A 57,671-nucleotide genomic window follows, 5' to 3' on the forward strand; every position below is an offset into this window, starting at 1 on the left:
GTTGGTGCGTAAACCAAAATGTTTTTTTCAGAAAGTGTTTTAAGCAAGTTAACATCTTCTTGTAATGTTCTAGGGTATTTTTCTAAATCGGCACTGTTATCAAACTGTGTTGGGTTTACAAAAATGCTAACAACAACTTTATCATTTTCTTTTAAAGCTCTTTCAACCAAAGCCAAATGCCCATGGTGTAAAGCACCCATTGTAGGCACCAAACCTATGTTTAAGTTTTCAGCTTTTAAAACCTTTATTTTAGCTGATATTTCTTGTTTTTTATTGTAAACTTCCACTATTTAATAAAAAATTAACGGCTGCAAACTTAAGATTTTACAGCCAATTTGCATAAATTTTTGTACTTTTGCGTGTTTTTTATTTTGAAAGTACTTGTAAAAACCTGTGCTAACAAAATGTTCCCTAATAAAAAAATCGTTAACCCGATTATTAAAATGGCTTAATAAAAGCCAAATAAAAGTAAACATATGAAAGATAAGAGGATATTGTATGTATCATCTGAAGTAGTGCCTTATTTACCTGAAACCGAAATTTCTTCAATGTCGTTTGAAGCCCCAAGATTAGTAAATCAACAAGGTGGGCAAATTAGAATTTTTATGCCACGATATGGAAACATTAATGAACGTAGGCATCAATTACACGAAGTTATAAGGCTTTCTGGTATAAATTTGGTGATAAATGATTTAGATATGCCTCTAATTATCAAAGTAGCATCAATACCTAAAGAGCGTATTCAAGTTTATTTTATAGATAATGATGAATATTTCAAAAGAAAGGCAACACTAACCGATGAAGATGGCGAGCTTTTTTCAGACAATGATGAACGTGCTATTTTCTTCGCAAAAGGTGTTATTGAAACTGTTAAAAAACTAAACTGGTCTCCAGATGTTATTCACGTACATGGCTGGTTAGCTTCATTATTACCTGTGTATTTAAAAGAATATTATAAAGATGAACCTTTATTTAACGAAAGTAAAATTGTTACTTCGGTGTACAACCAAAGTTTTAACAATACTTTAAATAAAGACATGCTTAATAAAATTAAATTTGACAACATAAACGAAGATGCTGTTAAAGTGTTAGATGAACCATCATATAACAACCTTATGAAAGTTGCTATTGATTATTCTGATGCATTAATAATAGGTTCTGAAAACATACCTGAAGAATTACAAAATTATTTAGAAGCAGCAAACAAACCTATTTTAGAATATAAAAACAAAGATGAATTTGGCGAAGCTTATACAACATTTTTTAATAATACCGTTTTAAGTTAACCACACATTCATTTAGTGTATACATGAAAAAGATTTTAAAAGCCCTCACTACACCTACACTTGTACTATTACTTGTAACTTCTTTTATTGCTTGCGATAAAGAATTTTACACCATTGAAAGTGATGTTTTAGGTGAAGACAATGCAAATTTTGATACAAGTTTAGATTTTTACCCCATTATAAGTTACAACAAAAAACTAGACTCATTACAGGTAAATAACCTAACATCAAACCTATTAGGCTTTTATAACGACCCCGAATTTGGTTCAACCACAGCAAGCGTTATTACACAAATAAACGCAACAGCCTACAACCCAGATTTTGGCAACAACCCTAAGTTAGATTCTGTTGTTTTAAGCATTCCTTATTTCAACAGAAGCGTTGGCTTTGATGATGATGGATTCCCTACATATACTATTAGCGACTCTTTGTTTGGTGATGAAGTATCACCTATAAAATTATCTATTTTTGAAAACACTTATTTTTTAAGAGATTTTAATCCAGATAATTTAGGCGAAACCCAAAAATACTATTCGCATGCAAGTAACGCATCTACTGATAACTTTGCCAGAACCGATAATACTTTAATTAATTTTGATGATTTTGCCGGCGCACAATTATTAGACACAACATTTACACCAAGCAACAACAATATTATTACAACTACCACAACAGATACCACAAGGTTTATTCCAGCTTTTAGAGCAAAACTAGACTCGCTTTTTTGGCAAAATACAATACTAAACAAAGAAGGTACGCCAGAATTGGTTAACGCAAACAACTTTAAAAATTATTTTAGAGGTCTATACTTTAAAGCAGAACCGGTTAACAATAACGGTAATATGGTGCTTTTAAATTTTGCTTCAACCGATGCTTCTATCACTATTTACTATAAAAAAGATAATGAAACTGATAGCGAAGGCGAAAAAGAACAAGCAACCTATACTTTCAACTTTTCTGGTAACAGATTAAATACATTTTCTAACAATTATACCAAAACATTAACCAACGGTAATAAAAATTTAGGCGATGAGAAATTATACCTAAAAGGCACCGAAGGTTCAATGGCTGTAATTAACTTATTTGATGGTTTAGTTGATTGTGATGGCGATGGTAATGTAGATGATGATGCTCTTGAATGTTTTAAAAACAGATTTAGAGCTAAAAACGACCAAGGCGAATATATTGTTGAAGGCACTACAGGAGATTTTGTTTTAAAACAACTTATCAATGAAGCTCATTTAGAAATTTATGAAGATGATGCTTTAAACACTGGCGGTAATGATGATTTCCATAAATACGACAGAATTTATGCTTACGATGTAAAAAACAACATACCTCTTATAGATTATTCTCTAGATCCAACAAGCAATTCAGCGTCACCAGTCAGTTCTATTGTATTTCACCTTACACAACGAGATACTGTTAATAAAAAATATAAAATACGCTTAACCGAGCATTTAAACAATATTTTATTAAGAGATTCTACAAACACACAATTAGGTTTGGTATTAACAACTAATGTTAACGTAACAGGAAGCTCTGATATCTTAAAAAGTAATGATGCTGTAACAGCTGTACCAACAGCCTCTATAATTACCACAAGAGGCACTGTTTTGTATGGTAGTAACACAAATGTTCCCGAAGAAAAACGCTTAAAACTTAAAATATTTACTACTAAACCAAACCAATAGTAGGCTGTATTTTAAAGCTTTGTGTTATTTCATCGTATAAAACACCTACTTTATATAATTTACTAGGGTGTTTTAGTATTTATTTTACATATTTGTGCAGCTATTAATCAATAACCCAAATTAAAAAAAACTTATGTGCGGAATAGTTGGATACTTAGGTCACAGAGAAGCTTATCCTATTATAATTGAAGGACTTAAACGCTTAGAATACAGAGGCTATGACAGTGCCGGTGTAGCTTTATTTGACGGAACAGATTTAAAAATATCTAAAACCAAAGGTAAAGTTGCAGACCTTGAAGCGCTTTCAAACGAAACAATAACCAAAACAGGTAACGTTGGTATTGGGCATACACGTTGGGCAACACATGGTGTTCCTAATGATGTTAACTCACATCCGCATGTTTCAAACTCAGGAGATTTAGTACTAATTCACAATGGAATTATTGAGAATTATGAATCTTTAAAAAAAGAGTTAACAGCTAGAGGTTACACATTTAAATCTGATACAGATACCGAAGTTTTAGTTAACCTTATTGAAGATGTAAAAAAAGAAGAAGGCGTAAAACTAGGTAAAGCAGTTCAAATTGCATTAAACCAAGTAATTGGCGCTTACGCCATTACTGTTTTTGATAAAAATAAACCAGAAGAAGTTGTAGTTGCAAAATTAGGTAGCCCACTTGCAGTTGGTATTGGTGAAGACGAGTTTTTTATAGCCAGTGATGCTTCGCCTTTTATTGAATATACAAAAGATGCCATTTATTTAGAAGATGAAGAAATGGCTATTTTAAGATTCCATAAAGGCATTAAAATAAGAAAAATTAAAGATGATTCTTTAGTAGATCCTTATATTCAAAAACTACAATTAAACTTAGAAGAAATAGAAAAAGGTGGCTATGATCACTTCATGCTTAAAGAAATTCATGAACAACCTAAGGCTATAAAAGACACCTATAGAGGTAGACTTTTAAGAGATCAAGCCATTATAAAAATGGCAGGTGTTGAAGATAACATGAAAAAATTCTTAAACGCCAACAGAATTATTATTGTAGCCTGTGGCACATCATGGCATGCTGGTTTAGTTGCCGAATATATTTTTGAAGACTTAGCAAGAATTCCTGTTGAAGTAGAATATGCTTCAGAATTTAGATACAGAAATCCTGTTATTACAGAAAATGATGTTTTAATAGCCATTTCGCAATCAGGTGAAACTGCCGATACTCTTGCGGCTATTAAGTTAGCAAAATCTAAAGGCGCTTTTGTTTTTGGTGTTTGTAATGTTGTAGGTTCAACAATTGCAAGAGAAACACATGCTGGGGCTTACACACATGCCGGACCAGAAATTGGTGTTGCATCAACTAAAGCTTTCACAACACAAATAACAGTACTTACTTTAATGGCTTTAAGATTAGCCAGAGCAAAAGGCACTATTAGCAGTTCAGATTATCGTCATCATTTATTAGAATTAGAGTTGATACCAAATAAAGTTGAAGAAGCTTTAAAATCTGATGCACACATTAAATACATTGCAGATATATATAAAGAAGCCACAAACTGCTTGTATTTGGGGCGTGGTTACAACTTCCCTGTTGCTTTAGAGGGCGCTTTAAAACTTAAAGAAATATCATACATTCACGCCGAAGGTTACCCTGCTGCCGAAATGAAACATGGCCCTATTGCATTAATTGACGAAAACATGCCTGTTATTGTAATAGCCACAAAAAAAGGCCATTATGAAAAAGTTGTAAGTAATATTCAAGAAATAAAATCTAGAAAAGGAAAAATTATAGGTATTGTTTTTGAAGGTGATGAACAAGTAAAAGAACTTGCTGATCATGTTATTGAAGTTCCTGAAACATTAGAACCTTTAACACCTCTGTTAACAACCATACCGCTACAATTATTATCATACCACATTGCTGTTTTACTTGATAAAAATGTAGATCAGCCAAGAAACTTAGCAAAATCTGTAACAGTAGAATAGTTTTTTAAAAACTTACCATAATATTACAAAGCCTAGATTCAATATCTAGGCTTTTTTTGGTTTATTAAAACAATACTTTTTAGGAAAAACGCATTTATTTTAATCTTTTTTTGTTAATTTATATTATGCGCGCATAGTTTTTTAAGATTTTATTTATATATTGGCTTATTAACTTAAACTAATTATTGCTTAAATGAAGACAATTCTACCCTTCCTACTGTTGTTTTTGTGCAGTTTCACTTACGCTCAAACAACAGTAACAGGCTCAGTTACTGATGATAATGGTCAACCCATTCCAGGAGCAAACGTAATTATAGTAGGTACCACAGTTGGTATTGTTACAGATTTTGATGGTAACTTCACATTAACATACAATGAAAATCCACCATTTTCTATACAAGCCAGTAGTGTTGGCTTTGAATCTGCCACTGCTCAAATTACAAAATACAAACAAAATGTTTCTTTAGTTTTAAAAGAAGGAAACGCTTTAGATGAAGTTGTAATATCTGCTTCTAGAACACCTGAACGTATTTTTGAATCGCCTGTAACAGTTGAACGCTTTGGCCTTAAAGAAATTAAAAACACAGCTTCTTCTGAATTTTATGATGGTTTAGAAAACTTAAAAGGTGTAGATATTAACACAAACAGTTTAACATTTAAATCTATAAACACCAGAGGTTTTGCAACATTTGCAAATACACGTTTTATGCAACGTGTTGATGGTATGGATAATGCCGCACCTGCATTAAACTTCCCGCTAGGAAATTTACTAGGAATGGTAGAAACTGATGTACAAAGCGTAGAGCTTTTACCTGGTGCTGCATCTGCTTTGTATGGTGCCAATGCATTTAATGGTATTTTATTCATGACAAGTAAAAACCCATTTGATCACGCAGGTATTAGTGCTTATTTTAAAATGGGAATAACATCACAAGAAGCCGCTGGAGACAATGAGTATAAAGATTATGGCATTAGAGTTGCGCATAAATTTAGCGATAAGTTTGCAGCCAAAGTAAACTTTAGTTATTTACAAGGAACAGATTGGGTAGCAAATGACACAAGAGGCAAAGACAGAAATACAACATTTATAAAAAACAACAGCACCAGAGAAAATGATCCTGATTATGATGGCGTGAATGTTTATGGAGATTTAGCATCTACTAATCTTAGAAATGTAAAAGAAAGCCCAACTTTCTTAAGTCAATTACCAAACCCTGCCTTGGCTAATTTAATTCCTGATGTTAATGTTAGTAGAACAGGGTATCATGAAGCAGATTTAACAAATTATGATGCCAAAAGTATTAAAACCGATTGGGGATTATATTATCGCCCATGGGAAAATGATTTTGAAATTCAATACGTTGGTAAAATAGGTTCCGGTTCTACCATCTATCAAGGTTCTAACAGGTATTCTATTAAAAACTTCTTCTTACAACAACATAAATTAGAAATTAAAAATGATAACTTTTTTATAAGAGGTTACGTAACTGCTGATAATGCAGGAGACTCTTATGATATGGTTTTTACAGGTGTTAACATTAATAGAAAATGGAAATCTGATGACCAATGGTTTGGTGAGTACGCTGGTGCTTTTTTACAAGCCACACTAGCTGGTTTAAATGGAGACCAAGCCCATGCTGCTGCAAGACAAGCTGCTGATACTGGTCGTTTTGAGCCTGGAACACCTGAATTTCAACAAGCTTTTAACGCTGTAACAAACGACCCTGATATTGCAACAGGAAGTCAGTTAAAAGACGAATCTAAAATTTACCACTCTGATGCTAATTACAATTTTAGTCATCTAATTGATTGGGCTGAAATTCAAGTTGGTGGTTCATACAGAAAATATGTATTAAATTCTTTCGGTTCTATTTACACTGATAGAAATGATGAAATTCCATATTCTGAAGTTGGTTTATATACACAAATTCAGAAAAAATTCTTAGAAGATGATAGATTGAAGGTAACAGCTTCTTTACGCTATGACAAATCTGAACTGTTTGACGCCTTCTTTTCACCTAGACTTTCATTAGGTTATAATATTGGAGAAAATAATAACCACAATATAAGAGCATCATTCCAAACAGGCTTTAGAAACCCTGATACACAAGCCTTATATATTGGCTTTAACGTTGGGCCAATTACACTTATTGGTAGTGCTTTTGACAATCCTGAAAGATTTACAAGAACAGTAAGCGGCACAGAAATATCACCAACAGGGCAAGCAATTTTAGGTACAAACTCATACACCTACAACGCTAATGGCGCTTATGATAATTCATTTACGCGCAGCTCTGTTACTGCTTTTGATGCATCACAAAACCCAACAGACTTAGAAATAGCAAACCCAGATTTAGTTGAACCAGAACAAGTAAGTTCATTTGAAGTTGGGTATAGAGGTAAAATTGATAAAATAAGTTTAGACTTTAGTGCTTATTACAATCAATATAAAGACTTTATTACTACTGTTGATGTTATTAACCCATACTATGGCGATGTGCAATTATCGCAAACATTTCCTGTAAACGGTACACCAACACCATTATCTGTAATTGCTCTTGCAAATGAAGATTTTCAAGCTTACAGAGCTTACACTAACACTTCTGAAGATGTTAGTTCATACGGTGCTTCTTTAGGCGTTTCAACAAAAATATTTGGCGATTTTGATTTAGGCGCAAATTACACATATGCTAAATTAGATTTTGACAGACAAGCAAATTCAGATTTTCAAACAAACTTTAACACACCAGAACACAAATTTAAAGCCACTTTTGGAAATACTGAGTTGTTTGAAAACTTTGGTTTTAATTTAGCTTGGAGATGGAGTGACAATTACGTTTGGGAGGCTTCATTTTTAACTGCCGATGTACCTGCATACCATGTACTAGATGCTCAAATAAATTTAAGAGTACCTAGTTTAAAATCATCATTTAAAGTTGGAGCAACCAATCTTTTAGGTGATGAATACTTTACTGCAGCAGGAACAGGATTCATAGGATCTCAATACTATGTATCTTGGATAATTAATAACCTATAAAAATAAAATTATGAAATTTAAACATATATGGCTTTTAGTAATTTTAGTAGGATTTATTTCCTGTGATGATTTAGAAAGCCCAATACCAGACCAAGAAATTTTACCAGAATTAACTTCGGGTAGCGCAGATTTTTCAAACTATGTAGCTTTAGGTGCCTCATTTACAGCAGGCTTTACAGATAATGCTTTATTTAAAGCATCTCAACAAAATTCATTCCCTAATATGCTTGCAAGCAAATTTGCATTGGCTGGTGGTGGTGATTTTTCTCAACCTTTAATGAATGATAATATTGGAGGCTTAGCGGCTAATGGTAATAGAATTACTGACCCTAGATTAGTTTTCAATGGCTCTGCACCAGCTGGTTTAGAAACCGTTATTGGACCTGTAACCGTATCAACTGATATTGTATTAAATAACCCAACAGGCCCTTTTAATAACTTAGGCGTACCAGGTGCAAAAAGTTTCCATTTAGTTGCTAATGGCTTTGGTAACCTTCAAAATTTTCCAACGGCCGCAAACCCGTATGCTATTCGTATAACAGGTGGTGCTTCAAATGCGTCTATTTTAGATTTAGCTTTAGAACAAAATCCAACCTTCTTTACATTATCTGAAATTGGTGGAAACGATGTTTTAGGCTATGCTATCACAGGAGGTGATGGCAGCAATCCAATTACAGATACTACAACTTTTAATAATGCATTTGGTTTTCTTGTTTCTGAACTTACAAAAAATGGTGCAAAAGGTGTAGTGACAACCGTTCCTTACATTACAGATTTGGCTCATTTTACAACTGTGCCTCATAATGCTTTAGCCCCTACAAATGAAACATTCGGACCATTAATTCCTACATTAAATGGTATATTTGGTCAAATAAACTTAGTTTATCAAGCTTTAGGTCACCCAGAAAGACAAATTGTTTTTTCTGAAACCAGTGCAAGTGCAGTATTAATTAAAGACGAATCTTTAGAAAATATAGCTGCAGATATGACTGCAGCATTTAATGCTAGTCCAACTTTTCCAGCATTTATACAATCTTTAGGTTTACCAGCTCAAGCCGCCCCCGCCGTAGCAAATTTATTAGGTTTAGCCTATGGCCAATCAAGACAAGCAACAGCTAATGATTTATTAGTATTACCAAGTAGTTCTGTAATTGGAACTGCAAATACACAATTCTATACTTTTTTAACAACTCAAAATATTCCACCACAATTGGCTGGTCAATTTTCTGTTGAAGGTATTACCTACCCTTTAGATGATAAATGGGTTTTAACTCCTGAAGAGCAAATGGAAATTAGCGCAGCCACAGATGTCTTTAATACCACTATTACATCAGTTGCAAATGGAAATGAAAATGTTGCACTGTTAGATTTGAATGCTATTTTAACTGAATTAGCTTCAACAGGCATCATGTTTGATGGTTATTCTTTAAAATCTAGCTTAGTTACTGGTGGTGCTATTAGTTTAGATGGTATACACTTAACAGCAAGAGGTTATGCGCTTATGGCAAACAAATTTTTAGAGGTTATTGATACTGAATTTGGCAGCAATTTTAAGGCCTCAGGCAATCTTTTAAAAGCTAGTAATTACCAAACAAATTATTCGCCTGCACTACAATAAATATCACATACTATACAAATTTTTAAAACACCTTCAATATGAAGGTGTTTTTTCTTACCAAAAAAGAGTAAAAAAGACGTATATGTTTTAATTAAAACATATATCTTTGCAGCCGAAAACAAAACCATGTTTTCTAACAATTAAATCGCATAATATTAAACAGATAAGTAATGTCAAAAGTTACAGGTAAAGTTGCACAAATAGTAGGACCAGTTATTGATGTAGAATTCGGAGCAGGGTCTGAACTTCCAAAGATTTATGATTCATTAGAAATTAAGAAGCCAGATGGCTCTACATTAGTATTAGAAGTTCAATCTCATATTGGTGAAGATACGGTTAGAACTATTGCAATGGATTCTTCTGATGGTTTAAGCAGAGGTACTGAAGTTGTTGCAACTGGTGCCCCAATTCAAATGCCAATAGGAGAAGATGTTTACGGACGTTTATTTAACGTTATTGGAGATGCTATTGATGGTTTAGGTGATTTACCTAAAGCTAATGAAGCTGGATTACCAATTCACCGTGAAGCTCCTAAATTTGAAGATTTATCTACCTCTACTGAGGTGTTATTTACTGGTATTAAAGTAATTGATTTAATTGAGCCTTACGCAAAAGGTGGTAAAATTGGATTATTTGGTGGTGCTGGTGTTGGTAAAACAGTATTAATACAAGAGTTAATTAACAATATTGCAAAAGGTCACGGTGGTTTATCAGTATTTGCTGGTGTAGGTGAAAGAACACGTGAAGGAAATGACCTTTTAAGAGAAATGCTAGAGTCTGGTATTATTAAATACGGTGATGATTTTATGCACTCTATGGAAGAAGGCGGATGGGATTTATCAAAAGTTGATAAAAACACCATGAAAGAGTCTAAAGCTACTTTCGTTTTCGGACAAATGAATGAGCCTCCTGGAGCCCGTGCTCGTGTAGCACTTTCAGGTTTAACCATAGCAGAATATTTCCGTGATGGTGCTGGTGACGGACAAGGAAAAGACGTACTTTTCTTCGTAGATAACATCTTCCGTTTTACACAAGCAGGATCTGAGGTATCTGCACTTTTAGGTCGTATGCCATCTGCGGTAGGTTACCAACCAACATTAGCAACAGAAATGGGTGCAATGCAAGAGCGTATTACGTCTACTAAAAAAGGATCTATTACATCTGTACAAGCGGTTTACGTACCTGCAGATGATTTAACAGATCCTGCGCCTGCTACTACGTTTGCTCACTTAGATGCAACAACAGTATTATCTCGTAAAATTGCTGAGTTAGGTATTTACCCTGCGGTAGATCCATTAGATTCTACTTCTAGAATTTTAACACCTGAAATTTTAGGTACAGAGCATTATGCCTGCGCACAACGTGTAAAAGAGCTTTTACAACGTTATAAAGAGTTACAAGATATTATTGCTATTCTAGGTATGGAAGAATTATCTGAAGAAGATAAATTAGCCGTATCTCGTGCGCGTAGAGTTCAACGTTTCTTATCACAACCTTTCCACGTAGCTGAACAATTTACTGGTATACCTGGTGTATTAGTTGATATTAAAGATACTATTAAAGGTTTTAATATGATTATGGATGGTGAACTAGATAACTTACCAGAAGCTGCTTTTAACCTTAAAGGTACTATTGAAGAAGCTATTGAAGCTGGTGAGAAAATGTTAGCTGAGGCGTAAAACTAGTTAGCAGTAATAAGTAATTAAAGTCTACCATGACTGAAAACTGTACACTGCGTGCTGTAAACTAAAAGAATATGTATTTAGAAATTGTATCACCAGAAGCCACTTTATTTAGTGGAGAAGTTGATTCTGTAGCTGTTCCAGGTGTGAATGGCGAGTTTCAAATGTTAAATAATCATGCACCAATAATTTCTTTATTGAAAGAAGGTATTGTTAAAATTCATACGCACACACAAACGCACTTGGAGTTTAACGACTTAAATGGTAAAGTTGTGCCACTTGCTGACGATGATAAAATTTTAACTGTTCAAATAAACTCTGGAACAATTGAAATGAAAGATAACAAAGTAATTGTTTTGGCAGATTAAAATAAATACAACATTATAAATTATAAAAAAAGCGAACCGTAATGGATTCGCTTTTTTGTTTGTTGTATACATTAGAGAGAGTTAATATAATCTTCTAAATTTACGCTTCTTGAAAGCTTCATTTTTTTCCTAATTCTGTGACGCGATGTGTGCACAGATTCTACAGATATACCCAATAAACGCGCCATATCTTTACTTGAAAAGTTCAATTTTATAAGCGCACAAATTTTTTGATCGCCTTGGCTTAAGTTTGGAAATTTATCAAACATTTTCTTATAAAAATCTTTATTCACATCAATAAAACGAAGCTTAAACTCTTCCCAATTTTGATTATTGCTAACAGATATTGAACGAAGAACTTTGTTAACCTCATGCACTTTTATTTTTTCGTCTTTTACTCTAACTTTTGATTTTAGGGTTTTTAAAAACTCTTCTTTTTCAATTAACTGTAAAGCAGATGCTGCCAATTCTTTATTTTTAAGTTCAAGCAACTCTTGCGTTTTTTTATTTTCTAACTCTTGGTTCTTTTTAATAAGCACTTTTTCTGCATTATGTTTGGCTCTTAAGTGTTTTACATATATAAAGGCTAAAACGGCAATAAAAACAATTGAAACTAACAATATTATGCGTTCTAGGTTACTAATTTCATCTTCTTGCTCAAGTTGTTTTAAATATTGCGCTTGTATGCGTGCTTCTTGTTTTAATTTTTCAATTCTGTAATTATCTTTAATCTCTAATAATGATTGATTATTTGAACTTCTGCTATCAAAAAAAAGTTCGTTTAGTTGTTTAGCTAACTCTAGGTGTTTAAATGCATTTTTAAAATCATTCTTTTTTAAATACATATTACTTAACTTCTCATGCACTAATGGTATAAAATCTTTATGTGAATTGTATTCTTTAGAAATTGCTAAAGATTTCATATATAAATCTTCACTAACATTTAACTTATTCAAATCAAGATATATGTCTGCCAATTGTTTGTAAAAAAGTACTAAATAAGATGGGTTATTCTTTTTAAACCACGGATAAATATCTTCTAAAAGCTTTATAGCCTCAGTTTCTTTATTGGTTTTAGATAAAACATATGCTTTTTCAAAATGAACTAAAGCCTTTGGGAAATCATTGAGTTTTTCTGGCATTATTTGATAGCAACTATCAACATAAGTTTTTGCCAAATTAGGCTTGTTTAATTCACGATATGTACTAGCTATAAAATAATAATAGGGTATTAATTCACTTTTATTTAAGCCTTCTTCTTCAATATTATGCTTTCTAAGTAATAAGGCTTTATTTAGATATTTTAATGCGTCGTCTTCTCGTTTATAATAACTATAAATTCTACCTAATCTATGGTAAATTAAAGATTTAATATTGTCATTTTTAAAATTATCGGTAAGCATTAATGCACTCCAATACGCATCATATGATTTTGAGTAGTTGGCATTATTTTCAAAAATATGTGCTTTTGCTAATAAACTATTGGCAGCTTGTATAGTATCATTTTCATTTATAAAAACCTTAAAACTCTGTTCTAAAAGTGCTATAGAACTATCAGGAAATTTATATCTTAATTCATTGGCCTTATTTCTTAATATTAAACCTGAATTAATACTATCTTTTTGAATTTTAGTTAAACCAAAAGATAATGTGTTTATAGCAAAATATACTATGGCAACCATAGCCAATCTTGGTAGCGTATTCATTGTAATTAATGTAAAGTTTAGTTTAGTGATTTTAAATATAGATAAAACATATGCTAAAATTAGCACATGTCAAGTTTTTGTGCAGTAGTAAAAACCAAATAAAACAGAAATAAATCGCAATTATTCATCTGAAAACATGACGTTTATGTGATTTCATAAACAACATATGCTCATTTTAAAAAAAACATATGTTTAGTTAAAAAACAGGAAATAGTAAGTTTATAATAACGAAATTAACTTTTAAATTAACCTCTAAAACCAAACAAAAAAGATGAAATATTAATAGCATTGCTTTCTGTATAAATATGATGAAATAAATAAAAACAACATTCATTAAAATATTATAACCAAACTTTAATTGTTTGAAAATATTAAAATATAGACTGTAAGTATTAAATAAATGTTAATTTACAAAAACACTTTAGCATAAAAACCTCAAAATAAGGTGTTTATAATAATTAAATTGAGTTTATATCAAGTTTTATTATAATCATAAAATTATTTTGTCTAGTTATGATACAGTACTAAAAACATAACAAAGGTAGCTATCATATTAATTTAGAGTTCTTTAAAACTAAACTAAATATATGATGAAATTAAACTTTTGTTTGAAACAAGGTTTTAAGTATGTACTCTACTTTGCTTTGTTTATTGTCTTTTGTGGAAACTTACATGCCCAAAGTAAAACTATAAAAGGTGTAGTTAGTGCAGATGGCGGACTTCCATTACCAGGTGTAACCATTTTAGTTAAAGGCTCAACTAAAGGAACCGCTTCAGATTTTGATGGCAATTATGAGTTAAATGCTAATACCAATGATGTGTTGGTATTTAGTTTTATTGGTTACACAACTAAAGAAGTTACCGTTGGAAACAAAACAACACTTAATGTAACTTTAGAAGAAAACCTATCTAAACTAGATGAAGTAATTGTTGTTGGTTACGGTACGCAAAAAAAGAAAGAGGTTACAGGTGCTGTAGCCAAAGTAAGTGCCGATGAAATTGTAAAAGCACCGGTTGCAGATTTAGGAGCTGCCATACAAGGTAAAGTTGCAGGTGTTAATATTCAAGCAGCTAGTGGTAGACCCGGCGAATCTTCAAACGTACAAATTCGTGGTTTAGCTTCAATTAATGGTGGCGAGCCTTTGTATATTGTAGATAATATTCCGCAAGAAGGCAATCCTAATATTCCACCAGAACAAATTGAATCTATTGACATTTTAAAAGATGGTGCTTCGGCAGCCATTTATGGTATTAGAGCTACCGGTGGTGTAATTCTTATTACAACTAAAAAAGGTAAATCTGGTAATATGAAGGTAGATGTATCTACATACACCGGTATTCAAAACATCACCTCTGGTACACCTTTAATGAATACAACACAACAGCTGTATAATTTAGAGGTAACTACAGAACAATTAGGTACAGAACCTTTAACATTCTTTTTTCAGCCAGATGCTTTAGATTATGACTCAGATTTTGTTGCCGATGTACAAAATGATAATGCCATAATACAAAATGCAAACCTTAATATTTCAGGTGGTATTCAAGATTTAACTTTTAACTTTTCAACCAACTATTTTAAACAAGATGGTGTATTAATTAATTCTGGCTTTGATAGATTATCAAACAGAATAACAGGGCAGTTTTCAAAAGGAAAATTTAAAGCATTTGCTACTGTAGGTATGACTACTGAAAACAGAACGCAAGAACCTTGGGCTTTGTATGAATACGCCATTGGTCAATCACCTTGGGCAAGACCACTAAATGCTATCCCAAGTGTTGGCCAAAATAGTGTTGAACTTGATGTTGGTAACGAAATATTTTACAGTTTTTTATCAAGACAATTAGATAATGTTGATGAACGCGAAGTAAAATCAAACAACATTGCTTTAAACTTAGAATATGAAGTTTTAAAAGGTTTAAAATATAAACTTAACCTTGGTAGAAATGAATGGAATTACTTTAGAAGATTCTTTCAACCACAATACCTAGCCTTTTCTAGAGAAGGTGTTTATAACGCTACCGCCTCTAGGCCACAAGCTACTTTAGATGAAGATTATATTTTCACTAAAAGAGAAACCATAGAGCATATACTTAATTACTCTACAAGTTTTGGCTTACATAATTTAAACCTTTTAGGTGTAATGTCTTATGAAAGATTTAAATCTAGAACTGTTGGTCTTGGTGTTATTTATGATGAAAATGCAAGTAATGATATACAAACACTAGGTGCTGGTGCTGAAGGCATTAAACCTAACTCATATAACATTGATAGAACATTAGCTGGTAAACTTGTTAGAGTACAGTACAACTATAACCAAAAATACCTGTTATCTGCAAGTTACAGACGCGATGGTTCTTCAAAATTCTCAAGTGATAATAAATATGGAGATTTCTACGGGTTTTCAGCTGGTTGGAACGTACACGAAGAAAACTGGTTTAACCTCCCTTTTATTAACGCATTAAAAATAAGAGGAAGTTGGGCAGAATTAGGTTATGAAGGCGTTTCAGATTATTCATACCAACCTGTAATTGAAACAGGTATAAATTATCCGTTTGGTTTTGATGAAGATTTGCAATTTGGATCGGTTCAAAGACGTTATGCTTCTGATATTTTTTGGGAAACAACCGTATCAAAAAACATAGGTATTGAACTTTCTATGTTTAAAAACAGACTTAATATCACTGCCGATGTTTACCAAAACGATAAACAAGATATGCTATTACAACAGCGTATTGCGCCATCATCGGGTACGCATCAGCCAAGAGCAGCTTCACAATTCAACTTTATAAATATTAATGCTGGTAATATGTTTAATCGCGGTGTTGAATTAGCTGCTAGTTACAAAAACAGTATTGGCGATTTAAAATTTAGTCTTACCGGAACCTTCACAACAAACACAAACGAAGTAACAGATTTAAATGGTATTGAAAGAGGCTATGCAAACGGTAGACCACTTGTTTCTAGAGGTCAAAACATTGAATACACCACTTTTTTAGCTAAAGGTTATGAAGCTGGCGCTTTCTTTTTATTCCAAAATGATGGTGTTATTAAAACACAAGAACAACTTGACGAGTACACACAACTAGATTTAAGTAGTGTAAGTACACCTCAATTAGGAGATATGATGTATAAAGACACAAACAATGATGGTAAAATTGATGATAAAGACAGGGTGTATTCTGGCTCCGGGCAACCAGAATTTGAAGCTGGTTTAAACTTAAACCTAAAATACAAAAACTTTGATTTTGATGTACAAGGATACTATGTTGGAGGTACAGAAATTTACAATGGTGCCAAACTATATGCCTATACAGCAGGTAGGCACATAGATTTATTAAACATGTGGAGTCCGCAAAATCCAACATCAAACATCCCAACATTTAGGCAAAACGCATTTCATAGTAATGTTAGAGCTGCCTCTGATTATTTCTTAGAAGATGGTTCTTATTTAAGAATTAGAACACTAACATTGGGTTATTCAATTCCTGGTATTAAAGATGCCACAGGTATTGATAAAGCCAGAGTATTTTTAACATCAACCAACCCATTTACCTTTACAAACTACTCTGGTTATGATCCTGAAGTTGGTGGCGATGGTTTATTTACACGTGGTATAGATAGCGGTAGCTACCCAGTTACCCGCCAATTTATGTTTGGTGTACAGTTAAGTTTCTAAAAAAATAAAAAAAGTATTATGAAAATATATAATAAAGTTTTAACCCTAATTTTCTTTAGCACACTTGCGTTTGTAAGTTGTAATGAAAGTAATTTTCTTGAGGAAATTAACCCTAATGCCATTACTACTGAAACCTTTTGGCAGTCTGAAAAACAATTTAATAGTGCATTAACAACAGTTTATGGTGCACTACAATTTCCAAGTGTAAGCGGTGGTGAACTGCAATATGAATTTGTTTTAGGTGATATAGCCGGAACAGAATCTTGGTACCGCCCAAATGCATTCAGAAATTTAACCTATAATGATGGTATTTATCACATAACCGATAAATGGGATCAATTATACGTAGGTATTTTTAGAGCCAACCAAGTTATTCAATTTATACAACAAGCAGACCCAACAGTGTTTAACGGTAATACAAAAGCCGAAATTGAAGGGCAAGCACGTTTTTTAAGAGCGTTTTTCTACTTTCAATTAGCACACACTTACGGTGGTGCTGTAATACATAACGAAGTTGCTGAAGGGCTTGATGATTTTAACAAACCCTTTTCATCAATTAATGATGTAAATACTACTATAATAATACCAGATTTAGAGTTTGCCATAGAGAACCTTCCGCAATCTTGGGACACTAACAATGTTGGGCGTGCAACATGGGGAGCCGCAACTACACTATTAGGAAAAGTACATTTATATGATGAAAACTGGCCAACTGCAGCTACACTTTTCAAACAAGTAATAGATTCTGAGGTATATGCGCTTACCCGAGATATTACTGATAACTTTTGGCATGAAAATGAATTTAACGAAGAATCTATCTTTGAAGTAAACTATTCTTTTGATATAGCGCCTGGTGTACCCGGTGCCGTTGTTGATGATAATGCCAATGAATCTGGTGCAGAATCTACCGCTATGGCAACAGCCGTAGGCCAATTAAACTTTGGTGCTTTTAATACCATATTACCATCATATAACTTACACGAAATGTTAGTAAATGATGAAGTAGACCCAAACAACCCTATTAATGATGGTAACTTAGAATCTAGAAGAATGAATGGCACTATTGCACCAAGAAACTTTGAAGGTTTATACTATCAGCTTCCGCAAGGCGAACCACGTGGTTGGGGTTTTGGTCAAAGCGCTTATGTAAAAAAACATTCAAATTGGTATCATTTACCTGCAGAACCAGCACTTTCTAGATCTGGCATTAATTTTAGACACATTAGATATGCCGATGTACTTTTAATGTATGCTGAAGCCATAATTAATGCTAGCGGAGATTACACAACAGCCATTGAGTACATTGATATGGTTAGAAAACGTGCCGGTGTTTACACGCTGCAACAATATATGGATATGAATGGCGGTATGTTTCCGCAACTTCACGTTAGCAAACAAGTGCATGGTAGCCAACCATTAGTACCAGCAAATGCTCAAACAGTTTTAACACACATACAACGTGTTGAAAGAGCTGTAGAGCTTTGTTTTGAAGGTCATAGATGGAAAGACCTAGTACGCTGGGGTATTGTAAAAGAAGTTTTTGATGAATTACGTGCCGATGAAATTTGGAGAGAAAACAATAAAGATACCGTACTACAAGTAGGTGATAATGGTGTTGAACCATTATTTATTATTGAAAGAATAAGACCAGATTTTTTCTTGGCTTCACAAAACTATAATCCTTCACAACACAACTACTTCCCTATTCCAAACGGCGAAGTACAAACCAATGATGGATTGACTAACTAAAAAAAATGTTTGAATTATGAAAAATATAAAATTTTTAATCGTATTAATCATAACGGCCACCTTTGCTGTAAGCTGTTTTGAAGACGATTCTATTAACACAACAGAACCCAATCATAGAGTTATTGTAACCTCTGAAATGAATTTTGATAATACCATAAACCCTGGTGGCCATATAGATTTTGGCGATTTATCACAAGGTGTTCAAAGCAGAACATGGACCTTTCCTGAAAATGCATCGCGTATTTCGGGTGAAGATGGAAATACGTCTACTAAAAATGTTGTTAAAGGTATTTTTAATATACCCGGTGTTTATAATGTAACCTTAAATCAAATTTTTAAAAGCAATGTATACCCAAATGAAGACAGTACAGTACCAAACAACTCAAAAGAACTAGATACCACCATTGTTGTAACTGTGCTAGATTGGGTAGAATCTAACATTAAAGCTTACTATATAAATGACGATGGCTCTACTGGCAATGAATTAACCATGACTTCTAATGCCGAAAACGAAATTACAGCCAGTGAATTTATAAGGTTAACATACACCGCTGTTGGCGCACCTGATGAAGTTGTATGGTCATCGGCAGGAGGAAAACCAACATCTATTACAACTAATGACGAAGCTGAAGTTGACATGAGATTTAGCAAATTAGGCACCTGGGATTTACAATATATTGCTTCTAGAACCAGACCAGGAGATGCTGATACCATTGCAATTAAAAACTTCATAAAGGTAATTCCTTCAACAGAACCCGTAACGTTAGATCGTGTTTTTGAAAAAGAATATCAAACAACCTTAGGTTTAGAGTTTAGTAGAGAAATGAACCCAGAAACTGTTAATAAAAACAACTTTTCTATAACTATTGAAACCGCTGCTGGTTCCATTTTAAATCCTGAAATAGCAAGTGTAACTGTTGATGCAAACGAAGGAAACATTATACAAATTGAACTTGCAAATGACATTATGTATAATGATGATATTGTAAAAGTATCATACACACCGGGTGTTTTAGCTACCATGGATGCTGTTGCTGCAACAACTATTACAGATGCTGTTTTAACAGATTTCATAAAAACTAATGCTCTAGAAAATACTAATGTTGATTATTCTTTTGAAACCACTGAAGATAGTAATTGGCCATACCTTTGGTGGGGCGACAGATGGGGCGAGTATGATTATAACTTGTCTTTTGATAGAGCCCACACAGGTAGTAAAAGTATGTACATTGAATTTAGACCAAATGGCGGTATGATTATGGGGCACAGAGATAATGACAATGCAAATATTACCTTCCCTGTAGAATCTGGCGTAAACTATGAAATGGGTGCATGGGTATACGTTGAAGATTTAGGAAACATAACCGCTGAAGCTAATATTAGAATGTACTGGACACCTGGTACAAATTGGGGAATTGGTGATAACGTTACATTTACCACCAGTACACCTGTTGGTCAATGGTTTTACTCTTCGGCAGTTGTTCAATTTGCCGCAGCTGGAGATGTTAGCTATATGATAAGAGGTGTTAACGATAATACTGAAAGGTTAAAGTTTTACATTGATGATTTAACACTATATAAACTTACAAGCAGACCATAATTTTTACTATTTACAAGCTGTAAATTGCAATTTGATTTTCAATAAAAAAAGGAAGCTTTTATAAGCTTCCTTTTTTAATTATGCTTTGTGCTTACCTCTATACTTTTTTGGTGTAACATGTTTAACTTTTTTAAATTGTTTATGAAAAAAGGTTAAAGACTCATAGCCGCAGGCATAACCAATTTGCGCCACAGACCAATCTGTATCAATTAACATTCTGCTAGCCATATTTATACGGTATTCATTTAAAAAGGTAAAAAAGGGTCGCCCCATCATTTTACTAAAAAAACGTGAAAATGAGTATTCAGACATGCTCACTAATTCAGCCAGTTCTTTTAAAAAAATTTTACGTTGATAATTAGCTTCAATAAAATCGTGTATTTTAGTCATTCTACTGCCATATTCTGTTGGAATATCATCTTCAAAATTAGCATTAGATAAGTATTTAAAATCACACGCAGAAAGTGCCAAAAGCAGCTCAAGCAAACTAACATACAACGCTTGCCCTTCTAAATAAAGTAAAGCTTCAATTTTAGGCCTTAAAACTTGCACCGTATCTTTTGAAAACAAAATACCTCTAGATGCAGCTTTTAACATATTGAACAAAGCCTCTAATTCTGGCACTCTATTGTAAATGCCTTTGTTCCATTGTATTACAATAGATTCTGGCATCTCACTTTGCTCCTGCAAATTCTTCCAACAATGTGGCAAATAAGACCTTAAAAGCACCAATTCACCTGGTTGATATGAACCTACATAATCGCCAATAAACTTTGTACCCGTACTTTTTGTAATAAAGGTAAGTTCATGCTGCGGATGAAAATGCCATGGCGCATCAAAATCTTCACCACTATACTTATAAGCAAGTATAGAGCGTTTTTCACCTAATTTAATATGCTCTAAAACTGGTTTCATAACTTAAAAAAAGTATTCAAAATAGAAAAACAGTGAATAATATGTATGCAATTATACACTTTAAATGATTTATTATGTGAATAATATGCTTAAAAACTACAAAATTCTGCAAAATAGTTTACTTATTGAACAAAATAAGATAATTATCATATGTAATTAATGGCAATATTTGTATTCTAGAAAAATCTCTTTTTCTAAATTTAAAACACCCAAACACATAACCTTCTTAATAACAAATAGTTAAAAAGATAAAAAATGAAAAAAAGCACACTTCCTGATCCGTTTAAAGAAGCAAGAGAGACCAAAGGTATTGGTGAAATGAATGACCAAAACGATCCTGTAAAAATGGTTTTAGGTCATAAAGACGTGAGAAGATGTGCTCACAATTGGAAAACATTTCAGTCTGGCGGTGATGAAGTTGGGCGCATTGTTGTGCCTTCTGAAGTTCATATTAGAGACACACGTCAAATTCCTTTTGAAGTAGATCCGCCAAAGCACAAAAGCTACCGAGATTTGGTGGAATCTTGGTTTAAACGCCCTTTAGAAAAAGCTTACCAAAAAGCGTTAACCAAAATAATTGAGGGTGTTGTAGATGAAGCTTTAGAAAAACAAACCTTAGAAGTTGTTGAAGAATTTGCTTTAAAACTCCAATCTAGAGCTTTAACCCTTTTACTTAATATTCCTTTTGAAGAATCTGATTTATGGATTTCTTGGGGAACTCACGTCTTCAGAAGCGAAGACACTGCATTAGATGGCGATAAAGCCAATATTTTATATGATTATATAGATGCGCAAATAGATAAAGCTATTGCAAACCCAGGTGATGATTTATACTCTATTCTTTTAGCTTCTGAAGTTGATGGTAAAAAAATGACCAAAGAAGAAGTTAAAGGTGTGCTTATTTTAACATTTGCCGGTGGTAGAGATACTGTAATTAACGCCGTAACCAATTCCATCGCCTATTTTGCAGATCATCCAGAATCTTTGAAACGCTTACGTGATGAACCAGAAATAATGAATACAGCAATAGAAGAATTAATTCGTTATTTTTCGCCATTAACTCAAATGGGGCGTGTGGTAACAGAAGACACCCAAGTATGTGAACATGCTGCAAAAGCACAAAGCAGAATTTCTATGTGTTGGGCATCAGCTAACAGAGATGAACGTGTTTTTGAAAATGCTAATGAGGTGGTTTTAGACCGAAAAGTGAATCCTCATGTTGCATTTGGTTTCGGTACACATAACTGTTTAGGGGCTACCCATGCACGCCAAATAATGAAAATTTTATTAACCACACTTACCCAAAAAGTAGGTTCTATGGAAATACTAGATTGCAAAGAAAACATTGAAGATTTAGACGAGTTTAAACGTAAAGTAGGATTTGATAGCATTCAAGTAAAATTCAACAAACTATAAATAATACATTAAAAGAAGATAAAATGGCAAAAATAACATTCATAACAAACGACGGAAAATCAACTACAGTTGAAGGAACTTCTGGAAACCTAATGGAGCTTGCAGTTCAAAATAAAATTAAAGGAATTGATGGCGATTGCGGTGGTGTATGCTCATGCGCTACATGCCACGTACACGTTAAACCAGAACACTGGGATTTAACAGGTCCTGCAGATGAACTTGAAAATGATATGTTAGAATTTGATGATAATGTTAGCGAGTATAGCCGATTATCATGTCAAATTAAAGTTACTGAAGCCCTGGACGGTTTAGAATTAACTGTAGCTAAATAAATCTCATGACAACAACTAACAGTCAGGTATGTGTTGTTATTGGTGCGAGTCATGCAGGGGTGAATTTTGCTTTCAACCTTCGAAGAGAAGGTTGGGAAGGTAAAATTATTTTATATGATATAGATAAAGAATTTCCTTATCATCGTCCGCCACTTTCAAAAGCCTATTTAACTAGTGAAGAAGGCACTGAACAGAGTTTATTATTTCCAAAGGAAAACTACCAAACAGACAACATTACTTTAAAATTAGGCATTGCGGTAAAACATATTAATAGAGAGAATAAGTCTATTTCTCTAAGTGACGATTCTGTTCAAGCTTATGATAAATTAGTAATTGCTACAGGAGCAAGACCTTTCATTCCGCCAATAAAAGGCATTGATACTGCCAAAAACTTATTTCCAATGCGAACTGCAGAAGATGCAGTTAACATTAGAAAAGCTTTTAACGCTTCAGAAAAAAAACGCGTCGTAGTTATTGGTGGTGGTTATATTGGTTTAGAAACTGCAGCCTCACTAAAAAAACTAGGCGCTAATGTTGTTGTTTTAGAACGTGAAGAACGTATTCTTGCTAGAGTTACAGCACCAGTAATGTCTCAATTCTTTACTGAATTGCACCAATCTAATGGCGTTGCTATTAAAACCAGTAAAAATGTAATTTCAATTAATCAGCACAACGGATCTAACGTTGTTGTTTGTGATGATAATTCTAAATACGAAGCAGACCTTATTGTAGTAGGCGTTGGCATTAAAGTAAATACCGAATTAGCGCAAGAAGCTGGTTTAGATATAGAAAACGGCATTAAAGTTAATGAAACCGCAAGAACCAATGACGAACACATTTATTCGGTTGGAGATTGCACCTATCACTACAACCCGCATTATAAAACCAATGTAAGACTAGAATCTGTACAGAATGCCGTAGACCAAGCCAAAACAGCTGCAAAGGCCATTTGTGGTCAAGATGTAACGTATAACACTGTTCCTTGGTTTTGGTCAGACCAATTTGATGTAAAACTTCAAATGGTTGGACTTTCAAATGGTTACAATCAAATAGTTATAAGAAAAGAAGAAGTTAAAAACAGTTTTTCAACATGGTATTTTAAAGATGATGAGTTATTAGCTGTAGATGCTGTAAACTACCCAAAAGCATACATGCTAGGAACTCGTTTTATAAAATCCGGACAAAAACTTGACAAAACCAAGTTAGAAGATACATCAATTCCCTTTAAACCAAATAGCTTTTTAGCTGAATAAAAAATAAACCAAGATTATGAGTAAAGAAGATTTTATTATAAGTAAAGCCGCAGTTGCCCATACTGATGGAACTTTCACTATTGAAGAAACTAAAATTTACCCTCCTCAAGGTGATGAAGTATTAGTAAAGATTAAAGCAGCGGCTATTTGTCATACAGATCACGACTCGTTAACATGGGATATGCCAATTGTAATGGGACACGAAGGCGCAGGAATTGTAGAATCTATTGGACCAAACGTTACTAAAGTAGCCGTTGGTGACGAAGTGATTTTAAATTGGGCCACTCCTAAGTACGATAGTTTTCAATCTCAAATAGGAAATCAAAATATATGTGAGTGTAACTCGCCAGTTATGGCAAGTCATGCAGGCAAAATTTCTGGAGGACATCCAACTTTTGAATCAACTACTTTAAATGACAAGCCTATTGAGCGTTCGTTCAACCTAGGAACTTTTTCTGAATATGCACTAGTAAGATCTTCTGGAGTTGTAAAGAAAAACTCAAAAAAATTGTCCTTTGAAGCCGCTTCAACAATTAGTTGTGGTGTAATGACGGGCTGTGGTTCTGTATTCAACACTGCTAAACCAGAATGGGGAAGTTCTGTAGTAGTTCTAGGAACTGGAGGCGTTGGCCTAAATGTAGTGCAAGCCGCTAGAATTTCTGGAGCTGCAAAAATTATTGCTGTTGATATTAATGAGCAACGTCTTGAAATGGCAAAACAATTTGGAGCAACCGATATTATTTTGGCAGACAAAAATGACAAAGGATTATTAAACGCCGCTGAAATTGTAAAAGGCATGACCAATGGTAGAGGCGCAGATTATGCTTTTGAATGTACCGCTGTTCCTGCTTTAGGAGTCGCTCCTTTAGCAATGATTAGAAACGCTGGTACTGCAGTACAAGTAAGTGGAATTGAAGAAGAAATCATGGTAGATATGCGCCTGTTTGAGTGGGATAAAATATACATTAACCCTTTATACGGCGGCGCAAAACCTGATATTGACTTCCCAAAATTTGAAGCACTTTATGAAAAAGGCGATTTAATTCTAGAAGAAATGATTACACGCACCTATAAGTTAGAAGACCTTCAACAGGGGTTTGACGATATGCTTTCAGGTAAAAATGCCAAAGGAGTTATCACTTTTTAATTCATACAACAACTAAACAATTACAATATCAAAATGCTTAAGCACACCACAAAAATTCTTTCGTTTTTATTAATACTTTCGGTACTTCAAACCCAAAGTCAATCTAGGAGAATTACATTATTAAAAGATTGGAAATTCACTCAGTATGATGATGGGGCATCTTTTCAAGAAAACTTTAATGATTCAGATTGGAAAACTGTAGAGGTTCCGCATGATTGGGCAGCTGAAGGGGAATTTGACTTTGCAAATGATATTCAATTAACCATGGTAGTTCAAGATGGAGAAAGAGAAACTAAATTTCGTTGTGGTCGTTCTGGAGCATTACCTTATACCGGCGTAGGCTGGTACAGAACAACTTTCAACATAGAAGACACCAATAAAGTCTACGATTTGCTCTTTGATGGCGCCATGAGTCATGCTAAAGTATATGTTAATGGAACATATGTGGGCGGACGCCCAAACGGATATGTTTCCTTTCATTTTGATATCAGTTCTTTTCTTAAAAAAGGAAATAATACTCTAGCGGTGCGTTTAGAAAATTTCAATAGCCAATCTAGATGGTATCCAGGGGCAGGATTGTACCGTAAAGTGAGTTTAATTCAGAAGGAAAAAAATCATATTCCCACTTGGGGAACCTATGTTACAACTCCAATTGTTGAAAAAGGAAAAGTTGTTGTTCATGCTGAAATTACCATAGCTGGTGAAGGTGTAGTTTCTGTAAAAAATGAAATTATAGATGATAAAGGTGACATAGTTGCATCTAATACTCAAGAAGTTGATGCTTCTAAAACTAAAAAAGCAATTGCAGATTTGTCTTTAAAAAAGAAAAACATTGTTTTATGGGATTTGAAAAATCCTTATTTATACAAACTTAAAAGCACTATCATTACTAATGGCAAAGAAAGTGATGTAACCGAAACAGCTTTTGGTATTAGAACACTGGCTTTTGAATTAGACGGATTTTATTTGAATGGCAAAAAAACACGTTTCAATGGTGTGAACATGCATCATGATTTAGGTCCTACGGGAGCAGCTTTTTATCCAAACCTATTTAGAAGACAAATGTTAAAGATGAAAGAAATGGGTGTTAATGCCATTCGTTTCTCTCACAATCCACCTGCACCTGAAGCCTTAGATATTTGTGATGAATTAGGACTTTTAGCCATTGATGAAGCTTTTGATGAGTGGCAAATTGGAAAAGTAATTAATGGGTACTCTAACGATTTTGACAAATGGGCTGAAATAGATTTAACAGAGATGATATATAGAGACCGTAACCACCCATCAGTAATTATGTGGAGTATTGGTAACGAAATTTTAGAGCAATATAGAAATGACCCCAATAATATTACTGGTTATTTAAATGACATTGTAAAAAAAGTAGATACTACACGTGCTACTACCTGCGGATTTAATTCTCCTTTCAATGCATTAAAAAACGGTATGGCCTTTAAAGTTGATGTTGCTGGGTTTAACTATAAATCAGGCTCATATCATCTTTACCGTAAGAAATATCCAAATTTAAAGTTTTATGCAAGTGAAACTGGTGGAATGGTGAGTTTAAGAGACACATATAGATTTCCGGTGGTTTTTGATACTATTAGAGATAAAAGAGGTTTATCTTCTAACACATACACATACAAAGATGGTTACCCTGGCAATTATGAAACCACAGGTGTACGTTGGGGATATCCCGCTTACAAAGAGTTTGCTGCACAAGATGTAAATGATTTTGTATACGGTGAATTTGTTTGGACTGGTTATGATTATTTAGGAGAACCTTCTCCTTACCATTTCGCACAATCGCGTAGTTCTTATTTTGCACCAGTAGATTTCGTCGGGCTAGAAAAAGATAAGTTCTACCAATACAAAAGTCGTTGGAATCCAGAAGTAAAGACATTACATGCGTTCCCACATTGGTCTGACCCTGCTGAGAAAGGAACTACTTTCCCTGTGGTTTGTTATACGAATTATCCAAAAGCAGAATTGTTTGTTAATGGCGTTAGTAAAGGCATTAAAACCAGAGAAAAGTTAGACCCTTCATTATTCCAAAATACAAGTCTTGATACACATGGTTCAGGTGGTCCTTCTTATGGTTTAATGAAAGCTTATGCCATTGTATGGGAAAATATCACTTACCAACCCGGTGAAATAAAAGTTGTTGCCTATGACAAAAAAGGAAGGAAAACTGAAACACTGCGCTATGAAACGGCAAAACCAGCAGCTAAAATCACCATTACTCCAGAGGTGAAAACTATTGAAAAAGAGGAAGTAGCCGTGTACAGAATTACAGTAACAGATAGCGAAGGAAACTGGCAACCAAATTATGATAAGCTATTCCATATAGAAGTTTCAGGAGCTGGAAAATTCTTAGCTTCAGGAAATGGAGACCCAACTAACTTACAAAAATTAACAGGCCTAAAAAGAGATTTCTATAAAGGGAAAGCCGTTATTTTTGTAAAAGGGATTGAGAAAGGAAATATCAAAATTAATATAAAAAGTAAGGACTTTACGGCGGCAAATGCTGAAGTAGAAGTAAAATAAATTTTAAAATATGGCGTCAAGTTTTAAAACCATAGAATTATCAGATGTTCCTTTTGAATCTCAAGGACTTCGGTTTTTAACTATCAAAACACCTAATCTTCAAGGTAGAGGAGATATCTGTTTGTATGTTCCTAAAATAGATGAAGGTATAGATAATCTTCCTATTTACATATTACTTCATGGCGTTTATGGCAGTGCTTGGATTTGGGCTTTAAAAGGTGGCGCACATAAAGCTGCTGAAAAATTAATAAGTAACAAAACTATTGAACCTGCAATAATAGCAATGCCTTCAGATGGGCTTTGGGGAGATGGTTCTGCTTATTTTTCACACCATTCTAAAAACTTTGACAATTGGATTGTAGATGATGTAGTAACAGCTATAAAGGAAAATATTCCTCAAGCTAAAAATTCAACTTCAACCTGTATTGGCGGTTTGTCTATGGGAGGCTATGGTGCTTTAAGTTTAGGTGCTAAATTCCCTGAAAAATTTAAGGCCATATCAGGGCATAGTTCTATTACCAAATTAGAGCAAATGGCTCTTTTTGTTGAAGAGCCTCTAGAGGAATATACCAATAACAACAACTTACCAAATGTTATTGACTGTATTAAATTAAATCGAGATAAACTACCTAAATTAAGATTTGACTGTGGTATAAAAGATGAACTTATTGAACCAAACAGATTACTTCATAAGGAACTCACAGCATTAAATATTGATCATATTTACCAAGAGTTTGATGGCGGACATGAATGGCCCTATTGGATTAAGCATGTTGAAAAAACCCTAGAGTTTTTCAATAAACACAAATAAAAAACTAACTTAAAGCAGCTTTTACAGCTTCAACATTCTTTTTTGAATTTCCAATAAAAATTTGGTTATCAATAATGAACACAGGTCTGCTTAAAAACGTATAATGCTCTAAAATGTAGTTTTTAAAATCTCTTTCTTCTAAAGTTTGATCTTTTAAACCCATTTCTTTGTAAAGCTTTGAGCGTTTACTAAATAAAGCTTCATAACTGCCAGATAATTTTTTCATTGTCTCTAGCTGTGCTACTGTTATGGGTTCAGATTTAATATCTTGAAGTATAAATTCTGATGGAAGATTTAACTCTTTTAAAATTCTAGTACAAGTGTTACAAGTTTTTAAATAGTATACTTTTTTCATTTTATAAGCCTTATTTACAGCAAAAATACAGGCATTTATTTCATTTAAAACTATATTTACAAAAAAAACATCATGCAATTTCAATTTGACGTATTATTAAACGTAAGAAAAGCGTTAAAACAAATTTTAAATAACGCTTCTGAAATAGAGTTAAACAAAATACCTACAGGTTTTAACAACAATATTATTTGGAATATTGCACACCTTGTGGTTTCAGAACAACTGCTAATTAACAAACTATCTGGCTTACCTCTAACCGTTTCTGAAGATTTAATAAACGCTTACAAAAAAGGTACAAAACCAACCGGTAATGTTTCGCAAAAGGAAATTGATGTAATTAAAGACTTGCTTATAAGTTCTATTAAAAAATCTGAAGAAAATTATAAAGCAGGATTATTTAAAAATTACACAGAATATACAGTTTCAACTACAGATAACACCCTAAAAACTGTTGAAGATGCCTTAAATTTTGTGCTATTACATGAAGGTATTCACCTTGGTGTGGTTATGAGTTTACTTAAGCTAGTAAAGTAGTAATTTTATTAAATTTAGTCTAAGTAATAAATGTAGCCAACATTAAGCCAAACAAGCCAATCATTATATTTGTTGTAGCTAAGTTGATGATTTAAACCATCAACCCAATCATCAAAATAATATTGCCATCTTAGGTCTAACATTAAATCTGACAATTTACCAACTTTATATCTAAACCCTACACTGCTAACCATAGACCAAGCACTTCCTGGAGAAGCATCAACCGAACCCGGATCCCAGGCAGAATAAAAGTTTGTAGGATCTGTTACGTCACCAATTGCATCAGGATTTGGGTTAGCATAAGTTGTAGAAACCTCTGGCGTATAATATGTGTAATGAATGCCTAAACTAGCAAAAGGTGCTATCCTATAATCAAAAGCTTGAAACGCTCTTATACTTCTAGGAAAAAACTCTATTTGGGTACCTATATCTAAGTTTTTAGCATAACCTGTATGACCACGTAATTGATTAGCTTCGGGCGAGCTTTTACTTGGGTCTACCCATTCACCCAAATGTTCTAATTTGGTTTTATTCCAAGAAATTTCATTTCTTAATTTAAAATGGTCATTAAAATAGGTATCTGTTGTGTAGCAACTACAATCAGCACTGTAGGAAAAATTTAAATAATGAACTATACCAATACCAGTACCGCTATTACCAAAGTTAGTTTCAGATTCGTTTCTATTTCCATAGTCTGAGCGAAACTGCACAGGACCGGCAATAACACCTAATTCATGAGAGAAACCTAATTGAGCGCTTGCCATATCAAAAATAAAAAACAAGCAAAAAGCAGACGCTAAATGTTTAAAGTTAAGCATAATAAGGTTTCTTTTTTTGAGGCATTTATTATAACAAATATATAAAAACTCAATTAACATTCAAATATTTACAAATTTTACCAGTTACGCAAAAATATTTGTTATGAATTTCAAAAAAAATAAGCGTAATTTTTGCATAAAACGTATATTTGTCGCTATATATTATATTTTTTTTAAAATAGTTCAATTTTAAGCTTATGAAAAGTATTATTAATGAGTTTTTAGACCAAGTTAAGCAACGTAACCCACACGAGCCTGAATTTTTACAAGCAGTTGAAGAAGTTGCTGAAACGGTAATTCCTTATATAGTTGAACAAGATATTTACTATGGTAAAAATATTTTGTTAAGAATGGTTGAACCCGAGCGCGTAATTACTTTTAGAGTATGCTGGGTTGATGATGAAGGAGAAATTAGAGTAAACAGAGGTTATAGAGTTCAAATGAATTCGGCCATTGGCCCATATAAAGGCGGCCTTAGGTTTCACCCAACAGTAAACTTAAGCATTTTAAAGTTTTTAGCCTTTGAGCAGGTGTTTAAAAACAGTTTAACTACTCTGCCAATGGGTGGCGGAAAAGGTGGTAGTGATTTTGACCCCAAAGGAAAAAGCGACAATGAAATAATGCGCTTTTGTCACGCTTTTATGAATGAGCTGTTTAGACACATTGGCCATAACACCGATGTTCCTGCAGGAGATATTGGCGTAGGCTCTAGAGAAATAGGCTTCCTTTTTGGTATGTACAAAAAAATAAGCAATGGCTTTACAGGTGTATTAACAGGTAAGGGCATGTCTTGGGGCGGCTCTTTAATAAGACCAGAGGCCACAGGTTATGGCGCTGTGTATTTTGCTGAAAACATGTTAAAAACTAAAAACGATAGTTTTGAAGGCAAAAAAGTTATTATTTCAGGTTCTGGTAATGTTGCTCAATTTGCGGCAGAAAAAGTCCTGCAACTTGGTGGTAAAGTTTTAACACTATCAGATTCTTCGGGTTACATTTATGATGAAGAAGGAATTGACGAAGAAAAACTAAAATTTGTCATGCATTTAAAAAATGAAAAACGTGGCAGAATACATGAGTATTTAGAAAAATATCCTAATGCTAAATTTGAAAAAGGTAAAACCCCTTGGGAAGTTACTTGTGATATTGCCTTACCATGCGCCACACAAAATGAGTTGAATGAAAAAGATGCTAAAACATTATTAGAAAACGGCTGTATTTGCGTTAGTGAAGGTGCTAACATGCCATCTACAAAAGGTGCCATAGCAGCTTTCCATAAAGCCAAAATACTATTTGCACCCGGAAAAGCATCCAACGCAGGTGGTGTAGCAACTTCTGGTTTAGAAATGACACAAAACTCTTTAAGGTATAAATGGACTCGCGAAGAGGTTGATAATAAATTAAAAGATATTATGGAAGATATTCATAATTCATGTATAGAATACGGCAAAGATGAAAACGGCTATATAGATTACGTAAAAGGTGCCAATATTGCTGGTTTTGTTAAAGTTGCCGATGCTATGTTAGCTCAAGGTATTGTATAAACATACGGTATTAATATTTTAAGTTTAAAAACGCTTCTTAAATTAAGAAGCGTTTTTTTATTTAATTTATATCACTTTAAAGTTCAAAATCGTTTGTTAAATAAATATCTTTGAATTTTATACAACCTAACATGTTTAAGAATTTAGTTTTAACTACTTTTTTACTATTATTTTCACTAACCAATGCTCAAGATTTTTCAGCATCTTGGAATGGTTATTTTTCATACTACAACATAAATAAAGTAATTAGTGGTGGAGAGCATAAAATTTTTGCTGCTGCTGAAAATGCTGTTTTTAGTTTAGATACTCAATCCAATAATATTGAAGAATATACCACAATTAACGGTCTTTCAGGAGAAACCATATCCACAATTTATTACAGTGAAGCCTATGATTTACTCATAATTGGTTATAAAAACGGTTTAATTGAAATTGTTTTTAACAACGGAGATGATGTTTTATCGGTAGTTGACATTCTAGAAAAAACAACCATACCTCCTACTCAAAAAAAAATAAATAATTTTAATGAGCACGAAAATTTACTATACATAGCTACTAATTATGGTATTTCAGTTTTTAATTTAGAACGCTTAGAATTTGGAGACACTTATTTTATTGGAACCAACGGAAACCAAATTCCTGTTAATAGCACAACTATTCATAATAATTTTATTTATGCCGCATGTGCAGATAATAATGGTATTAAAAAGGTTGATTTAGCCAATTCTAATCTTATAAATTTTCAAAATTGGCAAACAATTACAACAGGCTCTTATTTATTTATTGAAAACACAAGCACAAAATTATATACGATTGGCAGTAATAGAAAAATTTTTGAAATAATTGCAGATGATAACCTAATTGAACGAGCTACCTACAGGAATACACCTTTAGATTTTAATTTTAATAATAACTTAGCGGTAACTACAGCAAACAATGTGTTTGTTTATGATGAAAATTTTAATGCTTTAGCCCAAGTAAACATTGAAACAGCCTTTAGTACCACATATACGTCTGCCACAACAAATAGTAATACAATATTCATTGGCACATCAAGTTTAGGCGTTTTAAAAACTAATTTTGAAACCCCCACTATTTTTGAAGAAGTACATCCTGACGGACCTTTAATAAATACGCCTTTTAGAATACAAGCAGACCCCACAGGCGTATGGGTAACTTTTGGTGAGCATGACATATTTTTCAACCCATACCCTTTAAATAGCCGAGGGTTTAGTCATTTAACCGAATCACAATGGTTAAACACCAAATTTGAAGACGTACTAGGTGCAAGATGCTTAAATACAATAACAATAAACCCATTTATTAACAACCAAGTATTTATAAGCTCTTTTTTTGATGGTATTTTAGAATTAAATGATGAAATACCAACCAATTTATTTGATGAAACTAACAGCTCTTTTGAAGATTTAGTATTAGCAAGTAACCCTAATTACATGGGTGATACCAGAGTTGGCTCATCGGCCTTTGATAATGATGGTGTTTTATGGATAATTAATAACAGAACCCAAGAACCCTTAAAAACATACAACCCAACAAATAACCAATGGGGTTCACATTCTTTTGCCGATATAAGCGCTACTGGTGGTAGTTCTGAAATAGGTTACGTTGATGTAATTGTTGATAATAATGACACCAAATGGGTAGGCGGTCATTACACAGGCGTTGTTGGCTATAATGAAAACTTACCTACTAAAATTAAAAATATAATTGACGAAGACAGAAACATGCCCTCAAACAGAGTATACGCATTAGCCCTCGACAAAAGAAATCAACTCTGGATTGGTACAGATAGAGGCTTACGCGTGCTATACAACACTGCTGGTTTTTTTGATGATGATAATATACAAGTTGACGAAATTATAATTGAAGAAGATGGCATTGCTAAAGAGCTTCTATTTCAGCAATTAATAACAGATATAAAAGTTGACGGCTCTAACAACAAGTGGATTGGAACAGCAGATTCTGGTCTGTTTTACTTTTCGCAAGATGGCCAAAATACCATTTATCATTTCACAAAAACCAACTCGCCTTTACCATCAAACACTATAAATGATATTTCGCTAGATAGCACTAATGGCATTGTTTACATAGCTACCAGCCGTGGTTTGGTGTCTTTTAAATCAGGTGGTTCAAGTCCGTTTAAAGATTTAACCAATGCTTATGCCTATCCTAATCCGGTGCGCCCAGGATTCAATATCGTTTCCGATAAGGTAAAAATTAAAGACATTTCAGAAAACGTAAACATTAAAATAACCGATATTGAAGGTAATTTGGTAGCCGAAGCTCAATCTAACATCAACCAAAGGCATCGTGGTTATAATTTAGAAATTGATGGTGGCACCGCCTACTGGAATGGTAAAAATCTTGCCAACAATCTTGTAGCATCGGGTGTCTATTTAATTATGTTGTCGGATTTAGATACCTTTGAAACAAACGTTATAAAACTAATGCTGGTTAGATAATGCTTGTTACCACAAACGCTATTGTTTTATCAAAAATTAAGTATAAAGATTATGACCTTATTGTAAAGTGTTACACAGCACAATTGGGTGTAATTAGCTTTATATTAAAAGGTGTTTTAAAAAATAAAAAAGGCCACAATAAAGTTGCTTACTTTCAATTATTATCGCAGCTGCAACTTAATTTTCAGCATAAAAACAACCGTAGTTTACACACCATAAAAGATGTTAAGCCACAAGTGCTATACAACAGTTTACACACCAATGTTGTAAAAGGCGCTATTGTTATGTTTTTAGCCGAAGTACTTTCAAATGTTTTACAAGAAGAAGAAGAAAACAAAAACCTTTATAGCTATATTGAAACTACCTTATTATGGCTAGATGAGCAAACACAATTTTCAAACTTTCATTTATTATTTTTATTAAAACTTACTAAATACTTAGGCTTTTACCCAGATGTTACCAACATACAACTACCCTATTTTAATTTATACGAAGGAAGCTTTTACGCAAAAAAAATTAACAACTATTGTGTGTCTGGTGATAATTTAACACTCTTAAAACAGCTATTAGGCACAACATTTGATGCACTTTCTTCAATTAAAATTAATGCCAACCAAAGACAATTGTTTTTAAATATGATTTTGCTGTATTTTGAACTACATTTGGGCAATTTTAAACAACCAAAATCTTTACAAATATTTAATCAAGTTTTTAAATAAAACATGAAGTTTTACACGTCAATTTTTCTTTTTTTCTTAGCTTTTTTAAATACTCAAGCCCAAAATATTAAGGTTTTAAACAGTATTACAAAAGAACCTATTATAGGCGTAGCCATATATAATATTGATAAAACTAAAAGTATAATTACCAATTTTAGAGGTGAAGCTGATATTTCAGAGTTTTCTGAAACCGAAGACATTTACCTAAAACACCTATCGCACATACTAAAAACCATTACAAAACAAACCTTAGGCAACAGCAACACCGTTTTTTTAGAGGCTAATACCCAAGGGCTTGAAGAAATTGTTATTTCAGCTTCTAAATTCATACAAAACAAAAAAGATATCCCGCAAAAAATAGTAAGTGTAAATGCCCAAAACATTCAATTTACAAATCCGCAAACCAGTGCAGATTTATTGGAAACCACTGGGCAAGTGTACATTCAAAAAAGCCAATTAGGTGGTGGTAGCCCCATGATTAGAGGCTTCTCAACAAACCGCCTTTTAATTACTGTAGATGGTATTAGAATGAACAATGCTATTTTTAGAGGCGGCAACCTACAAAATGTTATTTCTATTGATCCGTTTTCTATTGAAAACACCGAGGTTACTTTAGGCGCAGGCTCTGTAATATATGGTAGTGATGCCGTTGGTGGTGTTATGAGTTTTTACACCCAAAAACCACAATTATCATACACAGACTCGTTACTTTTTAAAGCCAATGCAATATTAAGATACGCCTCTGCAAATAATGAAAACACAGGGCATTTCAATTTTAATTTAGGTTACAAAAAATGGGCTTTTTTAACAAGTGCCAGTTATACAGATTTTGATGATTTACGCATGGGTTCTAACGGTCCATCAGATTATTTGCGCCCCGAGTTTGTTTTAACAACCAATAACACAGACCAAATTATTACCAACACAAACCCTAAAAAACAAAAACAAACAGGCTACAACCAACTTAACTTAATGCAAAAAGTGCGTTACCAGCCCTATAAAAATATAAGTTTTGATTTAGGTTTGTACTACACCACCACATCAGATATTCCAAGGTACGATAGGTTAATACGATACCGAGATAACACACTCCGTTCTGCCGAATGGTATTATGGGCCTCAAAACTGGTTTATGTCTAATTTAAACATCACCAAACTTAGCAGCAGCTCTAATTTATACGATAAAATTATAGCATCAGTAGCCTATCAAAATTTTGAAGAAAGCCGTATAGACCGCAACTACCAATCTGCCACCCGAAATATTAGAGAAGAACGTTTAAATGCCTACTCTTTAAACATAGATTTTGAAAAAACCTTTAGCCCTAAAACACAATTTTTTTATGGTGTAGAATATATTTACAACCAAGTAAACTCCACTGGTTTTGAAGAAGACATAAACACTAAAAACACAACACCAACAGTATCTAGATATCCAGATGGTGCCAATTGGCAATCGGCAGCAGTGTATAGTAGCATTAAATACAAACCCAACACTAAATTTGTATTTCAGTCTGGTTTGCGTTATAACCATATTGTTTCAAAAGCCAATTTTGAAGCCAATAATGCTTACTTAAATTTACCATTTAACAGCTCTAAAAACAATGCGAGTGCTTTAACCGGTACCGCTGGTGTAAGTTGGTCTCCAAATGATATTATTCAATGGAAATTAAACGCCTCATCTGCTTTTAGAGCGCCTAATATTGATGATATTGGAAAGGTTTTTGATTCTGAACCTGGCTCTGTAGTTGTACCCAATGAAAACCTTAAACCAGAATATGCTTATGGAGCAGATCTTGGCTTAAAACTAGATTTTAACAACAAAGTTGTTTTAGATTTAAATGCGTATTACACCTATTTAGATAATGCTTTGGTACGAAGAGATTTTACCCTAAATGGCGAAAGTAGCATTATGTATGATGGCCAATTAAGCAACGTACAAGCCATACAAAACGCATCAAAAGCATGGATTTATGGTTTTGAAGCTGGCTTACTTGTTAACCTTACCAAAAAACTAAACCTTAACACACAATATAATATAATTGGTGGTACCGAAGAAGACAACGGCATTGAAGTACCCATACGGCACGTTTCACCTAATTTTGGAAATGCACACATAATTTACACAAACAACAACTTTAAAATTGATGCATTTATTAATTTTAATGATGAAATAGCTTTTGTCGATTTAGCACCTTCGGAAATTGAAAAAGATTACATTTATGCTTCCGATGCTAACGGAAACCCATACAGCCCATCATGGTACACGCTTAATTTGCGCACACAATATAACATTGGCAAATCTACGTTATTAACAGCCAGTTTAGAAAACATTACAGACCAACGTTATAAAACATATTCATCGGGTATTGCAGCTGCTGGCCGTAATTTTATTCTATCATTAAAATATAGTTTGTAATAAAAAAATACACACTTAATTTTAACTTATTAAAACTACCTCTTTACAGCTTTACGGCTAATTTCAACACCATTTGATAGCATTACTTTAGCCACAAACACGCTGCTTTTTAATTTTGATACATTATATGTTTCTGTACTGCTATTTCCGCTAAAACTATAAAGCGTTCTACCTAAAACATCGTAAATTTTTACGGTTTTAATTGTTACATTATTGTTAGTGCTAAACTGCACAAAATCGTCTTGTAAAGCCGTAATTTTTAAACTGTTGTTATTATTAGCAATTGCTGTATTTGTATGTAAAGCTGCATTACTAAATACAATTTGAAAACGCTCATTAAACGTGCCTGTTTCTGAAGTAAATGTATAATCAGATTCCGATAAATTATGCGTTTTCCCCAACAAATTATCTTTTAAATACACAGGGTTATTGGTTAAAAAATCACCCTGTAATTTAGCTAAAGACAAAGTGTAAAGCGTAGCCACATCAATAGTGGTTTTAAAACCTAAAGCTATTTGCTCGTTTTCATTTAAACTATTTGGTGCTTTACCTTGAATTACAAATGTTTTATTTGAGTTTTCTATTTGTGAATATAATGCAGCATATGTAGTTGGTGCTATAATTTTTTTAGCATCATAAAAAGCGCCATCATCGTTATTAGTAGCTCCATTAACATAAGCCACTAAAATTTGATTAAACACACCGTTATCTGATGTTAAGTTAATCCAAAACTTATTGTCTTCTGAAACAGCTTTCTTTTTTGCATTACCATTTTTGAAGAACACACTATTATCTGGAGATAAATTTAAGCGCCTCATACCATTGTTGAATATAACTGTTCCTGAGTTTGATGGTGCACTATCAGAAAAAGACACAAAGAAACCTTGACCCGACGGTATAAACCCGGTAGTTGTAATACCATCACCACCTGTTGTACCACCAGAACCATTTTCAACAGCATAATCTGATATTGAAAAATTTAATCCACTATTACCATTTTCAGTACTGTTATAATCTGTGTTTTGAGACCAGAAATAAACAGCTCCGTCTAATGGACCAGCTGGATATAAATTTTGTGCCATAAACTCATTAACACTTATTGCAGATGGGTACGGGTTACCAATAAAATTCCAGTTATCATCTAAATTAGTATTATCATTTCTGTCAACAGGTACTGTTACTAATCCGTTATTAAAAGTACCAATAAACGAGTATCTATAGTTTACAGCTGGAAAAGGTAGCATTGCTAATTCAGAGTGTGTTGCGGCGTACCCAACACCAGGTATCATAAGATTTATGCCACTTACCCATTGCCAATCATCACCCTCATCATCAATACCATCTTGTCCTGCAACAAATGTATTATTGTTATTTGTTTCAGCTAATTCATCGTTATAGAGGGCTCCGTTGTATGTAAATATTCTATCACTATCAGCATCACCTAATGCTGTACCAACTGTGGCATTTGTAACAGGCGAACTCCAATACGTGTACTCGTACCAATTGTCAATAGGAGCTGTTAGCTTATCAACTTGCATAATACCATTATTTGTAACAACACCTGTATCATTATTTTGAATAAACGCACCATATGGTTGTACAACTATAGAGGCACCAGCATCAACAATTATATCATTTTGTACCTCAACATAATCACCATCAGCTATATTTAAATTACCAGTACTAACTGTAATTGAACACGCACTAAAACTACCGTCAATAGCTGTATCATAACTATCAGTAATAGTTACAGTTGTATTTATTGTTGGAGTATTTGGAAACCATACTCCTGCCGCCCAAGTTGAATAATAAATACAACAATTAGTTGTATGATTTCCGATATCTGACCAATCATCCTGAGCCAAAACTATCCACTCACTATTATCTGCATTTGTTCCTGCTGAACTTGACCAGTTTGTATTTGTAGTACAAACGTTTGACTTTCTTATTAGAGTATGTTCTGAAGTCGCTTCTGTTATTCCTGCAACATCCCAACCATTTCCAGGGTCTACACCTAAAACACCAATTATATCAATTTCAATAAATGTACCTGTTCCATCGTCTTTACGCAAACTTATAGAGTCATCACCTGTCATGTTTATAATATTAGACTGCAAATCTGTATTAGCTAATATTAATGATGATGAAGAAGGATTAGCAATAACATAAGTATTTCCATTACTTAATATCCCACTTAAAACTACAGATCCACTAGTTGGCCCTCCATTTGAAATTCTTCTAAGTTGATATTCTGATAAATCAACATCTAATCCTGTACCGTTAAAAATTTCAATATATTTATTGTTACTTGTACCTTCGGCATATTCTGAAATAATTAAATCATTCATTTGCCCAAAGCTAAAATTTAAAGCCAAAAGCAAGGTTATAATGGTTGAGAGTTGTTTCATGGTACTAATATTAGTTGTTTGTTGTTTGGGTTTTATGTTTATACTTTTAAAACTGCTAATGCTTTTATATTTTTGGTGCTTATGCGGCAACAAAAAAACACTTATACGGTACAAGAGGCTACAAAAAAACTAGAGCACTATTGCGCGTACCAAGAACGCTGCCATAAAGAGGTTAGGCAAAAACTACAAGGTATGCACATGATACCCGAAGCCATAGATGTTATTATTGTACATCTATTACAGCATAACTACCTTAATGAGGAACGTTTTGCCAAAACATTTGTTAGCGGTAAGTTTAGAATTAAGAAATGGGGGCGGCGCCGTTTAACTCAAGAACTTAAATTAAAGGACATTAGCAAAGTTAATATAAACCGTGCACTTGCTGAAATTACAGAAATGGAGTACATCGAGGTTTTTAATGCTTTAGCCGAAAAAAAAGCTGACAGTATTACTGAAACTAACCTTATGAAAAAACGAAAAAAACTCATTGATTTTTTACTATATCGTGGTTGGGAACCGCATTTAGTGTACGAAAAAGCTAATGAACTAGCGCATTGAGTTTTTTAAAAACTTGCTATTTTGAAACTTAAGTGAATAAACACCTTTTTTTTGTACAATTACAAAGCAGCACTTTCTTATAATGACAATATAAACTGTACTTAACAAAAAAAGATAGCTTTAAAAGCTATCTTTTTAAATATTGTTTTTACTTTTTTTTAAATATTGAAACTTGCGCCAAAACTAACATTAAATTGATTGTGAAGTTTTTCAGCAGGTGTTAAAGTATCACTATTGTATTTAGCAAATGGTGCATTTAATTCAGAATAAATACCGAAACCACTAGAAAAGAAATAGCGCAACCCTAAATGGCCTCCAAAGTTTTTTAAACCAAGGCTTAAACCTGGGTATACATCAAAATTATCATCTACATTAATAACGTTGCCTAAGTTGGCACTAAAACGGGCTCTTACGTCTATTCTATCGCCAAAATCGGCATCAATAGCTTCTTCAACGCTTAAAAGATAGGTTGATGCTAAACCAATTGATATGTTTTCGCCAATACCATAATCATAAGTTACATTAATACCGGTACCGTTGTCTTGAAAATTGGCGCCTACTTGAAATTTGTTGTCTGTGTTACCAATAAAAGCCTGAGCATTAACAAATACAACGCTTAATAAGGCTACTACTAAAATTATGTTCTTTTTCATTATTTGGGATATTAATTTTAAGCGGCAAATATACTACATCTTTTGTAAACTAATCCTTAAATGTTTAAATGTTTGTGTGTACGTGTAATGGCTTTTTGGTTTTTCCAATCTATCCATTTTTGGCCTTTTATTTTTCGCATAGCGTTATCAAAATGGCGCATTATAAGTATGTTATAAAGTGCTTTACTAAAGTTTTTTGGGTTACGTGCAATGGCACGTAAACTCATTGAAAAGCCTGGTGTTAGGTATTTCATGTAGTGCCAATAACCTTCGGGCATGTATAGAATTTCGCCATGTTTTAGTTCTGTTTTATAGCCTTGTGCATGTTTTAATGCGGGCCATTTTTCATAATTAGGGTTACTAAAATCTATATCTTCGCGGGTTATTAATGCGTGTGGTATTTTATATAAAAATTTATTTTGTTTTTGATTAAATAGAATACATTGCTTTTTTCCTTCAAAATGAAAATGAAAAATGTTAGCTAAATCTATATCATAATGCATAAATGTATGCGAATTGGTGCCACCAAAAAATAACATTGGAATACCTTTCATGAGTTTTAGCCCAAAATCTGGAAACTTAAAATCTTTTTGTAACTGCGGAATTTCTTTTAAAATATTCCACAAAAAAATACGATATTTTGTGGGCTCTTTTTTAAGTAAATCAATGTAATCGGCCATTTTCATTTTAGCATGTGGCTCGTTAAAACCTTCTTTATAATCAACTGGTCTGTCATCATAAAGTGGTACAACGGTATTACCTGCAATGGTTTTTATATACTCTAAATTCCATTTTTTATATGCAGGCCAATCATCAATAAAACGCTCAATAACCACAGGTTTTTGAGGCTTAAAGTAGTTTTTTATAAACTCTTGTTTGGTTATGTTTTTTACTCTTGGAACTTCTTGTAGGTTCAATTTCAATTTACTTAAAATTAGTTGGCAAAGTTAAGTAAACGTTAAGTAACTACATTACTATTTTTTGTTTTGCCTGTTTTTTAACGTATTAAATAAATTAATATTGGGTGTAAAAAACTAAAGCTGCATAAAAAATGCAGCTTCAGTTAAAAAATATGTTTGTTGCTTTGGTTTTAGTTAAAATTATAGCGCAACCCAAATAATACATTACTTGGTGGCATTGGCACTATACCAGACTCTATATAATCTGCATCAAAAATATTAGCGGCTGTTACAGTAAATTCTAATTGGTTTAGGTTTATAATTGCCGAGGCATCCCAAACATTATAGCTTAAACCTTCGGTACGTTCGGCATGTTTATATACTACATTTAAGTTAATGTTGTTTGACACTTTTGTGTTTAAACGCCCTGTAAAATGATGTTTTAATGAGTTTATTGAATACCTTGAAAACGGAATATTTAACGTGCCAACTTCGTCTTCAATAAACGTATAACCAAAAGCTATATTTTGTGGCTTATTTGCTATTGTAAAGTTGTAGCCTGCATTAACCTCAAAACCTTTTGTGTACAAATCTCTTAGGTTTGTTGCAGTAAAAGGGTCGTCTTCTAAAACCTTTACATAGTCTATTAATTTGCTAGCATCTCTGTAAAAAAGTGCAAATGAAGCTGTTACTTTTTGTGAAAAATATTTACCACCAAACTCTGCAGATAAGGCTTCTTCTGGCTCTAAATTTTCGTTTCCAACGGTTGCCGGATCTGCGTAATACAAATCTGTATATGTTGGTATTCTGTACGTGTAACCTGTGTTTGCATAAAGTTTAAAATTATTGGTTAGTTTGTAACCAACATCTAAACCAGGGAATGCATGAAATTTAAAATCTGAAAAATAGGTTACAGCTACACCCGGTGTAATATCTAGTTTATTATTAAATAATTTAAATTGATGCTCTAAAAACATATTAGCCATAAACCTATTACGTTTGCCCAAGTTGTTACTTCTAATGTAAATTTTTGATACATCTACACCAAAACCTGTAACACCAAGTTTAGAGTTGTATGATGCGTTAACCTCTGCTCCTATTTTATTTGTAATGTGTAAGTTTCTGTAAAAGTTAGGCTCGTTTCGTCTTAATAAAAATATATCCTGATTACGTTTCCAGTAAACACGTGGTTTAATTTTTAATTGGTTTGATTTGAATGCTGTTGTAAACCCAAGCAAACTGTTTTGTGTTTCTTCGTATTCGTTAAATGTTGGGTTAGTAGTGTAGAAATTTTCGGCACCAAATTTTCTATCAAAAAATGTAGCAATCATTTCAATAGGTTGTGCATTTTTATTGAATACACTCTTTAAGAAGTAGTTAGAGTTTTCATAATCTGAATTTACTCTATAACCTTCAGAAGTTAATTTTCCTGCATGTATAATATGTGATGAATTCTCTAACTCAGAGCCTACAGTTACTGAGCCATTTAACTGCCCAAAAGAACCTGTTTCTAAATTTGCAGATACCGTATTTTTTAACTGTTTTTTAGTTACAATATTTATGGCTCCTGTAAATGCATTTTGCCCAAATACACGAGCTGCTGGCCCTTTTATAATTTCAATACGCTCAATAACTTCTATAGGCAATGCAGCATTCATGGTGTGGTGGCCTGTTTGCGCATCGTCCATTTTTATGCCATCTATTAACAACAAAGTTTGGTCAAAACTACCACCGCGAATGTACAAATCTGCTTGACTACCGGCAGTACCTCTTCGGCGAATATCTACACCTGCTACCTGTTGTAATAATTCTGCTACTGTTGTTGCGGCACTGTTTTTTATGTCTGTTGCCGAAATAACGTCTATGGTTCTAGAGTTTTCTTTAAAAGGTAAATCTATTCTGGTTGAAGCAATTAAAACGGTATCTAACTTTTGGTCTTGTGGTGTTTGTTGCGCAAAACCAGTTACCGTTAATAATGCTAAAAAAGCTGTAAAAACTACTGTTGTTTTCATGTATTAAATTGATTATTTAAAAGCGGTGCAAAATTCGTAACTTTCCGGACGATTTGTATAGTCCAGTTTTAAAACTATGAATAGTCCGGTTGTAAATATTTTAGAACAGTTAATAACGTTTGAAAAAACAGGAACTAACCCTGTTTACATTCAAATTGCCCAACAAATTATAAATGCCATTCAGCGCGGATATTTATTAAAAGGTACCGTATTACCAGGAACACGTACCTTTAGTAATTTATTAAAAATACACCGTAATACCGCCGTGGCCGTTTATGATGAGTTGGCATCACAAGGTTGGGTAGAAATTATACCTAACAAAGGTACATTTGTGTTGGTACCCAAACAAGGCAACGCGCCTATTAAAGCAACTGTACAGCGTAATATTGATGATGCTTATGAATACTCTAAAACTACCGGATTTCCGTTTCAGCAATCGTTACATTTAGCTTCAACTACCGAAAAAACCAATGCAAAATTTATAATTAATGACGGAAAACCAGATTTAAGGTTGCATCCCATACATCAATTTTCACGCTGGTATAGCGCTGTAATGAAACGTAAATTGGTGGTTAATAAGTGGAATGACGCCCATACATCGGCATCAATTTTCCACACACATATTTGCAATTACCTAAACGCCACACGCGGTTTTCATATAAAGCCAAACAATTTTATTAGTACCAGAAGCACTGAAATGAGTTTGTACATTGTTTCTCAACTTCTTATAAAACCAAACGATATTGTTTTAGTTGGCAATTTAAGTAATTACGCTGCTAATATGATTTTTCAACAAGCTGGCGCTACTATAAAAACAATTCCTGTTGATGCAGATGGTATAAACATAGAATACATTAAAACACATTTTATAAAACACCGCATAAGGTGCATTTATGTTTGCGCAAACAGGCACTATCCAACCACACAAACATTAAGTGCAAAAAGGCGTTTAGAACTTTTAAACCTTGCTAAAACCTACAAATTTGCCATTATTGAAGATGATTTTGATTACGATTTTCAATTTGAAGGTTCTGCCATGTTACCCTTGGCTAGTGCCGATGTTAATGGCATGGTAATTTACCTAGGCAAGTTAGGGCAGTCATTATTTCCTAGTTTTCAAACTGGGTTTGTGGTAGCTCCAGAAAATTTAATTGCCGAAGCTAAAAACTATTTACAGTTGCTTGACGAACAAGGCGATATTATACAACAACAAATGCTTGCCGAATTAATTGATGAAGGTGAAATTTACAGACTTACAAAAAAAAATATAGTGGTATACAAGCAGCGGCGTGATATTTTATGTAAGCACCTTCACACCTATTTTAAAAACAAAATAACTTTTGAAATTCCAAATGGTGGTTTAGCCATTTGGCTACAATTTAAACCTAAAATTTCATTAATTAAATACGCCGCAGCTACTAAAAAGCAAGGTGTTTTTTTACCAAAAACCATTTTATACCAAGACAAATACACTTGTGCCATTAGGTTTGGCTATGGACATTTAAACGAAACTGAAATTAAAACGGTTGTTGAAAAACTGTGGCTTGCATACTGCCATGTGGTAAATTAACTGCATTATTTAAATGTTAGTATTATATAAATTGTACTTTTGAATTTAACCTAAGCATTTATTATTATGAAACATTTTCTTGTTGCTATTATATTTTTAATATCATATTCTGCACTGTCTCAAAACAACCATATTGTTAAAACTGAAGATGGGCGTCGTGTTTTACTTAAAGCCAATTTTACTTGGGAATACATTGATTTAAAAGCGCCAACAAACGCACAAAATAATACAATTACAACAAACAATAACACCTGCAATTTACCCGCAGATTTTAAGGAGCCTAAACTTAATAAAAAAATACAAACACAATTAAAAAAAGGGCGCGCTACCATAACACACATAAAAAAACGTGTTGCTAAAGATTACAAATGTAGCGTTGATGATGTTGTACTTATATCAGTTAAAGAAAGTAAAGCTACCGCTATTTATAATTTTTGTGCTAACGGCACCACAACAACCTATAAACGTACAGGCCACAGTTTTTCAAAAAAGTTAGATATTTTTTAGAAATTATTATATGCAAAATAGACTAAAGGTTTTTTTAAAATACCCTAATAAAAAAAGTGTTTTCACAATACTTAAAGAAGTTATAATTCTTACAATTAAAAAAAGAGAAATTCCTTACTACTATTTTAAATTTCTGTATAGAAAAGACGCCAAAAATTTTTTAGAACACCTGAGTTTAAAAGAACAACAAAAACTACAAACTCATAAAAAAATACACAATCCGGCGCTTACAAACACTGTAAATAATAAATTGTTTTTTGCTTTAACAAGTAAGCAAAACAACTTAAAAACTCCCAAACTTATTGGTTATAACTTTTATACTAGCTTTTATTATAATGGGCAAATGCACAATTTAAGCACGCTAACATCTGCCATTAAAACATTTGAACTTATTTTTAATACTGAAAATATTGAAGCTATTTTTGTAAGACCTCCAGCAGATTATGGCGGCAGAGGCTGCTTTAAAATAACAGCTAAAAATTACAAAGAAGCATTAAAAAACTCATACCACAACACTATAATTAAAGGCAACTTTGTTTTTACTGAAATTATTAAACAACACCATTTAATTAATAAAATACACAGTAGCTCATTAAACACCTTAAGAATTATAACCGTTATAACAAAAGAAGGTGCCACCAAAATTGTTGCTGCCATTATTAGGTTTGGTGTTGGAGATAGTATTGTAGATAACTCTGCATCGGGTGGTTTTTTTGTGGGTATTAATATTAATGAAGGCACCTTACAAAAACACGGCTATTATTTTCCTGAATATGGCGGACACCTAATAACAAAACACCCCAACAGTAATGTAGCTTTTGAAGGTTTTAAAATACCTTATTTTGAAGAAGCTTGCACCACAGTTATTAATGCGGTTAATTATTTTCCTGATAGGTTAATTGGTTGGGATGTTGCTATTACACCAAACGGACCTGTTATTATTGAAGCAAACACATCGCCACACCTACAATCAATGAATATGATTACCAATGGGTTTTTACAAAACAAACACATAAAAAACCTATTGCATGAGGTAAACTAACACCTCTTTTTTTAAAAATAAACCACTTTACCTTGTTGCTTGGTTGCGGCTTTGTTTATCCATTTAAAATCATTCCTAACTGTTGCGTCTAATAAATCTATTTTCAATAATTCTGACAATTCAAAAGCTATCGTAAAAGCATCTTTATAATTAAATTCTTCATATAAATCCCAATGTTTATTTTTGTTATTCCATAAATTCACCTGATACACATTCCTGTCAATAGCAAACAATGATACATAATCAATTTGTGGTAGTTTTTTCCATTTTCCAAACTTCAATATACCTAAAGCAAACTCCCGTTTAAAAAGTTTCTTTTCAAAATCGAAATAACAATTTATTGTATATGAGCAATAAATTCCAATAAAAAGAAGAATGAAAACAATCTGCAACAAATCAAAATGCGCGTAAAAATGTTTTTGACTCAATGAAAATTTCATGGTGCTAACAAAATATATAATCGCTCCAATTGTTGCCGTAAAACAAAATGCAGCAACCACCCTAAAAAACAAAGAATTCCGTCTTTCTATATATTCTACGTATTTACTAACCATCAAAACAAATGTATAAAAAGCATATCTTTATCTTTCAAAAATAAACCACACATTTGCAAACAAACATAGCATACACACACGTTTCAACTAAAATTGAATTACTTCAAATTTTAGAACTTCAAAAAGCCAATTTAATATCAAATGTTTCTGAAAACATAAAACAAAAAGAAGGCTTTGTAACCGTGCATCATTCTTTTGAAATTCTACAAACCATGAACAATGCCTGCCCGCATATAATTGCAAAACATAATAACAACGTTATTGGATATGCCCTTACAATGTTAAAAGATTTTAAAAATGATATTAATATTTTAAAACCAATGTTTAGCCATATTGAATCCGTTGTAAACCCCAATTTAAACTACGTAGTTATGGGGCAAATTTGTATTGATAAAAATTTTAGAAGACAAGGTGTTTTTAAGGGGCTATACAACCACATGGCACACAGCCTCAAAAACCAATTTAGTTGTATTATTACGTTAATTGACAGCAAAAACACCCGCTCCATAAATGCTCACAAAGCTGTTGGATTTAAAACTTTAAAAACATTTTCTCAAGCCGAAAAAAATTTAAATCTGGTTATTTTAAATATTTAAAACATCATTTTCTTGTATCTTTACAGCCTATGTTTGCACTAGTAGATTGTAATAATTTTTATGCTTCATGCGAACGTGTTTTTAACCCTAATTTACAAGGAAAACCCATTGCTATACTTAGCAATAACGATGGTTGCGTAATTTCACGTAGTGATGAAGCCAAAGCTTTAAATTTGCCTATGGGCGCACCTATTTTTAAATGGGATAGCTTCTGTAAGGCAAACAATATTACCGTGCTTTCATCTAACTACCCACTTTACGGAGATATGAGTAGTAGGGTTATGAATATACTAAAACAATTTACACCCGATGTTGAAGTATATAGCATAGACGAAGCCTTTATGCAGTTTAAAGGTTTTGAAAACTACAACCTTAATAATTACGGCCATCAAATGCGTACGCGTATTTTAAAATGGACAGGTATACCAACCTGTGTTGGCATTGCGCCCACAAAATCACTCAGTAAAATTGCCAATAAAATAGCCCGTAAATTTCCCAATGAAACCGGTGGCGTATATGTAATTGATTCTGAAGAAAAACGCCTTAAAGCCTTAAACTGGATTAACATAGAAGATGTTTGGGGTATTGGCCGTGGGTTTCACAAAAGCCTAAGCAGCAAAGGCTGCAAAAAAGCCATGCACTTTGTAAACCTGCCCAACGCTTGGGTACGCAACAACTTTGGCACCACAGGCTTTAAATTAAAAAAAGATTTAGAAGGCATACCACAAATAACGCTAGATGAACCTACAAACAAAAAAGCCATTGCCACAACACGTAGTTTCGATTTTTCTTATAACGACATAAACTACATAAAAGAACGCATTGCCACATTTGCCACAACCTGTGCCGAAAAACTACGCAAACAACACTCCAGTTGTTACGTAATATATGTAACCCTTAGTAGTGATAGGCATAAAAAAAACGCACAACAACACCGCGGTAGCGCCGTAATAAATCTGCCCTATCCCACAAATTCATCGCTCACAATTAGCACCGAAGCCGTAAAAGCCGTAACCTCAATTTTTAAAAAAGGCATTAAATACAAAAAAGCAGGCGTTGTAGTATCAGGTTTGGTGCCAACCAACAACCTTCAGCTTAATATGTTTGAAAAAGAAAACCCCAAACACCAACCACTCATGCAATCAATAGACAAGCTAAACAACAAATACGGCCACTATAAAATAAAACTAGCAAGCCAAGACTTAAAACGCACCTGGAAAATGCGTCAAGAGCACCTATCGCCCAAATACACAACCAATATAAAAGACATTATTGTGGTAAAATAATTAGTATCTTTATGGCGTTACCACAAGGGTCGGGCTTTCACTAGTCGCTCTCTACGAGGAGCTCCAACAAACCGTTCAATCCCTAACGCAAAACAACACCAAAAAAATGATATTACACAAATCTGCAAATTTAACCTTCTTCACACCTCAAAACGCACAAGATGACGCCTTAGGCTCCTTATTTATTGATGGCGGCATTTCAGCAGGATTTCCATCACCTGCCGAAGATTTTAAAGAGCAACGCCTATCATTAGACAAAGAACTTATAAAAAACAAAGAAGCCACATTTTTTGCACGTGTTAGCGGGCAATCTATGGTTGGCGCAGGTTTAGATGATAATGATTTACTGGTAATAGACCGCAGTATAGAACCCACAAACAATAAAATAGCCGTTTGCTTTTTAGATGGTGAGTTTACCGTAAAACGCCTAAAAGTAGAAAATAATGAAGTTTGGCTGCAGCCAGAAAACCCCAATTACCCAATAATTAAAATAACTCCAGAAAATGAGTTTGTTATTTGGGGTATTGTAACCAATGTTATTAAAAAAGTGTAATTATAATATAAAAGTTACTGCCATCATATTAACATGTTTAGAAAGTTTTTTCTATTATATATTTTCACGCTTTTCCAATTTTGTATTGCTCAAAAAAGCAAACATGATAGCATATTAAAACAAGCCCAACAAAATATAGAAATATCTAAACATCTAACTTCTATTGCAAATTACCCAGAGGCATATGATAAACTTTGGAGTGCCTTAATAATTTCAGATTCTTTAAACAATCTAAAAATTAAATACCAAGCACATAAAAACCTATCATTACTATATTCTATATTTTATAACAAAGAAAAAGCCTTTGCCTCTATAGATTCTATGTTTGTATACGCAAACAAACTACGTATTTTAAAAAAGCCAAAACAAAAATCTAATTTATATTATTCGGCTGCTTTAACCTACAGAATGAACCAAAAATACGCTTTAGCTAAACAACACCTAGATGTATGCGAATATATTTTAGACTCTATTAATAGCTCATTTAACGAAAAGCTTTATGTGTTAACAGAAAAAGCCCACATTTATACCTTAACAGGAAGTTATAATGCTTCAGAAAACATATTAAACAAAATTTTAAATCAAATTTCAGATAATCATGATTACGCCTCTATTATTTATTCTATGTTAGGAGATTTATATGCTGAAAAAAACGAAAAACTAAAAGCCTTAAAATTTTACAATAAGTGTTTAAATATTATTTCTAAAAAAAACATAAGAGTAGGCATTAAAGTAGAATTGTTAGAAAAAATATCTCAGTTAAATAGTCAAATAGGAAATTATAAATTGGCTTTTAAGCAAATGACAGCTTCAAAAATTCTAGGAGATAGCCTATTTGGAAGCCAAAGCAAAAGAAACAAACAACTATTTGAAATTAAAGACTCATACAGAAAATCTATAATAGAAAATAACAAGCTTAAAAAAGAACAAGAATTACAAGCAATAAAAACACAAAAAGAAAAACTTAATTTACAATTATTATTTGCCATAATATTGTTTGCTATAACTGTTATTGCAACGCTTTTTGGAGTTTGGTTATTACGTAAAAAACATACAGCCGAAAAGAATTTAGCAGCAGAAAAAGCTAATACCGAAGTAGAAATTAAGAAAAAAGAATTAGCCGTAACAGCGCTTCAATTAATAGAAAAAGACAAGTTATTAGCAGAAATTAAAAAAGGGCTTGAAACTGTAAAAACCCAAGAAAATGATAGCTCTGTAGAACAAATTAAAAGCACAATTAAAATTAATGCCGCCAAAACTTGGGATGAATTTGAAGCCAGATTTGTGCAAGTTAACAATTCTTTTTACGAATCTTTAGGTAAACAACATGCCAACCTTAGTAGAAATGAACTAAAACTATGCGCTCTTGTAAAGTTAAATTTTTCAACCAAAGAAATGGCTGAACTATTAGGCATTTCAGCCGATAGCGTAAACAAAGCACGTTATAGACTTAGAAAAAAACTAGGGCTACAAAGAGATGATAATTTAGTTACTTATATAAACTCTATTTAATTCATATATAAAAAAATTATGTTGCCTTAAAAGTTATGCTTTTGTTAACCTGAACTTGTTTCAGGTTTTCATAAGACATGTTAAATGTTGGATGAGATTCTAAAATAAATTCAGAATGACAGTAAGTATTTAACAATTTTAAGGCAAAATAATTTCTTATTTGTAGTATGCTACTTATTTAGATCTATTTACAATTTTAGATATTATAAAAGGTTTTTTATTATTCCCTGGAGGAATAATTTTTATAGCTTCATGCTCAACCTCACCTTGTAATGTTTTAATTTGTAATCTTACAGGCTTCCCATACTCTGGTGGAATAGGTATTTTAATGGCCTGAGATTTTTTCCAAGCTACTTCATAAGTATCAATTTTAATTCCTTCCATTGACGCTTCAATTATAGCATTATTTGAAGTTGATTTAAATAATAATTCAGCATCCCATGTGTTTACATAAACACCTGGGTCTATAAAAGTAATTTCATATTCTATCCATTTTGAAGAATCATCTGTACTATTATCATTATTAGCTGTATTAAAACTTGCTTCTTTATATAAATAGTTCCAAGATTTTGATCGGTTAGCGTCATCAGCATTATAATAACCACTCTTTTGTCCAACTTTAATATTAGGGATTATGCCATTATCTACTGAAACTGTTTTAGTAGCAACAATTTTTTCACTAGACTGCCCAATCATAATTTCAAAATCACCAGCTTCAACCTCAAACTGTTTTGATTTAACATTATATCTTGAGAAGGCTTCATATGGTAATTTTATAGAAACCGTTTTAGCATTGCCAGCAGAAACACTAACACGTTTAAACCCTTTCAATGCTTTTACTGGTGTAATTTCAGAAGCTTTAACATCACGAACATACACTTGTACAATTTCGTCTCCATCCATATCGCCAATATTAGAAACTTTGGCAGTAACTATAACATCTTTATTCGCTTTTATACGACTTTTACTCACCTTTAAATCTGAAATTTCAAAATTTGTATAACTTAAACCAAAGCCAAACGGATATAAAGGTTTCTTTTTAGAATACATGTATGTTCGCCCAACTTCAGGTCCGTAATCATCTTTCCAAGTTTGAATGTTATAATCATGCATATGAGGTAAATCTCTTTCAGATTTCACCCAAGTTGTGTTTAGTTTTCCTCCTGGGTTTACTTCACCAAACAATACTTTAGCCAATGCAGTACCTTGCTCTTGCCCATTAGCCCAAGCACAAATAATTCCGGGTAAATTTTTCTGCTCCCATCCAATAGACGTAGAACCACTAGGAATAACCACCAAAATCACATTTTTATTTACCGCTTGCACCGCTTTAATAAGTTGATGCTGTTTTCCTGGTAAACTTAAAGACATTCTATCTTTAGTTTCTGTAGCAGTAGATTCATCATTACCAACCACCAAAATAACGTAATCTGATTTTTTTGCCAGAGCAACCGCTTCATCAATTTTTTGTTGGTCTTCAGAATCTCCCGTAACAGAGCAACCTTCGGCAAAATTGACTTCGCCCTTTGCTCTTTTTTTAATACCGTCTAGTGGAGACACTTTACTACTAGGGTTACCAGAATAAATACCTAACCAACAACGATTGGCGAAAGGCCCAATAACTGCCAACTTACTATCATCATTCTTAAGTGGTAGAATATTATCATTTTTAAGAAGCACAATAGATTGCTCAGCAGCTTTGAGTGCTAATTGCTTATGCGCATCGCATTCTAAAACACTAGATGGAATTTTAGAATACGGATTTAACGAAGCATCATCAAAATCACCAGTCATAAATCGTAATCTTAGTAATCTTCTTACCGAAACATCAAGTTCATCTTCAGTTAATAAACCTTGTTCTATAGCAGGTTTAAGTGCTTTTACAAAAGGTGCTTTTCTTGTTTTATGTCTAAAACACTCTTGATCTACACCCGCTTTTATGGCCATTGCCGCCGCTTCTTCTTGAGTTTGTGCAAATCGCATGCGTTTTTCAATACCTTGAATGGCAGCCCAATCTGCAATAACGTAACCTTCAAAACCCCAATCATTGCGCAACACACCATTTACCAACCACTCATCTGCAGAACATGGCACACCATTTACACCATTAAGTGCAGTCATAATACCAGTGGCTTCTTCATCTACAATACATGTTTTATATGCAGGAAAATAGTACTCGTGTAAATCTTTGTGTCTTACCAATGAATGGCTGTATTCTCTTCGTGTGTCTACATTGTTGGCCACATAGTGCTTAACAGTGGTTACCGTTTTTACATATTTTGGGTCGTTACCCTGCATACCCCTTATATACATACGTGCCATTTCAGACATTAAATGCGGATCTTCACTGTAACATTCTTCGTTTCTTCCCCAACGTGGGTCGCGTGCCATATTTACTGTTGGAGAAAACATCATAACCTCTTTTTTACCAGCATTTTTAAGTGCTCTTGCTTCATTAGAAATGGCCGTTGCTACATCGAACATTAAATCTGGATTCCACGTAGATCCCATAGCATTATTTTGAGGAAACTGTGTGCAATTCCAAGCTTTTAAACCATGAAGTGCTTCACCGTACCATACAAATGGTTCAATACCAAGTCGGTCAATACCTTCTATTGCAGAACCACAATAACTAATTTTTTCTTCAAGGGTCATTTTAGATAATAGGTCTTCAACTCTATCATCTAGATTTGCATTTGGGTTTTTCCAAGTTTGTGCATCTATGTTTAATACACTCAAAAAGAAAAACACAAACAATGATGTTTTAAAAAATGTCATAAAATTTATTTTGTTTAATTGATACTTTCAAAGTTAATTGTTAGAAAGTTAACAATTAAAAAAACAGTATGGACATTAATAGGACAAAAACCTTAAAATTCTAAAAATAAACATGATAGGAGTTACTTTTTTTATTTTAATGATGCTATAATTTTGAAAGGTGTTGTTTACTGTAAAACTTCTGAAAGTAAAAAATAATGCGTTTGGCTGCAAATAGAAATCACAATTACTTAATAATTAAAATTACTCCAGAAAATGAGTTTGTTGTTTGAAGTATTATAACTAATGTTATTATAAAAGTGAAGAGGCTAAGTTGTTTCTAAACACATTTTTAATAACGCATACGCTTTGGTAATATGCCCTTCAACTGTTTTAATAGTGATATTCAAATTTTCAGCTACCTGAGCGCGTTTTAATCCAGAAATCTTACTTTGTTTAAAAACTTGTTTACACTTACCTGGTAACAATTCTATACAAGATTTCATTTTAGTAATCTTATCTGTTTTTATTGCTGTATCTGTTTCAATAGCTCTCATTACTGCAGTATGGTAATATGAAGAAAGCATTTCATCATTTCTTTGTTGCTTTCTATAATTATCCATAAGCGTATTATAAGCAGCTCTGTAAAGATAACTTTTTAATGACTTTTTAACAGATAACCGTTTTCTTTTATGCCATAATTTTATAAAAACATCTTGAACCGTATCTTCAATTTTTGCGTGGTCTGAAGTATAACTTTTAAGATAAACACAAAGGCTTTCGTAGTATGTTTTATACAACTGTTCAAAGGCATTTTGGTCACCTTTTTTAATACGTTCTAATATGATATTTTTATCTTTCAGTTAACTAAAATTTTATGTTTCTGTAATACAAATGTTAAAAAAATAAATTAAAATCAAGGGGGTTTTAAAAAATTTACGTCATTACTACAAATAAGCTTATAAAAAAATGAACCAAAAAAAAATAGATAGAATTATTGTTAAATTAATAGATAATACTATCTCTGAAAAAGAGTCTGAAATACTTAAATCTTGGTTACAAAACAATACCAACCTTGAGTATTTCAACGCATTTGTAGAAGTTAACCATTTAACCAATGCGCTTCACAAATTTCCTTATAACAACGCCTTAAATAAAAGCTTACAAGAAATTAACAGAAAACGTTTACATATTAAAAAGTTATTTAGGTATGGCATTGCAGCATCAATAATTGCACTACTTGGTTTTGGTTATTTTATACTAAACAACACTACAAATAGTACTAAAGTTGCTACACAAAACAACATACAAGCTGGCACAGACAAGGCCACTTTAACACTAGATGACGGTAGTAAAATAACTCTAGAAAAAGGGCAAAATTACATTACCAACAACGTTAAAAGTAATGGCAAAGAATTAATTTATAACACACCAAAAACCGCAAAACAAAGTATAACCTACAATTATTTAACCATTCCTAGAGGAGGGCAATTTTTGGTAAATCTAGCCGATGGCACAAAGGTTTGGCTAAACTCAGATTCGCAATTAAAATACCCAACAAATTTTATTGAAGGAGAAACCAGAACTGTAGAGCTTGTATATGGCGAAGCATATTTTGATGTATCACCAAGTACAGCCAATAACGGCTCTAAATTTAAAGTATTAAACAACCACCAAACTATTGAGGTTTTGGGTACAGAATTTAATATTAAAGCCTATAAAGAAGACACAAATATTTTAACCACTTTGGTTGAAGGAAAAGTAATGGTTGCAAACCATACAAATAGTACCATTTTAAAACCCAATCAGCAATCAATAATCACACCTAACAACAACAAAATTGCAGTAAACACTATAAATGTTTACAATGAAATTTCATGGAAAAGCGGTGTATTTAGCTTTAAAAACAAACCTTTAAAAGAAATAATGATGGTTTTATCAAGATGGTATGATGTTGATGTAAACTTTAAAAACAAAAACATTGAAACCGAACTATTTGGGGGCTCTTTTGATAAAACACAAAATATAGAAGAAATTTTAACAATGATACAAAACGCAACAAATATGTCTTTTATTATTCAAAATGGGCAAGTAATTATAGAATAATAAAAAGGGAAAAGGAACAGAGTTTAGACATCCTACCGTACCATTCTCAGTTCCTTTTTAAGGCGTATTTAATTAATTAAATGTTTAACTAACTAAAAACACTCAAATTTATGAAAATTAAATTTATTCGAGTTCCTATAAACTATAGGAAACAACTCTCTTTGATGCTTATGAAAACCTTCATTTTTTTATTTTGCGCCTTATCCTTTGGGTTTAACTCTAACAACAGTTTTTCACAAAACATCAAAATAAACATTGATGAAGAACAAGAAATATCTGTTATTGAAGTTTTTGAACTTATAAAAGAAAAAACAAACTATAGGTTTATTTATAAAACCGAAGATTTTAAAAACGCCCCAGAAATTCACTTAAAAAAAGGTATTATTACGGTTCATAATTTGTTATCAAAAAGTCTATCGTTTAGCAACTATGTTTATGAACTAACACCTAACAAAACCATAGTTTTAAAACAAAAAGATTTTATTAGGCAGGGTATTTATCAGCAGCAAATAAAAGGTACTGTAAAAGATAAAAATGGAGCGCCACTACCAGGAGCTAACATAACTATTACTACTGCCAGTGGCGATTTCATTAAAGGTGTAGCGGCAGACTTTGATGGCGGCTTTACCATTACAGCATTAAAAGGCTATATTATTAAAGTATCATTTATTGGCTTTTTAACTCAAGAGTTTGTGGTAGACAACCAAACAGAACTTAACGTAGTACTTAAGGAAAACGCCAATGAGCTTGATGAAGTAGTACTTAGCACAGGATATCAAAAAATTTCTAAAGAACGTGCCGCTGGGTCATTTAACAAAGTATCTGAAAAACAACTTGAAAATAGAATAGCCCAAAGTCTTTTAACAAAACTAGAAGGACAAGCAGCAGGTTTACTTTTTGATTTTGATGCAGATGGTAACCAAACCCCAGTTATTAGAGGTATTAGTACAATAAATGCCAATAGTAAACCATTA

Annotated in this window: 43 protein-coding genes (2 of these 43 running past the window's edge); 31 read left to right on the forward strand and 12 right to left on the reverse strand. The window is 32.9% G+C overall.

Translation table 11 applies throughout. The features are described 5' to 3' along the window. Nucleotides 1-287: the 5' end (the start) of a pantoate--beta-alanine ligase gene (gene panC / locus ACYX4H_RS04560; protein ID WP_476238021.1), read on the reverse strand. 565 nt of this gene lie to the left of the window's left edge; the window shows 287 of its 852 coding nt (coding positions 1-287); it begins with the start codon at nucleotides 285-287; the stop codon falls past the left edge of the window. Between the two features lie 189 nt (nucleotides 288-476). On the opposite strand from panC, the gene ACYX4H_RS04565 reads away from it, so the two are divergent. From ACYX4H_RS04565 to ACYX4H_RS04595, 7 genes are all read left to right on the forward strand, one after another. Further along, nucleotides 477-1,286, forward strand: a complete 810-nt coding sequence (locus tag ACYX4H_RS04565; protein WP_475296936.1) for a glycogen/starch synthase — start codon at nucleotides 477-479, stop codon at nucleotides 1,284-1,286. 23 nt (nucleotides 1,287-1,309) lie between these two features. Then, the gene (locus tag ACYX4H_RS04570; protein ID WP_476238022.1) at nucleotides 1,310-2,980 is read left to right on the forward strand and encodes a DUF4270 domain-containing protein; all 1,671 of its coding nucleotides are present in this window, start codon (nucleotides 1,310-1,312) and stop codon (nucleotides 2,978-2,980) included. Between the two features lie 133 nt (nucleotides 2,981-3,113). Then, nucleotides 3,114-4,961, forward strand: a complete 1,848-nt coding sequence (glmS, locus tag ACYX4H_RS04575) for a glutamine--fructose-6-phosphate transaminase (isomerizing) (RefSeq protein ID WP_475296938.1) — start codon at nucleotides 3,114-3,116, stop codon at nucleotides 4,959-4,961. 193 nt (nucleotides 4,962-5,154) lie between these two features. Then, nucleotides 5,155-7,998, forward strand: a complete 2,844-nt coding sequence (locus ACYX4H_RS04580) for a TonB-dependent receptor (protein ID WP_476238023.1) — start codon at nucleotides 5,155-5,157, stop codon at nucleotides 7,996-7,998. A 10-nt stretch (nucleotides 7,999-8,008) separates the two neighbouring features. Further along, a complete protein-coding gene (locus tag ACYX4H_RS04585; protein WP_476238024.1) occupies nucleotides 8,009-9,616 on the forward strand; it encodes a G-D-S-L family lipolytic protein in 1,608 nt (535 codons plus the stop codon). Nucleotides 9,617-9,786: 170 nt separating this feature from the next. Continuing rightward, nucleotides 9,787-11,295 (forward strand): F0F1 ATP synthase subunit beta, encoded by a 1,509-nt coding sequence (gene atpD / locus ACYX4H_RS04590; protein WP_475295221.1) that lies wholly within the window; start codon nucleotides 9,787-9,789, stop codon nucleotides 11,293-11,295. Nucleotides 11,296-11,372: 77 nt separating this feature from the next. Further along, a complete protein-coding gene (locus ACYX4H_RS04595; RefSeq protein WP_475295220.1) occupies nucleotides 11,373-11,666 on the forward strand; it encodes a F0F1 ATP synthase subunit delta/epsilon in 294 nt (97 codons plus the stop codon). Between the two features lie 71 nt (nucleotides 11,667-11,737). Here ACYX4H_RS04595 and ACYX4H_RS04600 read toward each other — a convergent pair whose 3' ends face one another. After that, on the reverse strand, nucleotides 11,738-13,372 hold the full coding sequence (locus ACYX4H_RS04600) for a tetratricopeptide repeat protein (protein WP_476238026.1): 1,635 nt from the start codon (nucleotides 13,370-13,372) through the stop codon (nucleotides 11,738-11,740). A gap of 587 nt (nucleotides 13,373-13,959) precedes the next feature. Between ACYX4H_RS04600 and ACYX4H_RS04605 the strand changes: the two genes are divergently transcribed. The 3 genes from ACYX4H_RS04605 to ACYX4H_RS04615 are packed head-to-tail and all read left to right on the forward strand — an operon-like array spanning nucleotide 13,960 to nucleotide 20,401. Continuing rightward, a complete protein-coding gene (locus tag ACYX4H_RS04605; protein ID WP_476238027.1) occupies nucleotides 13,960-17,052 on the forward strand; it encodes a SusC/RagA family TonB-linked outer membrane protein in 3,093 nt (1,030 codons plus the stop codon). A gap of 18 nt (nucleotides 17,053-17,070) precedes the next feature. Beyond that, nucleotides 17,071-18,801: a RagB/SusD family nutrient uptake outer membrane protein gene (locus ACYX4H_RS04610; RefSeq protein ID WP_476238029.1), complete on the forward strand. Its 1,731-nt coding sequence runs from the start codon at nucleotides 17,071-17,073 to the stop codon at nucleotides 18,799-18,801. A gap of 16 nt (nucleotides 18,802-18,817) precedes the next feature. Continuing rightward, entirely contained in the window at nucleotides 18,818-20,401 is a 1,584-nt protein-coding gene (locus ACYX4H_RS04615; RefSeq protein WP_476238030.1) for a hypothetical protein, read from the forward strand. 78 nt (nucleotides 20,402-20,479) lie between these two features. On the opposite strand, the gene ACYX4H_RS04620 is transcribed toward ACYX4H_RS04615, so the two are convergent. Then, nucleotides 20,480-21,316 (reverse strand): AraC family transcriptional regulator, encoded by an 837-nt coding sequence (locus ACYX4H_RS04620; protein WP_476238032.1) that lies wholly within the window; start codon nucleotides 21,314-21,316, stop codon nucleotides 20,480-20,482. Nucleotides 21,317-21,571: 255 nt separating this feature from the next. Between ACYX4H_RS04620 and ACYX4H_RS04625 the strand changes: the two genes are divergently transcribed. Genes ACYX4H_RS04625 through ACYX4H_RS04650 form a run of 6 tightly spaced genes read left to right on the forward strand, consistent with a single transcriptional unit; the run spans nucleotide 21,572 to nucleotide 28,819 of the window. Then, nucleotides 21,572-22,732, forward strand: coding sequence for a cytochrome P450 (locus ACYX4H_RS04625; protein ID WP_476238033.1), 1,161 nt, complete (start codon nucleotides 21,572-21,574; stop codon nucleotides 22,730-22,732). Nucleotides 22,733-22,755: 23 nt separating this feature from the next. Beyond that, a complete protein-coding gene (locus tag ACYX4H_RS04630; RefSeq protein ID WP_476238034.1) occupies nucleotides 22,756-23,064 on the forward strand; it encodes a 2Fe-2S iron-sulfur cluster-binding protein in 309 nt (102 codons plus the stop codon). Between the two features lie 5 nt (nucleotides 23,065-23,069). Next, entirely contained in the window at nucleotides 23,070-24,317 is a 1,248-nt protein-coding gene (locus ACYX4H_RS04635) for an NAD(P)/FAD-dependent oxidoreductase (RefSeq protein WP_476238035.1), read from the forward strand. Nucleotides 24,318-24,333: 16 nt separating this feature from the next. Then, nucleotides 24,334-25,464 (forward strand): zinc-binding dehydrogenase, encoded by a 1,131-nt coding sequence (locus ACYX4H_RS04640; RefSeq protein WP_476238036.1) that lies wholly within the window; start codon nucleotides 24,334-24,336, stop codon nucleotides 25,462-25,464. 33 nt (nucleotides 25,465-25,497) lie between these two features. Continuing rightward, nucleotides 25,498-28,008 carry a glycoside hydrolase family 2 TIM barrel-domain containing protein gene (locus ACYX4H_RS04645; RefSeq protein WP_476238038.1) on the forward strand — a complete coding sequence of 837 codons (2,511 nt, stop codon included), beginning with the start codon at nucleotides 25,498-25,500 and terminating at the stop codon, nucleotides 28,006-28,008. A 10-nt stretch (nucleotides 28,009-28,018) separates the two neighbouring features. Beyond that, entirely contained in the window at nucleotides 28,019-28,819 is an 801-nt protein-coding gene (locus ACYX4H_RS04650; RefSeq protein ID WP_476238039.1) for an alpha/beta hydrolase, read from the forward strand. Nucleotides 28,820-28,823: 4 nt separating this feature from the next. On the opposite strand, the gene ACYX4H_RS04655 is transcribed toward ACYX4H_RS04650, so the two are convergent. Then, complete coding sequence (locus ACYX4H_RS04655; protein ID WP_476238040.1) at nucleotides 28,824-29,174, reverse strand: arsenate reductase family protein; 351 nt, start codon at nucleotides 29,172-29,174, stop codon at nucleotides 28,824-28,826. Nucleotides 29,175-29,246: 72 nt separating this feature from the next. Between ACYX4H_RS04655 and ACYX4H_RS04660 the strand changes: the two genes are divergently transcribed. Then, the gene (locus ACYX4H_RS04660; RefSeq protein WP_476238042.1) at nucleotides 29,247-29,708 is read left to right on the forward strand and encodes a DinB family protein; all 462 of its coding nucleotides are present in this window, start codon (nucleotides 29,247-29,249) and stop codon (nucleotides 29,706-29,708) included. A 14-nt stretch (nucleotides 29,709-29,722) separates the two neighbouring features. On the opposite strand, the gene ACYX4H_RS04665 is transcribed toward ACYX4H_RS04660, so the two are convergent. Then, entirely contained in the window at nucleotides 29,723-30,472 is a 750-nt protein-coding gene (locus ACYX4H_RS04665; RefSeq protein WP_476238631.1) for a THC0290_0291 family protein, read from the reverse strand. 251 nt (nucleotides 30,473-30,723) lie between these two features. Here ACYX4H_RS04665 and gdhA point away from each other — a divergent pair, with 251 nt between their 5' ends. From gdhA to ACYX4H_RS04685, 4 genes are all read left to right on the forward strand, one after another. Further along, nucleotides 30,724-32,067, forward strand: coding sequence for an NADP-specific glutamate dehydrogenase (gdhA, locus tag ACYX4H_RS04670; RefSeq protein ID WP_476238043.1), 1,344 nt, complete (start codon nucleotides 30,724-30,726; stop codon nucleotides 32,065-32,067). Nucleotides 32,068-32,198: 131 nt separating this feature from the next. Next, on the forward strand, nucleotides 32,199-34,550 hold the full coding sequence (porZ, locus tag ACYX4H_RS04675; RefSeq protein WP_476238044.1) for a type IX secretion system anionic LPS delivery protein PorZ: 2,352 nt from the start codon (nucleotides 32,199-32,201) through the stop codon (nucleotides 34,548-34,550). After that, nucleotides 34,550-35,269, forward strand: a complete 720-nt coding sequence (recO, locus tag ACYX4H_RS04680) for a DNA repair protein RecO (RefSeq protein ID WP_476238045.1) — start codon at nucleotides 34,550-34,552, stop codon at nucleotides 35,267-35,269. Before porZ ends, recO begins: the two co-directional genes overlap by 1 nt. A 3-nt stretch (nucleotides 35,270-35,272) precedes the next feature. Continuing rightward, a complete protein-coding gene (locus tag ACYX4H_RS04685; protein ID WP_476238046.1) occupies nucleotides 35,273-37,684 on the forward strand; it encodes a TonB-dependent receptor plug domain-containing protein in 2,412 nt (803 codons plus the stop codon). Between the two features lie 35 nt (nucleotides 37,685-37,719). Here ACYX4H_RS04685 and ACYX4H_RS04690 read toward each other — a convergent pair whose 3' ends face one another. Continuing rightward, entirely contained in the window at nucleotides 37,720-40,092 is a 2,373-nt protein-coding gene (locus ACYX4H_RS04690; RefSeq protein ID WP_476238048.1) for a lamin tail domain-containing protein, read from the reverse strand. Nucleotides 40,093-40,173: 81 nt separating this feature from the next. Here ACYX4H_RS04690 and ACYX4H_RS04695 point away from each other — a divergent pair, with 81 nt between their 5' ends. Next, nucleotides 40,174-40,650, forward strand: coding sequence for a regulatory protein RecX (locus ACYX4H_RS04695; RefSeq protein ID WP_476238050.1), 477 nt, complete (start codon nucleotides 40,174-40,176; stop codon nucleotides 40,648-40,650). Between the two features lie 158 nt (nucleotides 40,651-40,808). On the opposite strand, the gene ACYX4H_RS04700 is transcribed toward ACYX4H_RS04695, so the two are convergent. The 3 genes from ACYX4H_RS04700 to ACYX4H_RS04710 all read right to left on the reverse strand — a co-directional run bounded on the left by ACYX4H_RS04700 (nucleotide 40,809) and on the right by ACYX4H_RS04710 (nucleotide 44,214). After that, nucleotides 40,809-41,303 (reverse strand): DUF6646 family protein, encoded by a 495-nt coding sequence (locus ACYX4H_RS04700; protein ID WP_476238051.1) that lies wholly within the window; start codon nucleotides 41,301-41,303, stop codon nucleotides 40,809-40,811. Between the two features lie 56 nt (nucleotides 41,304-41,359). Further along, nucleotides 41,360-42,226 carry a cupin-like domain-containing protein gene (locus ACYX4H_RS04705; protein ID WP_476238053.1) on the reverse strand — a complete coding sequence of 289 codons (867 nt, stop codon included), beginning with the start codon at nucleotides 42,224-42,226 and terminating at the stop codon, nucleotides 41,360-41,362. A 167-nt stretch (nucleotides 42,227-42,393) separates the two neighbouring features. After that, nucleotides 42,394-44,214, reverse strand: coding sequence for a TonB-dependent receptor plug domain-containing protein (locus tag ACYX4H_RS04710; protein WP_476238055.1), 1,821 nt, complete (start codon nucleotides 44,212-44,214; stop codon nucleotides 42,394-42,396). A 76-nt stretch (nucleotides 44,215-44,290) separates the two neighbouring features. On the opposite strand from ACYX4H_RS04710, the gene ACYX4H_RS04715 reads away from it, so the two are divergent. The 3 genes from ACYX4H_RS04715 to ACYX4H_RS04725 all read left to right on the forward strand — a co-directional run bounded on the left by ACYX4H_RS04715 (nucleotide 44,291) and on the right by ACYX4H_RS04725 (nucleotide 47,333). Further along, nucleotides 44,291-45,784, forward strand: coding sequence for an aminotransferase-like domain-containing protein (locus ACYX4H_RS04715; protein ID WP_476238056.1), 1,494 nt, complete (start codon nucleotides 44,291-44,293; stop codon nucleotides 45,782-45,784). A 66-nt stretch (nucleotides 45,785-45,850) separates the two neighbouring features. Next, a complete protein-coding gene (locus tag ACYX4H_RS04720) occupies nucleotides 45,851-46,291 on the forward strand; it encodes a DUF3157 family protein (RefSeq protein WP_476238058.1) in 441 nt (146 codons plus the stop codon). A gap of 10 nt (nucleotides 46,292-46,301) precedes the next feature. Continuing rightward, entirely contained in the window at nucleotides 46,302-47,333 is a 1,032-nt protein-coding gene (locus ACYX4H_RS04725) for a sugar-transfer associated ATP-grasp domain-containing protein (protein WP_476238059.1), read from the forward strand. A gap of 11 nt (nucleotides 47,334-47,344) precedes the next feature. Here ACYX4H_RS04725 and ACYX4H_RS04730 read toward each other — a convergent pair whose 3' ends face one another. Beyond that, nucleotides 47,345-47,890 (reverse strand): hypothetical protein, encoded by a 546-nt coding sequence (locus ACYX4H_RS04730; RefSeq protein ID WP_476238061.1) that lies wholly within the window; start codon nucleotides 47,888-47,890, stop codon nucleotides 47,345-47,347. 50 nt (nucleotides 47,891-47,940) lie between these two features. Between ACYX4H_RS04730 and ACYX4H_RS04735 the strand changes: the two genes are divergently transcribed. The 4 genes from ACYX4H_RS04735 (at nucleotide 47,941) to ACYX4H_RS04750 (ending at nucleotide 51,834) form a co-directional block, all read left to right on the forward strand. Continuing rightward, nucleotides 47,941-48,483 (forward strand): N-acetyltransferase family protein, encoded by a 543-nt coding sequence (locus tag ACYX4H_RS04735; protein ID WP_476238062.1) that lies wholly within the window; start codon nucleotides 47,941-47,943, stop codon nucleotides 48,481-48,483. 29 nt (nucleotides 48,484-48,512) lie between these two features. Next, nucleotides 48,513-49,769 carry a Y-family DNA polymerase gene (locus ACYX4H_RS04740; protein WP_476238063.1) on the forward strand — a complete coding sequence of 419 codons (1,257 nt, stop codon included), beginning with the start codon at nucleotides 48,513-48,515 and terminating at the stop codon, nucleotides 49,767-49,769. A gap of 106 nt (nucleotides 49,770-49,875) precedes the next feature. After that, the gene (locus ACYX4H_RS04745) at nucleotides 49,876-50,322 is read left to right on the forward strand and encodes a LexA family protein (protein ID WP_476238066.1); all 447 of its coding nucleotides are present in this window, start codon (nucleotides 49,876-49,878) and stop codon (nucleotides 50,320-50,322) included. Between the two features lie 33 nt (nucleotides 50,323-50,355). Beyond that, entirely contained in the window at nucleotides 50,356-51,834 is a 1,479-nt protein-coding gene (locus ACYX4H_RS04750; RefSeq protein ID WP_476238068.1) for a tetratricopeptide repeat protein, read from the forward strand. 174 nt (nucleotides 51,835-52,008) lie between these two features. Here ACYX4H_RS04750 and ACYX4H_RS04755 read toward each other — a convergent pair whose 3' ends face one another. Both ACYX4H_RS04755 and ACYX4H_RS04760 read right to left on the reverse strand, forming a co-directional pair. Beyond that, nucleotides 52,009-54,612 carry a glycoside hydrolase family 3 C-terminal domain-containing protein gene (locus tag ACYX4H_RS04755; RefSeq protein ID WP_476238069.1) on the reverse strand — a complete coding sequence of 868 codons (2,604 nt, stop codon included), beginning with the start codon at nucleotides 54,610-54,612 and terminating at the stop codon, nucleotides 52,009-52,011. Between the two features lie 308 nt (nucleotides 54,613-54,920). Then, the gene (locus ACYX4H_RS04760) at nucleotides 54,921-55,454 is read right to left on the reverse strand and encodes an RNA polymerase sigma factor (protein ID WP_476238632.1); all 534 of its coding nucleotides are present in this window, start codon (nucleotides 55,452-55,454) and stop codon (nucleotides 54,921-54,923) included. A gap of 106 nt (nucleotides 55,455-55,560) precedes the next feature. Here ACYX4H_RS04760 and ACYX4H_RS04765 point away from each other — a divergent pair, with 106 nt between their 5' ends. Together ACYX4H_RS04765 and ACYX4H_RS04770 are read left to right on the forward strand one after the other, a co-directional pair. Beyond that, nucleotides 55,561-56,697: a FecR family protein gene (locus ACYX4H_RS04765; RefSeq protein ID WP_476238070.1), complete on the forward strand. Its 1,137-nt coding sequence runs from the start codon at nucleotides 55,561-55,563 to the stop codon at nucleotides 56,695-56,697. Between the two features lie 170 nt (nucleotides 56,698-56,867). Beyond that, on the forward strand, nucleotides 56,868-57,671 hold the 5' portion of the coding sequence (locus ACYX4H_RS04770; RefSeq protein WP_476238072.1) for a SusC/RagA family TonB-linked outer membrane protein. Its footprint extends 2,691 nt past the window's final position; only the first 804 of its 3,495 coding nucleotides appear in the window; the start codon lies at nucleotides 56,868-56,870; the stop codon falls past the right edge of the window.

The organism is Seonamhaeicola sp. ABD4_340 (genome assembly GCF_056312135.1).

What these genes read in the sequence shown, in the direction of transcription:
- porZ (WP_476238044.1), top strand. Translation starts at nt 32,199, where the DNA reads ATGTTTAAGAATTTAGTTTTAACTACTTTTTTACTATTATTTTCACTA.
- ACYX4H_RS04745 (WP_476238066.1), top strand. Translation starts at nt 49,876, where the DNA reads ATGATATTACACAAATCTGCAAATTTAACCTTCTTCACACCTCAAAAC.
- ACYX4H_RS04620 (WP_476238032.1), bottom strand. Translation starts at nt 21,316, where the DNA reads ATGAAACCAGTTTTAGAGCATATTAAATTAGGTGAAAAACGCTCTATA.
- ACYX4H_RS04655 (WP_476238040.1), bottom strand. Translation starts at nt 29,174, where the DNA reads ATGAAAAAAGTATACTATTTAAAAACTTGTAACACTTGTACTAGAATT.
- glmS (WP_475296938.1), top strand. Translation starts at nt 3,114, where the DNA reads ATGTGCGGAATAGTTGGATACTTAGGTCACAGAGAAGCTTATCCTATT.
- ACYX4H_RS04605 (WP_476238027.1), top strand. Translation starts at nt 13,960, where the DNA reads ATGATGAAATTAAACTTTTGTTTGAAACAAGGTTTTAAGTATGTACTC.
- ACYX4H_RS04580 (WP_476238023.1), top strand. Translation starts at nt 5,155, where the DNA reads ATGAAGACAATTCTACCCTTCCTACTGTTGTTTTTGTGCAGTTTCACT.
- ACYX4H_RS04750 (WP_476238068.1), top strand. Translation starts at nt 50,356, where the DNA reads ATGTTTAGAAAGTTTTTTCTATTATATATTTTCACGCTTTTCCAATTT.
- ACYX4H_RS04660 (WP_476238042.1), top strand. Translation starts at nt 29,247, where the DNA reads ATGCAATTTCAATTTGACGTATTATTAAACGTAAGAAAAGCGTTAAAA.
- ACYX4H_RS04690 (WP_476238048.1), bottom strand. Translation starts at nt 40,092, where the DNA reads ATGAAACAACTCTCAACCATTATAACCTTGCTTTTGGCTTTAAATTTT.
- atpD (WP_475295221.1), top strand. Translation starts at nt 9,787, where the DNA reads ATGTCAAAAGTTACAGGTAAAGTTGCACAAATAGTAGGACCAGTTATT.
- ACYX4H_RS04740 (WP_476238063.1), top strand. Translation starts at nt 48,513, where the DNA reads ATGTTTGCACTAGTAGATTGTAATAATTTTTATGCTTCATGCGAACGT.
- ACYX4H_RS04595 (WP_475295220.1), top strand. Translation starts at nt 11,373, where the DNA reads ATGTATTTAGAAATTGTATCACCAGAAGCCACTTTATTTAGTGGAGAA.
- ACYX4H_RS04600 (WP_476238026.1), bottom strand. Translation starts at nt 13,372, where the DNA reads ATGAATACGCTACCAAGATTGGCTATGGTTGCCATAGTATATTTTGCT.
- ACYX4H_RS04720 (WP_476238058.1), top strand. Translation starts at nt 45,851, where the DNA reads ATGAAACATTTTCTTGTTGCTATTATATTTTTAATATCATATTCTGCA.
- ACYX4H_RS04585 (WP_476238024.1), top strand. Translation starts at nt 8,009, where the DNA reads ATGAAATTTAAACATATATGGCTTTTAGTAATTTTAGTAGGATTTATT.
- gdhA (WP_476238043.1), top strand. Translation starts at nt 30,724, where the DNA reads ATGAAAAGTATTATTAATGAGTTTTTAGACCAAGTTAAGCAACGTAAC.
- ACYX4H_RS04625 (WP_476238033.1), top strand. Translation starts at nt 21,572, where the DNA reads ATGAAAAAAAGCACACTTCCTGATCCGTTTAAAGAAGCAAGAGAGACC.
- ACYX4H_RS04610 (WP_476238029.1), top strand. Translation starts at nt 17,071, where the DNA reads ATGAAAATATATAATAAAGTTTTAACCCTAATTTTCTTTAGCACACTT.
- ACYX4H_RS04635 (WP_476238035.1), top strand. Translation starts at nt 23,070, where the DNA reads ATGACAACAACTAACAGTCAGGTATGTGTTGTTATTGGTGCGAGTCAT.
- ACYX4H_RS04645 (WP_476238038.1), top strand. Translation starts at nt 25,498, where the DNA reads ATGCTTAAGCACACCACAAAAATTCTTTCGTTTTTATTAATACTTTCG.
- ACYX4H_RS04700 (WP_476238051.1), bottom strand. Translation starts at nt 41,303, where the DNA reads ATGAAAAAGAACATAATTTTAGTAGTAGCCTTATTAAGCGTTGTATTT.
- ACYX4H_RS04725 (WP_476238059.1), top strand. Translation starts at nt 46,302, where the DNA reads ATGCAAAATAGACTAAAGGTTTTTTTAAAATACCCTAATAAAAAAAGT.
- ACYX4H_RS04755 (WP_476238069.1), bottom strand. Translation starts at nt 54,612, where the DNA reads ATGACATTTTTTAAAACATCATTGTTTGTGTTTTTCTTTTTGAGTGTA.
- ACYX4H_RS04650 (WP_476238039.1), top strand. Translation starts at nt 28,019, where the DNA reads ATGGCGTCAAGTTTTAAAACCATAGAATTATCAGATGTTCCTTTTGAA.
- ACYX4H_RS04715 (WP_476238056.1), top strand. Translation starts at nt 44,291, where the DNA reads ATGAATAGTCCGGTTGTAAATATTTTAGAACAGTTAATAACGTTTGAA.
- ACYX4H_RS04570 (WP_476238022.1), top strand. Translation starts at nt 1,310, where the DNA reads ATGAAAAAGATTTTAAAAGCCCTCACTACACCTACACTTGTACTATTA.
- ACYX4H_RS04695 (WP_476238050.1), top strand. Translation starts at nt 40,174, where the DNA reads ATGCGGCAACAAAAAAACACTTATACGGTACAAGAGGCTACAAAAAAA.
- ACYX4H_RS04665 (WP_476238631.1), bottom strand. Translation starts at nt 30,472, where the DNA reads ATGGCAAGCGCTCAATTAGGTTTCTCTCATGAATTAGGTGTTATTGCC.
- ACYX4H_RS04710 (WP_476238055.1), bottom strand. Translation starts at nt 44,214, where the DNA reads ATGAAAACAACAGTAGTTTTTACAGCTTTTTTAGCATTATTAACGGTA.
- ACYX4H_RS04640 (WP_476238036.1), top strand. Translation starts at nt 24,334, where the DNA reads ATGAGTAAAGAAGATTTTATTATAAGTAAAGCCGCAGTTGCCCATACT.
- ACYX4H_RS04685 (WP_476238046.1), top strand. Translation starts at nt 35,273, where the DNA reads ATGAAGTTTTACACGTCAATTTTTCTTTTTTTCTTAGCTTTTTTAAAT.
- ACYX4H_RS04615 (WP_476238030.1), top strand. Translation starts at nt 18,818, where the DNA reads ATGAAAAATATAAAATTTTTAATCGTATTAATCATAACGGCCACCTTT.
- recO (WP_476238045.1), top strand. Translation starts at nt 34,550, where the DNA reads ATGCTTGTTACCACAAACGCTATTGTTTTATCAAAAATTAAGTATAAA.
- ACYX4H_RS04765 (WP_476238070.1), top strand. Translation starts at nt 55,561, where the DNA reads ATGAACCAAAAAAAAATAGATAGAATTATTGTTAAATTAATAGATAAT.
- ACYX4H_RS04565 (WP_475296936.1), top strand. Translation starts at nt 477, where the DNA reads ATGAAAGATAAGAGGATATTGTATGTATCATCTGAAGTAGTGCCTTAT.
- ACYX4H_RS04630 (WP_476238034.1), top strand. Translation starts at nt 22,756, where the DNA reads ATGGCAAAAATAACATTCATAACAAACGACGGAAAATCAACTACAGTT.